57 protein-coding genes and 1 tRNA gene (1 of these 58 cut by a window edge) are annotated in these 57,671 nt (G+C 30.1%); 26 read left to right on the top strand and 32 right to left on the bottom strand.

The genetic code is table 11. The annotated features are described in order from the left end of the window. The 3 genes from J3359_RS13090 to J3359_RS13080 all read left to right on the top strand — a co-directional run. Window positions 1–286: the 3' end of an efflux RND transporter periplasmic adaptor subunit gene (locus tag J3359_RS13090; RefSeq protein ID WP_208077301.1), read on the top strand. The gene continues 890 nt to the left of window position 1, outside the view; the window shows 286 of its 1,176 coding nt (coding positions 891–1,176); its start codon lies off the left edge, out of view; the stop codon is at window positions 284–286. A gap of 4 nt (window positions 287–290) precedes the next feature. Then, window positions 291–3,830: an efflux RND transporter permease subunit gene (locus tag J3359_RS13085; RefSeq protein ID WP_208077300.1), complete on the top strand. Its 3,540-nt coding sequence runs from the start codon at window positions 291–293 to the stop codon at window positions 3,828–3,830. Between the two features lie 71 nt (window positions 3,831–3,901). Beyond that, entirely contained in the window at window positions 3,902–4,381 is a 480-nt protein-coding gene (locus tag J3359_RS13080) for a regulatory protein RecX (RefSeq protein WP_208080482.1), read from the top strand. Window positions 4,382–4,484: 103 nt separating this feature from the next. On the opposite strand, the gene J3359_RS13075 is transcribed toward J3359_RS13080, so the two are convergent. Together J3359_RS13075 and J3359_RS13070 are read right to left on the bottom strand one after the other, a co-directional pair. After that, entirely contained in the window at window positions 4,485–4,973 is a 489-nt protein-coding gene (locus J3359_RS13075) for a nuclear transport factor 2 family protein (RefSeq protein WP_243765914.1), read from the bottom strand. 29 nt (window positions 4,974–5,002) lie between these two features. Further along, window positions 5,003–5,638, bottom strand: a complete 636-nt coding sequence (locus tag J3359_RS13070; protein WP_208077298.1) for a hypothetical protein — start codon at window positions 5,636–5,638, stop codon at window positions 5,003–5,005. A gap of 176 nt (window positions 5,639–5,814) precedes the next feature. Between J3359_RS13070 and J3359_RS13065 the strand changes: the two genes are divergently transcribed. The 4 genes from J3359_RS13065 to J3359_RS13050 all read left to right on the top strand — a co-directional run bounded on the left by J3359_RS13065 (window position 5,815) and on the right by J3359_RS13050 (window position 9,286). Then, on the top strand, window positions 5,815–6,756 hold the full coding sequence (locus tag J3359_RS13065) for an NAD-dependent epimerase/dehydratase family protein (protein ID WP_208077297.1): 942 nt from the start codon (window positions 5,815–5,817) through the stop codon (window positions 6,754–6,756). A 62-nt stretch (window positions 6,757–6,818) separates the two neighbouring features. Then, window positions 6,819–7,430, top strand: a complete 612-nt coding sequence (locus tag J3359_RS13060) for a thioredoxin family protein (RefSeq protein WP_208077296.1) — start codon at window positions 6,819–6,821, stop codon at window positions 7,428–7,430. A gap of 213 nt (window positions 7,431–7,643) precedes the next feature. Next, window positions 7,644–8,129, top strand: coding sequence for an ABC transporter ATPase (locus J3359_RS13055; protein ID WP_208077295.1), 486 nt, complete (start codon window positions 7,644–7,646; stop codon window positions 8,127–8,129). Window positions 8,130–8,131: 2 nt separating this feature from the next. After that, window positions 8,132–9,286 (top strand): lycopene cyclase family protein, encoded by a 1,155-nt coding sequence (locus J3359_RS13050; protein ID WP_208077294.1) that lies wholly within the window; start codon window positions 8,132–8,134, stop codon window positions 9,284–9,286. A gap of 113 nt (window positions 9,287–9,399) precedes the next feature. Here the strand turns inward: J3359_RS13050 and J3359_RS13045 are convergent, their stop codons facing one another. Next, entirely contained in the window at window positions 9,400–9,765 is a 366-nt protein-coding gene (locus tag J3359_RS13045; RefSeq protein WP_208077293.1) for a DUF8840 domain-containing protein, read from the bottom strand. A gap of 8 nt (window positions 9,766–9,773) precedes the next feature. After that, window positions 9,774–11,126, bottom strand: coding sequence for a DEAD/DEAH box helicase (locus tag J3359_RS13040; RefSeq protein ID WP_208077292.1), 1,353 nt, complete (start codon window positions 11,124–11,126; stop codon window positions 9,774–9,776). Window positions 11,127–11,414: 288 nt separating this feature from the next. Between J3359_RS13040 and J3359_RS13035 the strand changes: the two genes are divergently transcribed. The 5 genes from J3359_RS13035 (at window position 11,415) to J3359_RS13015 (ending at window position 17,431) form a co-directional block, all read left to right on the top strand. Then, entirely contained in the window at window positions 11,415–12,179 is a 765-nt protein-coding gene (locus J3359_RS13035; RefSeq protein WP_208077291.1) for a TatD family hydrolase, read from the top strand. 69 nt (window positions 12,180–12,248) lie between these two features. Next, window positions 12,249–12,740 (top strand): methylated-DNA--[protein]-cysteine S-methyltransferase, encoded by a 492-nt coding sequence (locus J3359_RS13030; protein ID WP_208077290.1) that lies wholly within the window; start codon window positions 12,249–12,251, stop codon window positions 12,738–12,740. A gap of 140 nt (window positions 12,741–12,880) precedes the next feature. Continuing rightward, the gene (locus tag J3359_RS13025; protein ID WP_208077289.1) at window positions 12,881–16,258 is read left to right on the top strand and encodes a DUF8818 domain-containing protein; all 3,378 of its coding nucleotides are present in this window, start codon (window positions 12,881–12,883) and stop codon (window positions 16,256–16,258) included. A gap of 52 nt (window positions 16,259–16,310) precedes the next feature. Further along, entirely contained in the window at window positions 16,311–16,844 is a 534-nt protein-coding gene (locus tag J3359_RS13020; RefSeq protein WP_208077288.1) for a DUF3575 domain-containing protein, read from the top strand. An 89-nt stretch (window positions 16,845–16,933) separates the two neighbouring features. Then, entirely contained in the window at window positions 16,934–17,431 is a 498-nt protein-coding gene (locus J3359_RS13015) for a DUF3575 domain-containing protein (RefSeq protein WP_208077287.1), read from the top strand. 157 nt (window positions 17,432–17,588) lie between these two features. On the opposite strand, the gene accD is transcribed toward J3359_RS13015, so the two are convergent. The 3 genes from accD to tamL form a co-directional block, all read right to left on the bottom strand. Beyond that, entirely contained in the window at window positions 17,589–18,461 is an 873-nt protein-coding gene (accD, locus tag J3359_RS13010) for an acetyl-CoA carboxylase, carboxyltransferase subunit beta (RefSeq protein WP_208077286.1), read from the bottom strand. A gap of 198 nt (window positions 18,462–18,659) precedes the next feature. Further along, window positions 18,660–19,727 (bottom strand): class II fructose-bisphosphate aldolase, encoded by a 1,068-nt coding sequence (gene fbaA / locus J3359_RS13005; RefSeq protein ID WP_208077285.1) that lies wholly within the window; start codon window positions 19,725–19,727, stop codon window positions 18,660–18,662. 119 nt (window positions 19,728–19,846) lie between these two features. Beyond that, entirely contained in the window at window positions 19,847–22,384 is a 2,538-nt protein-coding gene (tamL, locus tag J3359_RS13000) for a translocation and assembly module lipoprotein TamL (RefSeq protein ID WP_243765913.1), read from the bottom strand. Between the two features lie 194 nt (window positions 22,385–22,578). Here tamL and J3359_RS12995 point away from each other — a divergent pair, with 194 nt between their 5' ends. Beyond that, entirely contained in the window at window positions 22,579–23,313 is a 735-nt protein-coding gene (locus J3359_RS12995; protein ID WP_208077284.1) for a TrmH family RNA methyltransferase, read from the top strand. A gap of 248 nt (window positions 23,314–23,561) precedes the next feature. Here the strand turns inward: J3359_RS12995 and porT are convergent, their stop codons facing one another. From porT to J3359_RS12970, 5 genes are all read right to left on the bottom strand, one after another. After that, complete coding sequence (porT, locus tag J3359_RS12990) at window positions 23,562–24,260, bottom strand: type IX secretion/gliding motility protein PorT/SprT (protein ID WP_208077283.1); 699 nt, start codon at window positions 24,258–24,260, stop codon at window positions 23,562–23,564. Window positions 24,261–24,262: 2 nt separating this feature from the next. Next, window positions 24,263–24,994: a bifunctional demethylmenaquinone methyltransferase/2-methoxy-6-polyprenyl-1,4-benzoquinol methylase UbiE gene (gene ubiE / locus J3359_RS12985; protein WP_208077282.1), complete on the bottom strand. Its 732-nt coding sequence runs from the start codon at window positions 24,992–24,994 to the stop codon at window positions 24,263–24,265. A gap of 126 nt (window positions 24,995–25,120) precedes the next feature. Next, window positions 25,121–26,026 carry a NifU family protein gene (locus J3359_RS12980; protein ID WP_208077281.1) on the bottom strand — a complete coding sequence of 302 codons (906 nt, stop codon included), beginning with the start codon at window positions 26,024–26,026 and terminating at the stop codon, window positions 25,121–25,123. A 142-nt stretch (window positions 26,027–26,168) separates the two neighbouring features. After that, window positions 26,169–27,581: an OmpP1/FadL family transporter gene (locus tag J3359_RS12975; protein WP_208077280.1), complete on the bottom strand. Its 1,413-nt coding sequence runs from the start codon at window positions 27,579–27,581 to the stop codon at window positions 26,169–26,171. A gap of 25 nt (window positions 27,582–27,606) precedes the next feature. After that, window positions 27,607–28,845, bottom strand: a complete 1,239-nt coding sequence (locus J3359_RS12970; RefSeq protein ID WP_208077279.1) for a hypothetical protein — start codon at window positions 28,843–28,845, stop codon at window positions 27,607–27,609. Between the two features lie 177 nt (window positions 28,846–29,022). Here J3359_RS12970 and proS point away from each other — a divergent pair, with 177 nt between their 5' ends. The 3 genes from proS (at window position 29,023) to rpsT (ending at window position 31,035) form a co-directional block, all read left to right on the top strand. Continuing rightward, complete coding sequence (gene proS, locus J3359_RS12965) at window positions 29,023–30,501, top strand: proline--tRNA ligase (protein ID WP_208077278.1); 1,479 nt, start codon at window positions 29,023–29,025, stop codon at window positions 30,499–30,501. 173 nt (window positions 30,502–30,674) lie between these two features. Further along, window positions 30,675–30,746 (top strand) — tRNA-Glu (locus J3359_RS12960). Between the two features lie 37 nt (window positions 30,747–30,783). Then, the gene (rpsT, locus tag J3359_RS12955; RefSeq protein WP_208077277.1) at window positions 30,784–31,035 is read left to right on the top strand and encodes a 30S ribosomal protein S20; all 252 of its coding nucleotides are present in this window, start codon (window positions 30,784–30,786) and stop codon (window positions 31,033–31,035) included. 320 nt (window positions 31,036–31,355) lie between these two features. On the opposite strand, the gene rodA is transcribed toward rpsT, so the two are convergent. The 9 genes from rodA to J3359_RS12915 all read right to left on the bottom strand — a co-directional run bounded on the left by rodA (window position 31,356) and on the right by J3359_RS12915 (window position 40,566). Continuing rightward, on the bottom strand, window positions 31,356–32,636 hold the full coding sequence (gene rodA / locus J3359_RS12950) for a rod shape-determining protein RodA (RefSeq protein ID WP_208077276.1): 1,281 nt from the start codon (window positions 32,634–32,636) through the stop codon (window positions 31,356–31,358). After that, window positions 32,617–34,509 carry a penicillin-binding protein 2 gene (gene mrdA / locus J3359_RS12945; protein ID WP_208077275.1) on the bottom strand — a complete coding sequence of 631 codons (1,893 nt, stop codon included), beginning with the start codon at window positions 34,507–34,509 and terminating at the stop codon, window positions 32,617–32,619. The genes rodA and mrdA overlap by 20 nt, the downstream gene beginning before the upstream one ends. After that, window positions 34,509–34,931: a hypothetical protein gene (locus J3359_RS12940; RefSeq protein ID WP_243765912.1), complete on the bottom strand. Its 423-nt coding sequence runs from the start codon at window positions 34,929–34,931 to the stop codon at window positions 34,509–34,511. Before J3359_RS12940 ends, mrdA begins: the two co-directional genes overlap by 1 nt. A 73-nt stretch (window positions 34,932–35,004) precedes the next feature. Then, a complete protein-coding gene (gene mreC / locus J3359_RS12935; RefSeq protein ID WP_208077273.1) occupies window positions 35,005–35,832 on the bottom strand; it encodes a rod shape-determining protein MreC in 828 nt (275 codons plus the stop codon). A 21-nt stretch (window positions 35,833–35,853) separates the two neighbouring features. Next, window positions 35,854–36,882, bottom strand: coding sequence for a rod shape-determining protein (locus J3359_RS12930; protein WP_208077272.1), 1,029 nt, complete (start codon window positions 36,880–36,882; stop codon window positions 35,854–35,856). A 79-nt stretch (window positions 36,883–36,961) separates the two neighbouring features. Continuing rightward, window positions 36,962–38,491, bottom strand: coding sequence for a bifunctional phosphoribosylaminoimidazolecarboxamide formyltransferase/IMP cyclohydrolase (purH, locus tag J3359_RS12925; RefSeq protein ID WP_208077271.1), 1,530 nt, complete (start codon window positions 38,489–38,491; stop codon window positions 36,962–36,964). Between the two features lie 412 nt (window positions 38,492–38,903). Further along, window positions 38,904–39,029, bottom strand: coding sequence for a hypothetical protein (locus J3359_RS18455; RefSeq protein WP_302850185.1), 126 nt, complete (start codon window positions 39,027–39,029; stop codon window positions 38,904–38,906). Window positions 39,030–39,081: 52 nt separating this feature from the next. Beyond that, window positions 39,082–40,068: a lytic polysaccharide monooxygenase gene (locus J3359_RS12920; protein WP_208077270.1), complete on the bottom strand. Its 987-nt coding sequence runs from the start codon at window positions 40,066–40,068 to the stop codon at window positions 39,082–39,084. 45 nt (window positions 40,069–40,113) lie between these two features. Beyond that, on the bottom strand, window positions 40,114–40,566 hold the full coding sequence (locus J3359_RS12915; RefSeq protein WP_208077269.1) for a GAF domain-containing protein: 453 nt from the start codon (window positions 40,564–40,566) through the stop codon (window positions 40,114–40,116). Between the two features lie 51 nt (window positions 40,567–40,617). On the opposite strand from J3359_RS12915, the gene xrtF reads away from it, so the two are divergent. Next, a complete protein-coding gene (xrtF, locus tag J3359_RS12910) occupies window positions 40,618–41,154 on the top strand; it encodes an exosortase family protein XrtF (protein WP_208077268.1) in 537 nt (178 codons plus the stop codon). Next, the gene (locus tag J3359_RS12905) at window positions 41,151–41,582 is read left to right on the top strand and encodes an exosortase F system-associated membrane protein (protein ID WP_208077267.1); all 432 of its coding nucleotides are present in this window, start codon (window positions 41,151–41,153) and stop codon (window positions 41,580–41,582) included. Before xrtF ends, J3359_RS12905 begins: the two co-directional genes overlap by 4 nt. Window positions 41,583–41,794: 212 nt before the next feature. Here the strand turns inward: J3359_RS12905 and J3359_RS12900 are convergent, their stop codons facing one another. The 6 genes from J3359_RS12900 to J3359_RS12875 all read right to left on the bottom strand — a co-directional run bounded on the left by J3359_RS12900 (window position 41,795) and on the right by J3359_RS12875 (window position 46,027). After that, the gene (locus J3359_RS12900) at window positions 41,795–43,069 is read right to left on the bottom strand and encodes a Y-family DNA polymerase (RefSeq protein ID WP_208077266.1); all 1,275 of its coding nucleotides are present in this window, start codon (window positions 43,067–43,069) and stop codon (window positions 41,795–41,797) included. Between the two features lie 18 nt (window positions 43,070–43,087). After that, window positions 43,088–43,348, bottom strand: a complete 261-nt coding sequence (locus J3359_RS12895; RefSeq protein WP_208077265.1) for a Txe/YoeB family addiction module toxin — start codon at window positions 43,346–43,348, stop codon at window positions 43,088–43,090. Further along, window positions 43,348–43,596 carry a type II toxin-antitoxin system Phd/YefM family antitoxin gene (locus tag J3359_RS12890; protein WP_208077264.1) on the bottom strand — a complete coding sequence of 83 codons (249 nt, stop codon included), beginning with the start codon at window positions 43,594–43,596 and terminating at the stop codon, window positions 43,348–43,350. Before J3359_RS12890 ends, J3359_RS12895 begins: the two co-directional genes overlap by 1 nt. A gap of 64 nt (window positions 43,597–43,660) precedes the next feature. After that, the gene (locus J3359_RS12885; protein WP_208077263.1) at window positions 43,661–44,026 is read right to left on the bottom strand and encodes a S24 family peptidase; all 366 of its coding nucleotides are present in this window, start codon (window positions 44,024–44,026) and stop codon (window positions 43,661–43,663) included. A 74-nt stretch (window positions 44,027–44,100) separates the two neighbouring features. Next, a complete protein-coding gene (locus J3359_RS12880) occupies window positions 44,101–45,531 on the bottom strand; it encodes an SLC13 family permease (protein ID WP_208077262.1) in 1,431 nt (476 codons plus the stop codon). A 28-nt stretch (window positions 45,532–45,559) separates the two neighbouring features. After that, window positions 45,560–46,027, bottom strand: a complete 468-nt coding sequence (locus tag J3359_RS12875) for a DUF1569 domain-containing protein (RefSeq protein ID WP_208077261.1) — start codon at window positions 46,025–46,027, stop codon at window positions 45,560–45,562. A 64-nt stretch (window positions 46,028–46,091) separates the two neighbouring features. Here J3359_RS12875 and J3359_RS12870 point away from each other — a divergent pair, with 64 nt between their 5' ends. Then, window positions 46,092–46,367, top strand: coding sequence for a hypothetical protein (locus J3359_RS12870; RefSeq protein WP_208077260.1), 276 nt, complete (start codon window positions 46,092–46,094; stop codon window positions 46,365–46,367). Window positions 46,368–46,487: 120 nt separating this feature from the next. On the opposite strand, the gene J3359_RS12865 is transcribed toward J3359_RS12870, so the two are convergent. From J3359_RS12865 to ahcY, 3 genes are all read right to left on the bottom strand, one after another. Beyond that, on the bottom strand, window positions 46,488–46,886 hold the full coding sequence (locus J3359_RS12865) for a type II toxin-antitoxin system VapC family toxin (RefSeq protein WP_208077259.1): 399 nt from the start codon (window positions 46,884–46,886) through the stop codon (window positions 46,488–46,490). After that, window positions 46,886–47,128 (bottom strand): hypothetical protein, encoded by a 243-nt coding sequence (locus J3359_RS12860; RefSeq protein ID WP_208077258.1) that lies wholly within the window; start codon window positions 47,126–47,128, stop codon window positions 46,886–46,888. The genes J3359_RS12865 and J3359_RS12860 overlap by 1 nt, the downstream gene beginning before the upstream one ends. Before the next feature lie 418 nt (window positions 47,129–47,546). Next, a complete protein-coding gene (gene ahcY, locus J3359_RS12855) occupies window positions 47,547–48,854 on the bottom strand; it encodes an adenosylhomocysteinase (RefSeq protein WP_208077257.1) in 1,308 nt (435 codons plus the stop codon). 63 nt (window positions 48,855–48,917) lie between these two features. Here ahcY and J3359_RS12850 point away from each other — a divergent pair, with 63 nt between their 5' ends. Further along, window positions 48,918–49,544, top strand: coding sequence for a 4'-phosphopantetheinyl transferase family protein (locus J3359_RS12850; protein ID WP_208077256.1), 627 nt, complete (start codon window positions 48,918–48,920; stop codon window positions 49,542–49,544). A 197-nt stretch (window positions 49,545–49,741) separates the two neighbouring features. On the opposite strand, the gene J3359_RS12845 is transcribed toward J3359_RS12850, so the two are convergent. After that, window positions 49,742–50,092, bottom strand: coding sequence for a DUF983 domain-containing protein (locus tag J3359_RS12845; RefSeq protein ID WP_208077255.1), 351 nt, complete (start codon window positions 50,090–50,092; stop codon window positions 49,742–49,744). A gap of 93 nt (window positions 50,093–50,185) precedes the next feature. Here J3359_RS12845 and J3359_RS12840 point away from each other — a divergent pair, with 93 nt between their 5' ends. From J3359_RS12840 to J3359_RS12815, 6 genes are all read left to right on the top strand, one after another. Next, complete coding sequence (locus tag J3359_RS12840; protein WP_208077254.1) at window positions 50,186–51,073, top strand: AraC family transcriptional regulator; 888 nt, start codon at window positions 50,186–50,188, stop codon at window positions 51,071–51,073. A 51-nt stretch (window positions 51,074–51,124) separates the two neighbouring features. Then, window positions 51,125–51,850, top strand: coding sequence for a phosphoglycerol geranylgeranyltransferase (locus J3359_RS12835; protein WP_208080480.1), 726 nt, complete (start codon window positions 51,125–51,127; stop codon window positions 51,848–51,850). A 167-nt stretch (window positions 51,851–52,017) separates the two neighbouring features. Beyond that, window positions 52,018–52,650 (top strand): nicotinamide riboside transporter PnuC, encoded by a 633-nt coding sequence (pnuC, locus tag J3359_RS12830; protein WP_208077253.1) that lies wholly within the window; start codon window positions 52,018–52,020, stop codon window positions 52,648–52,650. Further along, entirely contained in the window at window positions 52,611–53,270 is a 660-nt protein-coding gene (locus J3359_RS12825; RefSeq protein ID WP_208077252.1) for an AAA family ATPase, read from the top strand. The genes pnuC and J3359_RS12825 overlap by 40 nt, the downstream gene beginning before the upstream one ends. Before the next feature lie 154 nt (window positions 53,271–53,424). After that, complete coding sequence (gene arfB, locus J3359_RS12820) at window positions 53,425–53,829, top strand: alternative ribosome rescue aminoacyl-tRNA hydrolase ArfB (RefSeq protein WP_208077251.1); 405 nt, start codon at window positions 53,425–53,427, stop codon at window positions 53,827–53,829. 478 nt (window positions 53,830–54,307) lie between these two features. Beyond that, on the top strand, window positions 54,308–56,617 hold the full coding sequence (locus tag J3359_RS12815; RefSeq protein WP_208077250.1) for a TonB-dependent receptor: 2,310 nt from the start codon (window positions 54,308–54,310) through the stop codon (window positions 56,615–56,617). A 132-nt stretch (window positions 56,618–56,749) separates the two neighbouring features. Here the strand turns inward: J3359_RS12815 and J3359_RS12810 are convergent, their stop codons facing one another. Continuing rightward, window positions 56,750–57,601, bottom strand: a complete 852-nt coding sequence (locus tag J3359_RS12810) for an AraC family transcriptional regulator (RefSeq protein WP_208077249.1) — start codon at window positions 57,599–57,601, stop codon at window positions 56,750–56,752. Window positions 57,602–57,671 lie beyond the last annotated feature (70 nt).

Raw genomic sequence — 57,671 nt, 5'->3', positions numbered from 1 at the left:
CTTAACTGCAAGGCTAAAACTGAATGATTACACAAACCCAAATGCGATTTTAATACCACAATCTATTATATCTGAAAACGCAAAAGGAGAACAATTTATCTACATCATTAAAGATAAAAAAAACAATAATGAAGCAGTTGCAAAAAGATTAATTATAGAAACTGGAAAAACACAGGGAGATATGATAGAAGTATTAAAAAATTTACCTGCTGGTTCAGAAATTATTATGGAAGGTGCAAGAAGTGTAAATAATGGTCAGGCTGTAAAAGTGATTAATAAAAAGTAATAAAATGGCGAAAAAAAACAAACAAGTAGATAAAGAGTTTAAACTTTCGTCTTGGGCAATAAATAATAAAACCACTATTTATGTCCTAATGTTTTTAATTCTTTATTTAGGAATTTCGGCATATTTTTCGATGCCAAGAGAAAATTTCCCAGAAATAAACGAAACGAAAATTTACATAAGCTCTGTATACCCTGGAAATACAGCAGAAGATATCGAAAAACTCGTAACAAATCCTTTAGAAGAGAAACTAAAATCGATAAGTAATGTAGTTAAAATTACCTCTACTTCTCAAGAAGATTATTCCATAATTACAGTAGAATTCGATGAGAAAATTGATGTAAATAAAGCAAAGCAAAAAGTAAAAGACGAAATAGATCAAGAAACTGCAGGAGAAGATTGGCCAACTTTTAACGGCGCCAAAGTAACACCCAATGTGTTTGAACTGAGCATGTCTGAAGAAATTCCGATTTTAAATATTAATATTTCTGGAAACTATCCCGTTGCAAAACTAAAAGAATATGGAGAGTATTTACAAGATGAAATTGAAGATTTAACAGAAATCAAAAAAGTAGATATTCGTGGAGCGCAAGAAAAAGAAGTAGAAGTTGCTGTAGATATTTATAAAATGATGGCCGCAAAAGTCAGTTTTGATGACATTACAAACGCCATAAATCGTGGAAATGTAACCATGTCTGCTGGTAATTTTATTACAAGTCAGCAAAGAAGAACCATTAGAATTATTGGTGAAATAGAAAAACCATCCGATTTAGGAGATTTTGTAATCAAGTCTGAAAACGGGAATCCCATTTACTTAAAAGATGTTGCTGAAGTTTTCTTTAGAGATAAAGACAAAACAACCTACGCAAGAGAAAATGGCGAAGCTGTTGTAATGTTAGATGTTAAGAAAAGATCTGGCGAAAATATGGTGGCTGCAGCAGATAAAATTGGCAAAATTGTAACAGAAGCAAAACAAAATTATTTTCCACAAGATTTAGAAGTAACAATTGCAAACGATCAATCCCCAAAAACAATTGGGCAAGTAGACGATTTGGTAAACAACATTATTTTTGGAGTTATTTTAGTGGTTATTGTTTTAATGTTTTTCCTTGGATTTAAAAACGCCATCTTCGTAGGTTTTGCCATACCAATGTCTATGTTTATGTCTTTAATGATTTTAGGAGGCTTGGGTTATACCCTAAATACAATGGTACTTTTCGGGTTAATTATGGGACTTGGAATGCTGGTAGATAATGGAATTGTGGTGGTAGAAAACGTCTACAGATTAATGGACGAAGAAGGAATGACCAGGATTGAAGCTGCCAAAAAAGGAATTGGAGAAATTGCATTTCCTATTATTATCTCTACAGCAACCACAGTCGCAGCATTTATTCCTTTAGGTCTTTGGCCAGGAATTATGGGACAGTTTATGGTTATATTACCAATTACTTTGTCGATTGTTTTAGGTTCCTCTTTATTTGTAGCAATATTTTTTAACTCAGTGTTGGTTTCTCAATTTATGAGTACAGAAGACAAAGACATGCCATTAAAAAGCATTATTCGATTAACCAGTATTATGGCAGTAATTGGATTGTTAATTTTCTTCTTTGGAGGAGAATACAATGCCTTAGGAACTTTAATTCTATTTACAGCGATTATGTTGTGGGTATATAGATTGTTTTTAAGAAAAGCAGCGAATAATTTTCAAAAAAACACCTTGGCTTCTTTAGAAAACTGGTATGAAAAACAACTAAAAAGAGCACTCTCTGGCTGGACACCTTATGTTTTAGTTACAGGAACTTTTGTTTTACTCATTTTAGCTTTTATGAGTTTTGGAATGTCTGTTAAATCTCAAAGAACCAAAATTGAGTTTTTCCCAGACAACAAACCAAACCAAATTATTGTTTATATCGAGTATCCTGAAGGAACAGATATCGAGAAAACAAACCAAATTACCAAAGAAATTGAGCAAAAAGTCTACAGTGTTTTAAATCAAAATCAATACACAGATGGCGATTATAATTTCTTGGTAGAAAGTACAATTTCTCAAGTAGGTGAAGGAGCAGGAAACCCACAAACAGATGGAGGTTCTTCCGCAGAAATGCCCCACAAAGGAAAAATTACAGCTTCCATGCGTGAGTATAAATACAGACGTGGAGAAGATAGCGAAATTTTACGCCAAAAAGTACAAGCAGCTTTGGTTGGTATTTATCCTGGAGTTTTAATTTCAGTAGAAAAAGATGCCAATGGACCACCAACTGGACCACCCATTAATATTGAATTAAATGGTGAAGATTACGAGGAATTAATTTTTACAGCAGAAAGAATGCGAGATTATTTAAATACGCAAAGTATTTCTGGTGTAGATGAATTAAAGATAGATGTAAATAAATCGAAACCAGGAATGCAAGTTCTAGTAGATAGAAAAAAAGCCGGAGAATTAGGTGTTTCTACAGGGCAAGTTGGGCAACAATTAAGAGCTGCTATTTTTGGAAATAAAGCAGGAATTTATAAAGAAGATGGAGAAGATTACGATATTTATGTTCGTTTTAATGAAGACGACAGGTATAATAAAAGCGCTGTTTTTAATCAAAAAATAACGTTTAGAGATCCAGCTACTGGAAAAATTAAAGAAATTCCTGTTTCTGCTGTTGCAAAACAAACCAATAGTTCTGGGTTTAGTGCCATTAAACATAAAAATGTAAAAAGAGTAGTAACTGTGTATTCTGCACTCTCTCCTGGAGAAACAGATGCTGGAGCTGTAGTTGCAAGAATACAAAACTCAATGAAGAGTTTTAAAGACATGCCTAAAGGAATTAAAATCGATTATACAGGACAAATTGAAGAACAAAACAAGCAAATGACCTTTTTGGTTGGTGCTTTTTTTACGGGTTTAATGTTAATTTTCTTTATCTTAATTTTCCAATTTAATTCGGTTTCTAAACCAGGAATTATTATGTTGGCCATTTTTTTAAGTTTTATTGGAGTCTTTGGAGGTCTGGTTATTTCTGGAGCGCCATTTGTTATTATGATGACCATGGTTGGTATTATTTCTCTCGCAGGAATTGTAGTAAACAATGGTGTAGTTTTGTTAGATTACGCACAATTATTAATAGACAGAAGAAAAATACAAGACAATGTTGCAAATGAAGATTATTTACCCTTAAATAGTCTATTCGAATCTATTGTAAAAGCAGGTAAAGCTCGTTTAAGACCTGTTTTATTAACTGCAATTACCACTATTCTAGGACTAATACCTTTAGCTATTGGTTTAAACATAAACTTCTTTACCCTGTTTAGCGAATTTGATGCCAACATTTATATGGGTGGAGACAATGTTGTTTTCTGGGGTCCTTTAGCAAAAACTGTTATTTACGGATTGTTAATTGCAACGTTCTTAACATTAATTGTAGTACCTATTTTATTCTTCTTAATTACAAAGTTAAAGATGAGAATCAAAGGAAAATTACCTCATCAATTAGAAAAACAAAACCAAGAATTGGTATTTAATATGGACAAAAGGTTGGATGAGAAAAATCAAATTTAAATTCTAATAATTTTATAGAAAAAAAGGCTGAAATTATAAAAATTTTAGCCTTTTTTGTATTTTCGACAATGATGTTTAAACAAAAGAAAAAATCTTTTACGGTTGAAGAAATCAAACGTAAACTAGAAAACTACTGCGTATATCAAGATAGATGCCACAAAGAAGTGGAACAAAAAATGCGTGATTATAATTTAATTCCTGAGGCCAAAGAAATAATTCTTTTAAGTTTAATGAAAGATAATTTTTTAAATGAAGAACGCTTTTGTAAAAATTTTGCTCGTGGAAAATTCCGCATAAAAAACTGGGGAAAACAACGAATTGTTAGAGAATTGAAATTTAGAGACATTTCTACTTACAATATTAAAACGGCCTTAAAAGAAATTAACGAAACCGAATATATTAAAACTATTTACCAAATCACAGAGAATAAAAATGCCTTAATTTCTGAGCCAAACATTTTTAAAAGAAAGAAAAAACTAATCGACTTTCTAATACGAAAAGGTTTTGAAAATGAGCTGATTTACAAAGTCGTAAATGAAACTGTTTCTTAACTTACAAATATTTTTTCTTGCTACATTACAAACGTCTCAAGAAAAAGTAAAAATAATGTGCAAGATTCTTTTCAGAATAACAACTAGAAAGTAGCTGCAAAAACTATTTATCAAATTTTTTCAAAAAAACAGAATCGTTCTTTTTCTTAGCTTCTATAACCTTTTGAATATCGTTATTTGGAATTACAACCGACAAAACATAATGCTTTATTTTCCAAGAATTACTTGTTTTTTCTAAAACTCCAGAACCCCTACAGGTGCCCATCCACGTGTTTAATAATTCGTCAAACCAAACAAAATCACCATCTTTATTCACATAAATATTACGCTCTAAAGTGGTAAAACTCCACGCTTTTCCACGATCGAAATATGGTTTGCTAAAGTTGGCAAATTCCTCTTTTGTCCAATTTTCCTCGCCAGCAGTTCCAATATAAATAGAAACACTATCCAAGACTCCAAAATAATTATCGAAATTGGCTTCTGCTGCAGCTTTGTGCCAGTTTGTTAACAGTGTGTTTATTTTTCTTTTAATTGCTGTTTTATCTAAAGGTTTTTCAATTTTTAAAGAATTACAACCTGTTGTTATAAACATAAAAAAAAGTGAGTATAGAATCGCGTTTCTCATAATTGCTGTTGTCTTTCCTTATAAATTTCTTCTAAATTATCTTTATCAAGTAATTTTTCTTTAGAACGTAAATTAATAGTTTTTCTTGAAACGCTATCTATTTTTGTAGTATCTAAACCAATGTAATCGATTTTAACATCTATCTCGTCTTCGAATTTCTTTTTGGTTAAAATGGTGTTTATTTTGGTATTTACTGCCGAAAACGCATCAATTGTTTTATCTACCTGTTTGTTTATTTCAGTAGCTTTAATGGCAGAAATTAGCGTTAAATCTGCCAAACGTAAACATTCGTTGTATAAAATATTTACACGAGTTTTAAAAGAAGGCGTATCGAATAAAGTAGGTGTTACACTGTCCTTTAAACTTTTTACCAAATCTCTTAATTCTAAAGCATTGCTTAAGGCTTCGTTTGGAGATATTTCTCTAAATTTAACAAAAAAGGAATCTATTTCCTTTAATTCTTGCCAGTTTTCGACTTCTTTTAAAAAAACTGGTTTAACATTAACAGTTGCTTGGTGCTTTTTTAAAACACGCATTAAAGGTTTTGCTTTTTCTACATCTGTATTACCTTGGGTTTTATTTCCACAAGAAATCACAAAAACACTTAACAGTAAAAAGATTAGATATTTCACAATTTAATTTAAGCCGTAAAAATACATAATTTAAAAATACACAAATACATTTTAAGAAAATACTAACAAATCAAAAAAATGAACTTTTAATTTTATCAAATAATTAGTTCAGTGAATGTTTTTTACGAATACTTAAATAAGTACCTTTGTTATTGATTTAAATTCGAAATAAAGATATGAGTGAAAGCATCTTAATTTTAGGGGCAAGTGGACAAATTGGTAACGAACTAACCCAAAAACTACGATCTATTTATGGAAACAACAACGTAATTGCTTCCGATATAAAAGAAGGAAATAAAGATATGATGGTTTCTGGCCCTTTTGAAATTATTGATGCCACAGACAAAGAAACCATTTTAAAAATGGTAAAAAAGTATAAAGTTTCTCAGGTTTATTTGTTAGCGGCAATGCTATCTGCAACTGCAGAAAAATTTCCACAAAAAGCTTGGGATTTAAATATGACTTCTCTTTTGGCTGTTTTAGATCTAGCAAAAGAAAAACACATAAAACAAGTGTATTGGCCAAGTTCTATCGCTGTTTTTGGGCCAACAACCCCAAAAGAAAATACACCTCAAAAAACAGTTATGGAACCTACTACAGTTTACGGAATTAGTAAAATTTCTGGCGAGTTTTGGTGTAATTATTATCACAAAAAATTTGGTGTAGATGTTCGTAGTTTGCGTTATCCTGGAATTATTTCTTGGAAAACAAAACCTGGTGGAGGCACCACAGATTATGCTGTAGATATTTATTTTAAAGCAGTAGAAAATGGAAATTACGAATGTTTTTTATCTGAAAAAACGCGTTTACCAATGATGTATATGAGCGATGCTGTAAATGCAACCATACAATTAATGCAAGCAAAAAAAGAAGATGTTAAAATTAGATCTTCTTACAATTTAGCTGCAATCGATTTTACTCCAGAAGAAATTGCATCTGAAATTAAAAAACACATTCCCAATTTTACAATTTCATATAAACCAGATTTTAGACAACAAATTGCAAACAGTTGGCCTTCTTCCATTGACGATTCCAAAGCAAGAAAAGACTGGAACTGGAAACACGAATTCGATTTATCTTCGATGACAATAGACATTCTTAAAAACCTAAAACAGTAAAACCGCTTTTGTAAGTTTATGCACAAACTTCGTCTAAACTAAAGAATTTAGTATTATTTATTATGAGAGAAATTATAGGAAAAAGCTTAGTAAAGACATTGTCTTACCATAAATATAGAACATTAATTAGCGATTTACTTTCCGAAGGAAAATCTACAGGGCCAGAACAATCTGCAGCTTTAACAAATTACAGTTTGTTAAACGACAGAAGAATGAAACGTTTAGACAAAACCATTAAAATTTATGATGAAACAGTACAGGAGTTTAAAAAAATACAAGAACCACAAACTTGGTTGGTAATTACAGAAGGTTGGTGTGGAGATGCCGCACAAAATTTACCAGTAATTAATAAAATTGCAGAAATAAATCCAAAAATTGACTTAAAAATAGTTTTAAGGGACGAGAATTTAGAATTGATGGACTTGTTTTTAACCAATAATGGTAGAGCAATTCCTAAATTAATTGCTTTAGACACAAATAATAATGTAATTTTTACCTGGGGACCAAGACCAACTGTAGCCACAAAAATGGTGGCAGATTATAAAGCCGAAAACGGAAGTTTAGATACCCAATTTAAAGAAGATTTACAGGTTTGGTACAACAAAGACAAAGGCAAAAGCGTACAAGACGATTTTATTGCACTGGCTAAAAACGCTGTTTCTAAAGAAGTTTAGCAAAGCAATTTGCTAGTTAGTTATTTTGTTATTGTAATATTTTGCGACAAAGACTAAGTAAGCAAACAACTTATTAAGTCAAAAACTCTTCAGAATTTTAGGCAATAATTATTAAAGCGCAAAACCCTTAAAAATAAATAGATTAAAACCGTAAACTTAAATGAAGCTTACGGTTTTTCTTTTGGTTATATTTGTACTTACAAAAGTAAAACGATGTTAGTAGAATTCGATTCGATTCCAGAAGATGCAAAAGTGTGGATTTATCCATCGAGCAGAAAATTTTATGCCAATGAAATTGAAGAAGTTGAACGAAAAGTGAAAAACTTCGTAGAAACTTGGAAAGCAGAAAACGAAGATTTTAAAGCTTCTTATAAAATTTTATACAATCGTTTTATCATTTTAACTGCAGACGATATTACCACAACACTTACTAGCAAAGACATAGACACTTCTGTCGTATTTATTATAGAATTGCAACAAACCTATAATGTAGCACTTTTAGACAAAATGAATGTTTGTTTTAAACAAGGTAAGTTTGTACAATACAAAGAGTTAAAAGACTTTAAAAAACTATTAAAAAACAAAGCTGTTACTGCCAAAACAATTGTTTTCGACAATTTAATTACTACAAAACAAGAATTCGAAAACCATTGGGAAGTGGCGATTGAAAACAGTTGGTATAGCCGATTTTTAAAATAACAATGGTAAAATACGATTACATAATTGCTGGTGCTGGTTGTGCAGGTTTAAGTCTCTTGTATCGTCTTTTGCAAGATCCTGTTCTACAGAATCGTTCTATTTTAATGGTGGATAAAGATGATAAAAAAAACAACGATAGAACTTGGTGTTATTGGGAAAAAGAACCTGGTTTATTCGAATCGATTGTCCACGCAAAATGGAACACTTTAGAGTTTTTATCTACCGATTTTGAAGAAAAATTAGACTTGGGTGCTTACACTTATAAAATGATTCAAGGAATTGATTTTTACAACTTTGTACTTGATTCTGCAAAGAAGTTTAGCAATGTAACTTTCTTACAAAAAAACATTATTTCTATTAATTCTGATGAAAATTCAGCAATTTTAAAAACAGAAAATACTTCTTATTTTGCAAACTATATTTTTAATTCTACAAGTATTTTCAACCCTAAAATAACTGAGGAAAATTCACTTTTACAACATTTTAAAGGTTGGGTTATTAAAACCGAAAAACCTTCTTTTAATCCTGAAGTTGGTCGTTTGATGGATTTTAGACTTTCACAAGAAAATGGCGCCACTTTTATGTATGTTTTACCCACCTCAAAAACGGAAGCTTTGGTGGAATATACCTTATTTAGCCCTACTCTATTGGAAAAAGAAAAATATTCTTTGGAGTTACAAAAATACATTAGCCAAGAATTAAATATTAATGATTATGAGATTACGCACGAAGAATTTGGAGTTATACCCATGTCTTTGGCAAAATTCGAGCATAATCCAGAGAAAAACATCATAAATCTAGGAACTGCTGGTGGTTTTACAAAAGCAAGTAGTGGCTACACGTTTCAATTTATCCAAAAAAATGTTGTTGAAATTGTAGCAAATTTAAAGGTTGATAAAAATCCAAATCGCCCATTATCGTTTACTCAAAAAAAGTTTAATTGGTACGACAGAACCCTAATTGATGTTTTACTATCAAAAAAACTAACAGGAAAAGATATTTTTACAAAAATGTTTAAAAAAATATCCGCAGAAAAAATATTGGCTTTTTTAGGAAATGAAAGCACCATTTTAGAAGATATTTCTATTATGAAAACCCTGCCTTTAAAACCATTTTTGGTTTCTGGGATTAAGCAATTGAAAACTAAAGAAAACTAAAGAAAACTAAATATCTTATTATTAACATTTTAATAAAGCAACTAAACTTAAAAGGTCTTTTTCTGTTTAAATCTTTCAAAAAAGAGGAAAGGATAATTTTAATATAAAAAACGCTACTCTAAAATTTTAATAAAATCTTCGAAAGCAACATAATAAGGCTGGTCTTTAAAAACGGGCGTTTCTACACTTGCTGAATTTGCGATTCCAACTCCTGCAAACCAAACTTTTGCGTTTTGCTTTTTTGCGTGTTCTTTAAATGTTTCCATCCATAAAACATCGTAATTATTCGGGTTTTGGATATTGTTAGTCGCTTTTACCAAAACAAAAATGGTAGGTTCTCCTTTTTTAAACAATACAAATTGCGGATGTCTTTTTAAAGTACTATTAATTGCTTGAAACTCATACCCCATTTTTTCGAGCTTCTCTCCTACAATATTCATTGCCAAATTATGCAATTCTTGCGCTGTTAAAACTTGCATTACTGTTCTTATTTTTTCTTGTTTCTTTTGTTGTAATTTTTATCGCCACGCGTTTTTGGCTTCTTATATTTCTTTGCAATTTCTCTTCTGTAAGAACCACCTTGGTTGGTTTTACTATTCTTTTCACTTTTTTCATGAAAAGCAGGTCCAGGAACATATTCTAAACCAGTTCTGTTTTTAGAAATGCCTTGATCTTCTCTTGGTCGTTCGTCTTCGGTTAACAATTTCGAAATCTCTACTGCTTCTGGAAGTTCCAAAACAGGAATTTTGTAATTCATTAATTTTTCTATTTTCTGCTTGCTTTCTTGCTCTTTTTCTGTAGAGAATAATAATGTTTTTCCTGCTTTTTCTGCACGACCAGTTCTACCAATTCTATGCATGTAATTTTCAGGAAAATCTGGCGTATCAAAATTAATTACGTGCGAAACATTCTCAAAATCTAATCCACGAGCCATTACATCTGTAGCTAACAAAATTCGGTTTTTCCCTTCATCAAACTGTCTTATAGAACGAATTCTATAATTTTGTGTTTTATTGGAATGGATTACACACATTTCATCATTAAAAACTTCTTCTAAATGCTTAAATAGCAAATCTGCAGTTCTTTTGAAACCAACAAAAATCAACACTTTGCTATAGATTTCCTTGTCTCTTAAAAGATGATGTAATAAGTTTACCTTTGTAAAAAAATTAGGAATATTATAAGAAACTTGTTCGATATTATCTAACGGAGTTCCACTAACTGCCACCGAAATTTTCTCAGGATTTTTAAAGAAATCGTAAATTAAATGATCTACATCTTCTGTCATAGTTGCAGAAAACAGTATGTTTTGCCTTCTTTCTGGAATAATGTCAAAAATATTCATCAATTGAAAACGAAAACCTAAATCTAACATTACATCTACTTCATCTATCACCAATTTCTGAATCGATTTTAGCTTTAAAGCATTGCTCAACCCTAAATCGTACAAACGTCCTGGAGTTGCCACAATAATATCTTGCCCCTGTAAAATGGCTTGTTTTTGGGTGTTGATGTTTGTACCACCATAAACTCCTAAAACACGAACATTAATATATGTTGCTAATTTCTCAATCTCATCTACCACTTGTAAAACCAGCTCGCGAGTAGGTACCAATACCAAAATTCTTGGATGTTGTTGCTTAGAAAACTTTAAATCTCGAAGAATTGGCAACATGTACGCAAAGGTTTTTCCTGTACCTGTTTGCGCAATTCCCACAACATCTTTTCCTGATCTTACTACAGAAAATGCTTGTTCTTGAATTGGAGTTGGTGTCTCAAAACCCAAATCTTCAATTGCGTAATGGAGTTGTTTAGATAAGTCTAAATCTTCGAAGGTCATTGTACTAAATTTTGCGCAAAGGTACGTTAAAGTTTCAAGTTTAGCCTTCTTAGTTTAGAGTTCAGAAAAGGCAAAAAATCTTCCTTTTATAAATTGCCACGAATGCACAACTTTTTTCTTAATTGAAAAGTGAAAAGGAATAAATATTAAAGATCTGAATTTTATATATAATTTACATCAAAAATAATTTTAAAATTGAAGAAGATAGCTGTATTTAAAAGTTCAGAAATTATCAATCGTAATCCTACAATAATTTAGTAGTTTTGTACGTACTAAAAACTTGCTTCTATGATTACAGATACACACACACATTTATATTCAGATCAGTTCGACGAGGACAGAGAAACCATGATGCAACGTGCTAAAGAAGCAGGAATTTCTCGTTTTTTTATTCCAGCAATCGATTCTTCTTACACGCAAAGAATGTTAGATTTGGAAGCAAAATATCCTTACGATGTGTATTTAATGATGGGATTGCACCCAACTTCTGTAAAAGACAATTATTTAGATGAATTGGCACACGTTCGTGAATGGATCGATAAAAAAGAGTTTTATGCCATTGGCGAAATTGGTATCGATTTGTATTGGGACAAGTCTTTTCTTGCTCAACAGCAAGAAGCTTTTAGAACACAAATTCAATGGGCGAAAGAAAAAAAACTACCAATTGTAATACATTGCAGAGATGCTTTTGATGAAATTTTTGAAGTCTTAGAAACAGAAAAAAGTGACGATTTACATGGAATTTTCCACTGTTTTACAGGAACAAAAGAGCAAGCAGAAAAAGCAATTTCTTACAATATGAAATTAGGAATTGGTGGAGTTGCCACTTTTAAAAACGGAAAAATTGATAAGTTTCTGAATGAAATAGATTTACAACACATAGTTTTAGAGACAGATGCACCTTATTTAGCACCAACTCCTTACAGAGGAAAAAGAAATGAAAGTTCTTATATTACCAATGTTATTGATAAATTAGTTGATATTTATGAGCTTTCTTTTAAAGAAATTGCTGAAATTACGACACAGAATTCGAAAGAAGTTTTTGGAGTATAGTTTTAAAAGTCAGATTTGTGAAAATCCGTGAAATCTGTGTAAAAAAACTTTAGAAAAAATCAATATAATTTGAAATTAGAAACAACATATTACAAAACACCTATTGGAACTGCAAAAATTGTAGGAGATTCCAATGGAATACAATCTGTTTCTGTTTTAGATGATACTGAAGTTTCTAAAAATAATTTTAAAGAAAAAATTCCCGATTGTTTGCAAGATTGCGTGCTTCAATTAGAAGAATATTTTAACGGAGAAAGAGCCAGTTTTAACTTAACTGTCAACCCAAAAGGAACTACTTTTCAGAAAAAAGTATGGAAAGCCTTATTGGAAATTCCTTATGGAAAAACAAGAAGTTACTTAGAGCAAAGCAAAGCTTTGGGCGATGTAAAAGCAATAAGAGCTGTGGCTTCTGCAAATGGCAAAAATCCATTATGGATTGTAATTCCCTGCCACAGAGTAATTGGCTCAGATGGTTCTTTAACTGGTTATGCTGGCGGAATTTGGCGTAAAAAATGGTTGTTAGCACACGAAAATCCAACAAAACAACAATCGCTTTTTTAAATTTTAACTACCCAAAATTACAGAAAAAGTAATTTTAACCTCCCCAAAAGGAAGGTTTGGATAGAAATATCAAAGAAGAGTTTTACATAAATTATTTAGACTAAAAATTCTATTTTTACGTTAGGTAGTTATAGTCGTGCATGTATCAAAAAATAACTTTATTCATTTTACTTTTTGTTGGATTTTCCATCCATGCACAAACGATTTCCAAAGATTTTAGATCCAAGAAGTTTTTAATCCAAAAAGACACAGTTCAGTTTGATTCTGTTTCTGTAAATTCTCAACAATTTAAGGTTTTAAATTCTATTTTAAAACCAATTTCATCCACAGAATATCGAGTAGATTTTAACAAAGCAACATTAATTATAAATGCTAAAAAACACCCAGAAATTACTATAGAATATTTTCGTTTTCCAGATTTTGTTACCAAAACTTACACTTCTTATAACGATAGTTTAATTCTTCCAAATGGTGTAAATACAGGCAAATTATACAGTTTAACAACTAATAAAAAGGCTTCAGAAATAAAATTATTCGACGGTTTGCAAACCAAAGGTTTTATTACAAGAGGCGTTACTGGTGGTAACAACCAAAATGCGGTTACTAATGCTGCATTGGATTTAGAAATCTCTGGTAAACTCTCCAAAGAAATTACTCTAAGAGCCAATATTTTTGATACCAACATACCTCTTCAACAAAATGGATATTCGCAAAACATTACAGATTTCGATCGAATTTTTATAGAAATGTACCATAAAAATTGGCGTGTAAAAGCTGGTGATATTTCGTTACAAAATAACGAAAGTTACTTTGCGCCTTTTGTAAAACAAGCAGCTGGTTTAGAGGTGGAAGCCAATATTACAGAAAACCTAAAAGTAGGTGCTTCTGGCGCAGTTGTTCGTGGAAAATACAATAATTTTAAGATTGTTGGAGTTGAAGGAAATCAAGGTCCGTATAAAATTTTCGGAGCAAATAACGAACCTGCCATTGTAATTATTGCTGGAAGTGAACAAGTTTACATCAATGGAATTTTAATTGAAAGAGGCGAAAACAAAGACTATACAATCGACTACAATTTAGCAGAGATTACTTTTAACACTTCGTTTCCAACTACAAACGATATGCGAATTGCTGTAGAATTTCAATATTCTGACAGAAATTATACACGCTTTGTAACCTATGAAAATGTTTCTTACAATTCCGAAAAATTAAAAATTAATGGTTTTTTTTATAGTGAAAACGATGCTAAAAATCAGCCTTTGCAACAGGCGTTAACAGACGAGCAAAAACAAATTTTGGCGAACGCAGGAAACAACACAGATTTAATGTTTGCAGAAAGTGCCTTTGTAGATGCTTTTGATGAGAATAAAATTCTTTATAAAAAAGTGGTTAATGGAGCTGTTGAAAATTTCGAATATTCTACAAATACTAACGACGAATTGTATTTTGTAACGTTTACAAATGTAGGTGCAAATAATGGAGATTACACGATTTTAAGAAGCACTGCAATTGGTACTATTTTTAAATATGTAGGCGTAAATCAAGGAAATTACAATCCAATAATTCGTTTAATTCCGCCAACGAAATCGCAAGTTTTTGTACTAAAAACTAATTACGATTCCACAAAAAAAACAAAACTAACTTCAGAAATTGCTGTGAGTAACAACGACGCCAATTTATTTTCGAACTTAGATAATCATCAGAATACAGGAATTGCAGCCAAAGTTGGTTGGAAACAAGTTTTAATTGATAAACAATGGAAATTAACGAGTAAAATTAACCACGAATTTGTACAACAAAATTTTAAAACTTTGCAACGTTGGGAAACCATCGAATTTAATAGAGATTGGAATCTACTAACCAATAATGGCACAAAAAATTATTTTCAAACGGCTTTATTGCTACAAAATAAGAAGAAAGATTTTTTCTCTTACCAATATAACAACTTAAATTATACAAATATTTACAATGGAAATAAGCACGAATTGCAATCTAAAATGTCTTTTAATAATACCTCGTTTTATGTAGATGGAAGTTTTTTAAAAAATACCTCTACTTTAGAAGATAACTCTTTTTTACGAGCAAAAGCAAGAGTAGAACATCGTTTTTCTAAAAGTTGGGTGGGTGGTTTTACAAATTTAGAAACCAATAGCAGAAAGAGTATTGCTAGCAATAATTTTATAAATACGAGCCATCGTTTTAAAGAATTCGAAACCTATTTTGGGGTTGGAGATACTGCAAAAGTGTTCGCTAAAATCGGGTTTAATTATAGAAATAACGACAGTATAAAATCGAATGCTTTTACCGAAATCAATAATCGAAAAACCATTTACATTAACAGTAAATTAATTCAAAATAAATTTACAAATTTAAGTATTTTTGCGAATTACAGACTTACTGAAAATCGGTTTTCGGAGAATGAAAAATCGCTAAACTCTAAAGTAGTTTTTAATAAAAGATTGTTTAACAACTTCTTATTTTTAGGAACTACGTACGAAACTTCTTCTGGAAACGTGGCAAGACAAGAATATGTCTATGTAAAAACAGAACCAGGTTTGGGTTACTATACTTGGATTGATTATAATAATGATGGAATCCAAGATTTCGACGAATTTGAAATCGCAGAGTTCCAAGACCAAGCAAATTATTTACGTGTTCCAAAACCTAATATTCGTTTTATTGCTACTCAAAGAGCTAAGTTTAGACAATCTATCAACTTAAATTTTAAGCAATGGAATCAAAAAAAAGGCATTAAAAAAATAATTTCTCATTTTAATAACGAGAGTTTTTTTAATGTTGAAAACGAACAATCTCGAATTGGAAACTCCTTCAATTTTAACCCTTTTAATTTTGATGAAAATAAATTAATCGGTCTAAATTTAAGTTACAGAAACAGTTTGTATTTTAATAAAAATCTACAGAAATACAGCCTTACTTATACGTATGGAAACTTAAGAAGTAAACAACAATATTTTATTGGAAGTCAAGAAAATAAAACAATTTTACATCAGTTAGATTTTGCACATAAATTTGCTACTTTTTGGCTTGCAGAATTAATGGGGAAAGTTTCAGAAAACGATTTACAAACCGAAAACTTTAACAATAGAAATTATTTTATCGAAGCAAAAGAGATACAGCCTAAAATAAGTTTTTTATACAATCCTAACAATAGGTTAACCGCTTTTTATCATTATAAAAATAAGCAAAATACGTTGGCAGATTTCGAGGAATTAAAGCAACAAAAATTCGGATTGGAATATTTTTTTATCAGCAGTAAAAAAAACCAAATAACTGCCAATGCAAATGTGTTTTTAAACAATTTTAAAGGCAATGCAAATACACCTATGGCTTACCAAATGTTAGAAGGTTTGCAGGCTGGAAGAAACTACACTTGGAACTTGTTATTCTCTCAAAAATTAAATTCTTTTTTAAACTTAAATTTAAATTATTTAGGAAGAAAAAGCGAAAACTCGAAAACCATACATACTGGGAGCGTGCAATTAAGAGCTGTTTTTTAAACAATTTCCTTAATTTTTGATATATTTGTTTCATCAACCAAAAACTATAGTTATGAGAAAATACATACTAATATTTTTACTTTTAGTTACTACTTTTACTTCAATTGCTCAAGAAAAGGAGAAAGAGGGAGTATACCCTCAAGACATTGCTAAAAAAACAGAAGTTAAAATAAATGTTTTAACACTTTTAGCTGGAAAATGGATTGATGTCTCCTATGAAAATTTAATTAACGAAGAATCTTCATTTGGTATTGCTGCTACTATCAATACAGATACAAATAAAACTAATTTAAAATACTCTTTAACACCTTATTATAGACGTTATTTTTCAGAAAAATTTGCGCGTGGTTTTTTTGTAGAAGGCTTTGGTATGCTTTTTTCCGCAAAGGATAGAGCTTTTTCGAATGATACTAGAAATTCCGAATTTGAAACAGGTTTTGGGGTAGGAGTTTCTGTTGGAGGAAAATTCGTATCTAAAAGAGGTTTTACAACAGAACTATTATTAGGTGTTGGAAGAAATTTGGGAAAGAGTGAAAACAATAGTGTAATAGGTAGATTAGGTATTTCTGTTGGTTACCGGTTTTAATAAAAAAATTAGAAGCCACAGACAGAATCATAGAGAAATTATTTTAGATTAAGTTCATGTTTTTACGGATGTATTCAAAATAAAAATAAATGAAAAAAACACTTTTAATATTTGGTCTTTTCGTAAGTTCTTTGGGGTTTGCCCAACAAGAAGTAAAACTAGACGTTGCAAATGCATTGGTTATAAGAAGTTTAGAGCTTTCTTACGAAAATTACATTAGTGCAGAAAACTCTTTTGGGGTTTCTGCTCTTTTTAACTTAGCAAAGCAAGATGTAGATTTTAGGTACAATGAAAACACGATGATTACGCCATTTTTTCGTCATTATTTTACTTCGGAAGCGCAATGGAATTTCTTTGGAGAAGGTTTTTTAGGGATAAATTCTGGAAAAGCGGAAGTTGAAGTTAATGGAAATACCCAATTACAGAAATATACAGATGGTGCTTTAGGAGTCGCAATAGGAACCAAATACATTTCTGATGGTGGTTTGGTAATAGATGTTTATGCTGGTGTTGGTAGAAATCTTTTTGGAACAGATTCTCCAATATTGGTACCTAGAGTAGGTGTAAATGTAGGTTGGCGATTTTAAAATTTTAGCAGATTTTATATATAAGAGGCTGTCTTAAAAATAAATTTAGCTGTTAATTTTGATTGAGGTCGAAAAATATAAAATATTGAAATTCAATAAATAATATTTCTCCATTACAGTCGAAATGACAAATTTTAATACTTTTAAGACAGTTTCTTTATAATATTACTTCTGGTTTTCTAATTGGAAGATTTTGTATTAAATCTATATATAAATTTATTTGTTTCTTTAAGTCTTTACGTTCGTAAATGGCATCTAAGAAACCATGTTCTAAAACAAATTCCGATTTTTGGAAACCTTCTGGTAAATCTTTTCCTGTGGTATCTTTTACAACTCTTGGTCCTGCAAATGCTATTAATGCATTTGGTTCTGCAATATTAATATCTCCTAACATTGCATAAGAAGCTGTTGTACCTCCTGTTGTTGGATCTGTACATAAAGAGATGTATGGAATTTTAACTTCTGCCAACTGGGCTAATTTTGCAGATGTTTTAACTAATTGCATTAACGAAAGCGAGGCTTCCATCATTCTTGCTCCTCCAGATTTAGAAACCATTAAAAAAGGAATTTTATTTTTAATAGAATAATCTATGGCTCTGGCTATTTTTTCTCCAACTACAGATCCCATAGAACCTCCAATAAAAGCAAAATCCATCGCTGCAATTACCAAATCTTTTCCTAAAGATTTACCAACAGCTGTTCTTACAGCGTCGTTTAATTTTGTTTTTTCTTGTGCCGCTTTTAATCTGTCTGGATACTTTTTTGTGTCTTCAAATTTTAAAGGATCTTTAGAAGTTAAAGATTTGTTTAATTCCTTAAATTTATTATCATCAAAAAAAAGTTCGAAATATTCTTTACTTCCAATTCTTACATGGTAACCATCTTCTGGACTTACATATAAGTTTCTTTTTAATTCTTCTGTATCTATTATTTTACCACTAGGAGTTTTGTACCAAAGACCTTTAGGAGTGTCTTTTTTATCTTCTGTTGCAGTTTGTATACCTTTATCTGTTCTTTTAAACCAAGCCATAATTAGTTTGTCTTTGTTATAATTCTATTCTGTAAAAGAATAAATGTGAAGTACAAATGTAAAAATATTTTTGCGAAATATACTTTCTTCTGTTTGATATTCTTTTGTAGTTATATTTACAGGATTCTATAAATAAAAAAAGCATCTTGATTTGTAAAAAAAAATCAAAATGCTTTTTAATACTATTTTAAAATACTTTTATAAAGTATCTACATTGTTTAAGTCTTGGAATGCTTGCTTTAAGCGTATAGTAAATGTTTCTTCTCCTAAACGCAACCATTTTCTTGGATCGTAATATTTCTTATTTGGTTGATCTGCTCCATCTGGATTACCAATTTGTGTTGCCAAATAAGCTGCCTTTTCTTGCATATAATCTCTAATACCTTCTGTAAAAGCAAATTGCAAATCTGTATCGATGTTCATTTTTATAACACCATAACCAATAGATTCTCTAATTTCTTCTAAGGTAGAACCAGAACCTCCATGAAATACAAAATCGATATGATTTTCTTCGACACCATATTTTTTTGTGATAAATTCTTGAGAATTCTTTAAAATTTTTGGTGTTAATTTTACGTTTCCTGGCTTATAAACTCCATGCACGTTTCCAAATGCAGCTGCAATTGTAAATTGAGGAGAAACTTTCATTAACTCTTCGTAAGCATAAGCAACTTCTTCTGGTTGTGTGTATAATTTAGAAGCATCTACGTCCGAATTATCGACACCATCTTCTTCTCCACCAGTAATTCCTAGTTCTATTTCTAAAGTCATACCCATTTTGCTCATTCTAGCTAAGTATGTTTTACAAATTTCTATATTTTCTTCAATTGGCTCTTCAGATAAATCGATCATGTGTGAGCTGTACAAAGGCTTTCCAGTTTCTTGGAAATGCTTTTCTGAAGCATCTAATAAACCATCTATCCAAGGTAATAATTTTTTCGCACAATGGTCTGTATGTAAGATTACTGGAACTCCATAAGCTACAGCTAATTCATGTACGTGTTTTGCACCTGCAATTCCACCAGCAATTGCTGCTTTTTCGTTCTGGTTAGATAAGCCTTTACCTGCATTAAATTGTGCTCCACCATTCGAAAATTGAATAATTACTGGCGCATTTAAATCTCTTGCAGTTTCTAAAACTCCATTTATAGTACTAGAACCAACAACATTTACAGCTGGTAATGCAAAACCTTTTGCTTTGGCTAGTTTAAAAATTTCTTGAACTTCTTTTCCTGTTGCAACTCCTGGTTTTATGTTATGACTCATGTTTATTTTTTTTAAATCGTTGATTATTAGTTTTTTCAAAAGTACTAAAAATAGCTGTTTTTCTATTTGATGAAACCATAAAATAACGAAAACGTTATAGGTTTTCGTTTACAATTTTATTAAAATGGATAGTTTATTCCAATATTATAAACAGCACTTCGAAAGTTATAATTTTCGAACCATTTATTCTCTTTTAAGTAAGGTTCGTAGGTTTTAAAACCTAAATCTAGTCTTAGTACTAAGAAGTTTAAATCGTATCGTATTCCAAAACCAGAACCCAAAGCAATATCTTTTAAAGAAGAAAAACCTGTAAAATTTGCGTCTTCAAAATCGTATAAAGATTTGGAAATATCCCAAACATTTCCTGCGTCTAAAAATAATGCTCCTTTTATGTCTCCAACAACATTAAATCGATACTCTAAACTGGTTAAAAGCTTTAAACTTCCTGTATTAAATTCGAACACGTTAGGAAAAGAACCTGGACCTAAATCGTAACTTCTCCATGCTCGTATATCGTTTGAACCCCCAGCAAAATAACTTTTTGAAAAAGGTATGTCTGATTTTCCATAAGGAATAATTAAACCAAAAAAAGACCTAAAACCTATCACAGAATCGTCTGATACTTCCCAAAATTTCTTATATTCTATATCTGTTTTAAAATATTGTGCAATTGGAGTCCCTGCAATCGTTTTTGCCCCAGAATCGTCTTTTTTATTTGATAGAAGCCCAACAACGTTTCCTGAATTTGTTATCTTAAATTTAAAAAATGAAAAATTATTATCCTTAAAATTTGTTTGAGAATTATAAGTATAGGAATAAGAAATTGTAGGAATGATAAAATTAGAGGTAATAATACTATATCTATTAGCAATATTAAATAAAGTTAAGTATTCTTTTGGATTATTGGTTGCAAAATTACTATCTGTTAAAGCCTTAAATACAAATTTTTCTGCAGTTGCTGCTGATAAATTTTCATTTGGAAAGAAATTATTTTTAATAACTTCTATTTTATCAAATTCGGAACCATAAATAGTAAAATACTGACTAATATTTAAATTTGCTATATATTGTAAATTAAAACCCTCTATTTGAATGGTTTTTTTGGGTGTGTAATTCCATTTATAATCGATTCCAGTAGTTATTGTTTGCCTATCTAATCCTATATTTTTTTGTAGACTGGCTCCTATAGAAATTCTTGTCTTGGGCGACATTGCTTTAGGGACGAGTTTATTTAAACCAAATGGAGCAACAAACCTTGGAATTTCTAAAGATATATCTGCACCAATTTCGTAACCTGGCCCATTTCTTGCTCTAAAATAAGAGCCTAAGAAAGAAAGTTTTAAAATTTCTGCTCCTCGAAATGCATTTCTGTCGATAATAGAAAATTTGGCAGAAGTTCCTATTTCTCGAATATTAGAGTGTGTTAATTCTGTATCGAAACCTAAAGTATATTTTTCTTTTGGCGACAAAAATACATCTAACCTTAATTCGTCGCCGGTGTTTCCTACAGAAGTAAAATCTAAATTTGTGGTTTTAAAATTCTTTAAAGATTTTAAGTGGCTTCTTGTTAAATTTCTAAGCGTATCTTTATAGATATCTCCTGGTTTAAAGAAAATAGATTGTGCTAAATATTTAGGGTTATACTTTATTTTATTGTATCCATAGAATTTAATTCCTTTATATGTTATGGAATCTGAATATTCTTCGTCTTTTTGAGTGTAAGAATAATCTGTTCTTACCACAACTTCTTTTATTTTTTGAACCTTGTAATCTTTATTCTTATATGTACCATCTTTCTCTTCAAGTCTTCCTCTTGATATTAAAAAATCGACATTGGTTTTATAATTTTTTTTTATGGAGTCCATAGAATCTAAATAAAAACCCAAAGCAGATTCCGTAAAATAATAAATTCCGTTATTTTTATATAATTTAACAACGTTCGCGGCTTCCTTTCTAAAGGTCTTATCGTTATACTGGTCTCCTGTCTTCAACAAAGATGTAATACCAGAAGCTTTATAAATAGAGTCTAAAACAGGAGATTCTATTTTAAACTTAATAGTATCTAACAATGTTGGTTTTCCCTTTGTAATATAATATTCTACTGTGGCTTTTTTTTGACTAGAATCTCTCTTTATAATTGCTTTTACTTTCGATTTAAAAAATCCTTTTGTTTTATAATATGCCCATAAATTATCGCTAGTTCTTTCTACCTTATTTTTATTTACAATTACAGGACTATCGAAACTTAAAAACCAATTATTTAAATTTATTAAAGAGTTTGCATAAGCAATACTTTGTTTTTCTGAAAAAACATTTTTAATAAACTTATACTTTTTCGGGTTTTCTTTTCCCCATTCAGAGGGTGTTTTGGGTTTATCGTGGTTTCCTAAATTATGAAAATATAAGCCTAATGGTAAATTTAATAATCTCGGATTCGGTTTTTGAAGAATGTATTTTTGTAAATCGCTACTTTTGTATTTAACACTATCAACAAAAATATAATTTTTTGTAAGCATATGCTCATTCTTGGCAACATGTTTTGTAGAATTACATGCAACCAAAATTAAAACAAGTAAAAAGTAAACAGACAGTTTTTTCATTACTTTAGCAATAGAATCGAACACCAAAAATAATATTTTTCTATGGTTTATTCTCATTTAGATTTAATTAATGAGTATATATCGAAAACAGATAGCTTTTCGGTTTTTATACTGATTCTTTTTTCCTTTATTTGTGTTTAATTTTAAAACTGTAACAAAGGTTATACTTTAAATTTTAGCCTTAAAAACAAAAAAAATTGCGTGCCGAATCAAGTTTAACATACATCTAAAATTCCAAAAAACAATCAATTTTGAGTCTTTCAAAAAATCAGCTTAAACTAATAACACGTTTATCACAAAAAAAGTATCGACAAAAGCATAAATTATTTATTGCTGAAGGCGTAAAAGTAGTGAATGAACTTTTAAATTCTTCTTTTAAAGTCGTTACTATTTTTTGTACTAACGATTTTACTTGTACTATTGCTGAAGACAAAATTATTCCTATTTCTGAAATTGATTTAAAAAAAATAAGTAATTTAAAAACACCCAATAAAGTTCTAGGTATTTTTAAAATTCCCGAAGAAAAACAACTTGTAAATAAAGGTTTAATAATTGCTTTAGATGCAATAAACGATCCTGGTAATTTAGGTACTATTATTCGTTTGTGTGATTGGTTTGGGGTAACACAATTAATTTGTTCTAAAGACACTGTAGATTGTTATAATGCCAAGGTTGTACAGGCTTCTATGGGTTCTTTAACAAGAATTTCTATCCATTACTTAGCGTTGAATACTTATTTGTCTGAAACAAATTTACCCACATTTATAGCAGATATGGATGGCGAAAATGTTTATAAAACCAGTTTGCCAAAAGAAGGTGTTTTAATTATGGGAAATGAGGCAAATGGAGTTTCAGATGACATAAAAAAAATCGTTTCTAATAAAATTTCCATTCCACGTTTTGGTGAAAGCCAAGAAACAGAAAGTTTAAATGTTGCAACTGCAACTGCTATTTTATTGAGCGAGTTTTCTCGATTTAAGGTTTAAGGTTTAAGGTTTAAGGTTTAAGGTTTAAGGTTTAAGGTTTAAGAAAATAATAACTCTTTACGAGTAAAAATACCACATAGGCACATAGAAAACATAGCCAATCTTTGCGATTTTATATTGAAACTTCGAGTCTTTGAAACTTTGAATCTTTGCGACTTCGCATCTTTGCGAGAAAAAACACAAAAAAAACTCTGCGAATCTCTGTGAATCTCTGTGAAAAACTCTGCGAATCTCAGCGAAACAACCTCTTACTCGAAAGCAAAATTTAAGAAAATACCACGAGTTCCCATAAAGTTTACAGGAGCTGTCCATCTGCTATTTGGATCATCATCATATTTAATTTCGTTGTTAATTGCAAAAACACCACGAATGGATGGAGAAAACTTAAAGAAATACAGGTAAATATCCACTCCAATTCCTACCTCATACATAAAGTTATGTGTTTTCATACGAAATTGACCTGCTGAGTTATCATCTTGATTTCTTTCGTTACTAGAAAAATTATAATCGTAAGAAACACCCGCTAATAAATACGGACGAATATTATGATACCTGTCTGTACTAAATTTAAAAACCAAAGGAACATGTAAATAGGTAGAACCAACTTCTCGAACGCTGTCTTGTTTTGTAGGTAAATGATTAAAATATATGTTTTTCGAATTACTAACCAAACCTGGTTCTAAACGTAAATTTAAGTTTTTATGTAAACGCAAATCTGCAATTAACCCCACATTAAAACCTATAGTTGGTTCTACAGTTATGTTTGCATTCGCAATTGTACTTTCTCTTAAGTTTAGTTTAAAGTCATTTTTATTTACACCCAAATAAAAACCATAATGCAAAGGTCTTTTATCGAATGAAGGTAAATATTCTACGCGATCTTTCTGTGCAAAAAAAGAAATACTAGCGAATAGAAAAAAACAAAAAAATAGATTTTTTTTACTCATAATTATTTACGTGCTGTGTAAATTGTTGCAACACCAAAGGTTACAGGATTATCTTCTGTATGTGTAAACCCATTTTTTTGTAAAATATTGTTGAAAGCTTCTCCAAAAGGAAAAGAATTCGCAGATTCCGATAGATAAGAGTAGGCAACTTTGTCTTTCGAAAATAGTTTTCCAACAACTGGTAAAAATAAGTTTGTATATAATTTATATCCTTGTTTAAAAGGAAATTTTGTTGGGTTTGAAGTTTCTAAAATTACCAAAACTCCATTTGGTTTTAAAACTCTGGCAATTTCTCTAATTCCTTTGGCTAAGTTCGCAAAATTACGAACACCAAAAGAAACTGTAATGGCATCGAAAGTTGCATCTTCGAAAGGCATATCTTCAGAATCGCCCACCATCATTTCTATTTTATCGGAAAGATTTGCTTTGTTTATTTTTTGTTTACCAACTTCTAGCATTCCTGCAGAAATGTCTAAACCAACAATTCTATCTGGGTTTAAATTGGCCATCATTAAAGCCAAGTCTCCTGTTCCTGTTGCAATGTCTAAAATTTGTTTTGGCTTGTTTTTACCAACAATTTCTACCACTTTTTTACGCCATTTTACATCTATTCCTAAAGAAATTACACGATTTAAACCATCGTAGTTTTTAGAAATATTATCGAACATTTGGGTAACTTGCTCTTTCTTACCTAACTTAGAATTTTTATATGGATTAATTTTTTCTGCTGACATAAAAAGCCCATCTTAATCTTCTCAAAGGAAAAAACTTGCAGCGTGAGCAACTGCTTTTTATTGTTCTCTTTTATTTAACTTCTTATTCTTCAAACTTCCAACTCCCATCTTCCAGTTTCCAACTCTCTACCCATTTATCGCTACTACTTCGTTAATTTTGTTTGGTAGCATTTCTTTCAGCAAGTTTTCGATTCCGTTTTTTAAAGTTGCTGTAGAAGATGGGCAACCACTACAAGCGCCTTGTAAAACTACGCTTACTACTTTATTTGCTTCATCATAAGAACGAAAAGCGATGTTTCCTCCATCTCCTGCAACTGCCGGTTTTATATATTCATCTAAAATATCTACAATTTGTGCAGAAACACCTTCTAGTTTTACTTCTTGTACTATTTCTTTTGTTCCTTCTGCAACGATTTTTTCTCTTGGTAATTCTTTAATAATTGTTTTTCCTTCTGCTAAATATTCTCGAATAAACGTTCTTACTTCACCATAAACTTCATTCCATTCTACCATATCGTATTTGGTAATTGAAATATAATTATCGGAAATAAAAACTTCTTTTACGAAAGGAAAATTAAAAATAGCCAAAGCTAATGGAGACGATTTACTTGCTTCGTCTATATTTTTAAACTCAACATCTGTTTGCGTTAGTGCTTTGTTGGTTCCAAACTTCATTACAGATGGGTTTGGAGTTACCTCTGCATATACTTCTATAGATTCTTTTTTAGATTTTTTTTCTTCGTTTACAACAGCATTTCCTTCGTTTAAAAAAACTTCTATTTGTTCTTTTACTTCTTCTTGGACGTCTATCCATTCTAAAATATCGAAACGTTGTATTGCAATAAAGTTAGCGGTAATAAATACCTTCTTTACGAATGGTAAATAGAATAATTGTTGTGCTAATGGAGAGTTTTTAGCTTCATCTATATTATTGAATTCGTAACTACCTCCATTTATTAAAATACTGCTACTGTTGTATTTTATAATGGTATTGTTAGTTGTTTCTTGAATGGTAATTTTAATGTTTGGCATTGTCTAAAAATTGAATTGCAAAATTAAGTGAAAAAAGACAAATAGCATTATTTTTAAAGGTATAAAACTTTTCGACTCTACTTCTAATAACATTTGTATTTGCTATTAAAAGTAGAGTCGAAATATATTTGTCTTCTAAAAGTTACAGACTTATGGAAACTGTTGCTGTAAAAATTCTATTATCTATATTTAAATCTGCAGTATTTATTTGCTTTGGAAATTGCGGATATACATCATAAAAAGAAGTTCTGTTATTATTACTGTAAGCGAAATCTACTTTAAAGTTTCCAAAATTATAACCAGCTCCAAAAGAATACCCTTTAATATCGTCGGAATTTAATGCTGTTTTATTGGGGTTTTCTTCAAACTTGTAACCTCCTCTAATACTTAATTTATCGAAACGCCATTCTGTACCCATGTTAAAAGAATTGGTGTTTTTTAGTTCATTTTCGAAAAATGTATTTTCTCCTGCGAAACCTCCATCTGATAGTTTCATATTCGAATAATTTCTACTAATATAATCGAAACTAAATAAACCTCTTTTGCCAAATACCACTGCTGCACTTGCTGTTAATTTACTCGGAGTTTTTAATCTATAAGTTAAATTTTGAGATGGAAAATTATCTCCAGTAGTATTATCATAAATATTTTTTGGGTCATTGCTAACAATAATTTCTGTATCTCCAGTAAATGGAATTCCGCCAAGTCTATTTCCTTCATTTTTTACAATATTAGTATCTTCTATAATTTCTGTAAACCAAGTTGGTGTTTGGTAAGATAAACCAAATCTAAAATTTTGGGTTGCCTTATAAATAAAACCTGCGTTTAAAGAAATTCCTGTACCTGTTGTAAAGTTTTCTTGATAAAAGTTGGCGTCTAAAGTATTTCCTTTTCCATCGCTATTAAATTCTAATAAATTAGATTGCTGACTAAAATTTAAGCTATAAAAATTAACTCCTGCACCAACGTATAACTTATTTTGATACACAGACGAAAATGCCAAATTAATTTCATCTAACTTCCCTTTATACTTATTTATAAATCTTTGATTTTTTTCCGAAACATTATAATCGATAGTCTTATTTTTATCTAAAGGAAATTCTCTAAATGTTGGTACTCCACTATTCCCTTCAATAATAAAATTATCACTAAAATCTTTTGTAAGTCTGTAATTAAAACCAATTGCAAATTTGCTCCAATCAGATTTATAAGCACTGTCGAAAACCAAAACTGCACCTGCTTGAGAAAAGTTAAAAGACTGATTTTGGTTATTTACAGCATTTCCATAAAAAGTAGATTGTATTTCTGTATTTCTATTGTTTAATGTTCCTGCAAATGAGCTATTATTAAAAACAGCCAAACCTGCTGGATTGATATTTATTGATGAAATATCGCCACCTAATGCTCCAAAAGCACCTCCCATAGAAGTAAAACGCGCAGTTCCATTTGAATCGTCTTGCGAGAAAAGCAACGCTAAATCTTGGTATTTTAAAGACTGACTATAAGACGTTAAAGTTACTGCGAACAATATCGCAAATGTTATAATTTTTTTCATTTTAATTATTTTTTAGGCTTTTTTTTTAATTTCCTCTTCTTCTAGATGAAGAGGAACTTCTTGTAGAAGAGCTTCTTGAACTTCTCGAAGATCTTGAAGTTGCTCTACTACTAGCTCTTGATGATCTAGAACTCGAAGTTCTTGCTGATGGAGCATATCTTCTCCTTGAAGAACTCGCCACAGAACTTCTTCTTGCTGGAGTTGAGTATCTTCTAACGGTAGAACTGTTACTTCTTCTTGTTGGAACGATTCTCGCCCTTCTTACTGTAGAACTATTGTTTCTTCTTACAGAACTATTTACTCTACTTGCAGTGGAATTATTTCCACCTCTTCTTCTAGAACTTGTTCTTGAAGAACTTCTTCTTGTACTAGAAGAGCTTCTTCTCGTTGAAGGACTATTTCTTCTTCTAGAAGTATTTATTGAACTTCTTCTAGTTCTTGAAGTAGATCTTCTGTTTGGAGATATCGTACTAGAACTTCTCCTTCTTGAAGTTGTTGCTGGTCTTGTGGTAAACGATCTTCTTCTAGATCTTACAGAAGAATTTGTTGCGTTTCCTCTTCTTCTACTATATCTATTATTATATGTGGTTCTTCTACCATACGTTGTATTTCTATTATAACGATTGTTTCTATAATTATAGAAATTATTATATCTATAAGGAGCTACATATCCATAGCCAAAATATGGGTTATAAAAACCTCCATTCCAACCCCAAGCTAAGTTGTTTTGGTATGGATGCCAATAAGAATTGTACCCCCAGGTATTCCAACCATTCCATCTATTTCTAAATCTCCAGTTATTCCAACCCCAATTGTTCCAGCCCCAATTATTGTATCCATAATAACCCCAACTATTAAACCCTACACCATAAAAATCATTCCAATAAGGATCATTTATTAAATTTACATTCACAACAACATCGTTTCCTGAGTTATTTCCCCAAGAAGGTTTTGTGTTATAATTAAAATTATCTTCGACATACAATGCATCAGGAGAATTGTAACTATCTACATCCGTAAAAACTTCAGAATCTTCTAAACTCTCTAATCTTTCTAATTCTTTCGTAAAATAATTATTGTTATAATTGTTGTATTCTCTATCGTTAACAACAACTACCTTCTTTTCTCTAACTGGTTTTTCGTCTGCATAAATACCATCATCAGAATATACACTCTGGTATGTACCACAAGAAACCAATAGTATACTAGATAGAAAAAATAAAATAACTTGATGTAAACTGGATTTATTGTAAAATAGTTTCATATTGATATATTTTTATGTAAATATTAATTTTCAGAAAAATTTGTTGCACAAAAAACTATAACTTTACATTGGTTCTAACCTTTTTGTAGTAATTTTGTATCGTTTTTGTAAATACTTTTAACTATTTAACAAAAATTTCACTTTAAAGATAACAATATTTGTGCCAAACTTCTAAACATGAGTAAACATTTAACAAAACGAGAAGACGATTATTCTAAATGGTATAATGAACTAGTTGTAAAAGCAGATCTTGCAGAAAACTCTGCAGTTAGAGGTTGTATGGTTATAAAACCTTATGGATTTGCTATTTGGGAAAAAATGCAGGCAGAATTAGACAGAATGTTTAAGGAAACAGGTCACCAAAATGCATATTTCCCTTTGTTTGTGCCCAAAAGTTTGTTTGAAGCTGAAGAAAAAAATGCAGAGGGTTTTGCAAAAGAATGTGCTGTTGTAACGCATTATCGTTTACAAAACGACCCTGATAATTCTGGCAAATTGCGTGTAGATCCAGAAGCAAAATTAGAAGAAGAACTAGTTGTAAGACCAACTTCAGAGGCTATTATTTGGAATACTTATAAAGGATGGATTCAATCTTATAGAGATTTGCCATTATTAATAAACCAGTGGGCAAACGTAGTTCGTTGGGAAATGAGGACACGTTTATTTTTGCGTACAGCAGAATTTTTATGGCAAGAAGGGCATACAGCACATACAACAAGAACAGAAGCAGTTGATGAAGCTAAACAAATGCAAGAAGTATATGCAACTTTTGCCGAAAACTTTATGGCAATGCCTGTTGTAAAAGGATACAAGTCTAATAGCGAGCGTTTTGCTGGAGCAGAAGACACCTACACTATTGAAGCTTTAATGCAAGATGGAAAAGCGTTGCAGGCTGGAACAAGTCATTTTTTAGGGCAAAATTTCGCCAAAGCTTTTGATGTAAAATTTACTTCTAAAGAAGGAAAACAAGAGCATGTTTGGGCAACTTCTTGGGGAGTATCTACACGTTTAATTGGTGGTTTGATTATGACACATTCAGATGATAATGGTTTGGTTTTACCTCCAAAATTGGCTCCAATACAAGTAGTTATTGTTCCTATATATAAAGGGGAAGAGCAATTAACTACGATTTCAGAAAAAGTAGCAGTATTTGTAAAAGAGTTCCGTAAAAAAGGGATTTCTGTTAAGTTTGATGACAGGGATACTTACAGACCAGGAGCAAAATTTGCAGAATACGAATTAAAAGGAGTTCCTGTAAGAATTGCTTTTGGAGGAAGAGATTTAGAAAACAATACAGTTGAAGTTGCCAGAAGAGATACTTTTGAGAAACAAACCATTTCACAAGACATTGTTGTAAATTTTGTAGAAAATTTATTGGAAGAAATTCAAGAAAATTTATTCAAAAAAGCCATCGATTATAGAGCTGAACATACTACCGAGGTAAATGATTTTAAAGAATTTAAAAAAGTAATTAAAAATAAGGGCGGTTTTGTTTCTGCTCATTGGGATGGAACAGAAGAAACAGAAGATAAAATTAAAGAATATACAAAAGCGACCATTCGTTGTATTCCGAACGATGCAAAAGAAGAAGCTGGAGTTTGTGTTTTTAGTGGAAAACCATCCACGAAAAGAGTTCTTTTTGCAAAAGCATATTAATTATAACTAAACAACAATCTCTTTATTATATTCGGGAAATGAGGTTTTTATCACCATTAAAAAAACGAGTTCAAAAAAAATCTATAATTTTTTAAAAAATTTTAAAAAATTATTGCAGAATTTAAAAAACGTTGTATATTTGCATCCGCAATTGAGACACACTTAATTGTTTTGGTCCGTTCGTCTAGGGGTTAGGACGCATGGTTTTCATCCATGTAACACGGGTTCGATTCCCGTACGGACTACAAATGTTTTAATAAAAAAAACAAATAGAAAGAAATTATGGCAAATCATAAGTCAGCATTAAAAAGAATTAGAAGTAACGAAACTAAAAGGTTACGTAACAAATATCAGCATAAAACTACACGTAATGCTGTAAGGGATTTACGTGCAACTGAAGACAAGAAAGAGGCAGAATCTAATTTAGGTAAGGTTATTTCTATGTTAGACAAGTTAGCTAAAAACAATATTATTCACCAGAATAAAGCAGCTAATTTAAAATCTAAATTAACAAAGCACGTAGCTGCATTGTAAGATTTTTAATTACAAAATATTTAAAAGCTCTGAATAAAAATTCAGAGCTTTTTTTTGTTGAGATAAAATGGAATCCAAGTCAAAAAAGATGTGGGTTTTAGTATTTCAATAGTAAAATATTTTCAAACATATTTGACTTTAGCCGAAATCGTTACAATTGTATGAGTATTTTGGATAAAGCTAGCTTTTATCCTATTCATCACATCCAGCTAAAGCTAGATGCAATCAACATTTTTTTTATAAGCTGAAGTTTTTCAATCTAAAAAATTTGAAAAAACCTTAACTCCTTTGTTGTTCTTCCAACTCCCAACTTAACACACTTACCACTCATAATCTTTATGAGCATCTAATCTAATAAAAATAAACAACAAAATTGTAAAACCCCAAAGAGACGAACCTCCATAACTAAAAAATGGTAATGGAATACCTACAGTTGGTAATAATCCAATAACCATTCCTATATTAACAATTACATGGAAAAAGAGGATAGAAGCCAATCCATAACCGTAAATTCTGCCAAATTTGTTATTGTGTGTTTCTGCTAAATATATAATTCGATACAACATTAGCATAAACAAAAAAACTACTGCTGTGGTTCCTAAAAAACCCCATTCTTCTCCAACAACACTAAAAATATAATCTGTGTGCTGTTCTGGCACAAAATCTCCTTGTGTTAAATCGCCTTTTAAAAAACCTTTGCCTTTTATTCCTCCAGAGCTTATTGTTAATTCCGATTGATAAGAGTTGTATCCAATGCCTCTATTATCTGTTTTCTTACCCAATAAAATATCAAACCTATCTTTTTGATGTGAGGGCAAAACATTTTTATATCCATAATCTGTTCCAGAAATAAACAATCCTAATATAAGATATACTACTAATAGTTTATACCAATTGAAACGAAAAAAGCGCTTTCCTTCTCTGTAAAATAAATAAAATGCAATAATTGTAATTAATGTAAATGATGCTATTAACATCCATTTAGCACCAAAAAAAATAGTTAATAAAAATAATACGATAAATGCAGAGCCAAGTAGTATGTAATTTAAGGTTAAACCTTCTCTATTCAGCACAAAAAAGAACGATAAATAAATAAGCGCGGAACCAGCATCTGGCTGTAAAAAAATTAAAAAGGCAGGAAAAAATACAATTATAAAGGCTTTAATTTGGTTTTTAATTAACTTGAAGTTGTATTGACGATCACTTAGCAGTTTTGCTACTGCCAATGCTGTAAATGCTTTTACAAATTCGGATGGTTGCAAACCAATTACTCCAAAATTATACCAAGAAGTTGCTCCGTTAATTTTCTTTCCAAATATAAATAAACCTACTAGTAATAACAGTGATATGATGTAGAGTATACTTGCAAATTTTTCATAAAATTTAGAATTAAAAAAAAGAACTATAATTACTAATGGAATGGTTAAACAAATAAAAATTAATTGTTTACCATATTTTGTAGCGAAACTTAATAATTCTACATCTTCTTCTGTACTGGAAGCTGCGTAGATATTTAACCAGCCAAAACCGACTAAAATTATGTAGAGGAAAATTAAAATCCAATCGATACCTGCAAAAATATTATTTCGTTCCTGACGCAATTTCTTCTATTGGTTTTTCTAATTGTTTATCATAAATATCTTGTAAACTTAAAGTCAGCATTTTTTGTTCTCTATATTTATTGGCTTTTGATATTTTTCCATTTATATATTTTTCAATTAACAAACTTGTAATTGGCGCTGCGATTGTAGAACCATATCCTCCATTTTCAACAAAAATAGCTAAAGCAATTTTAGGATTGTCTTTGGGTGCAAATGCTACTAAAATAGAATGATCTGCCAACTGTTCTTTAATTCCATTTTTTATAATAAAATTTTCGGCTGTTCCTGTTTTACCACAAATTTCTATTCCTTTTACTTGACTATACTTTCCTGTTCCTGTTTTAAAAACCTCGTGCATAGCTTCCACAACAGGAGCAAAATATTTTTTATCTATGGTTGTTATTTTTTTCTTTGTAAAATCTGGGTTATCTATAGGGGTATTATCTACTTTTTTTAATACATGTGGTGTATAGAAAAAACCTCTGTTCGCGATTGCTGCTGTAAAGTTTGCTAATTGAATTGGTGTTGTTAAAACTTCTCCTTGCCCAATTGCATTAGAAATTATTGACGATCCATTCCATCTAAAGTTCTTGCGATCATCATAATATTTTCCGTCTGGAATTAATCCTGGGCTTCCTGCTGGCAAATCGTAACCTAAATAATTACCTAAACCAAAACTCTTTACATGTTTACTCCAATTATTTAAACCTTCAGTTGGTTTATGGTCTTTTTCTACAATTCTTTTAAATGTATTCGAGAAATAACTATTACAAGATTTTGCAATGGCAGAGTGTAAATGCACGGGTCTTCCAAAAATACCACAGTGGCATTTCATAAACTCTCCTTTTCTTTTACCATATCTATAACCTCCATTACAATAAAATGAGGTTTGCTCATCAATTACTTTTTCTTGCAGACCAATTAATGCATTCATCATTTTAAAAGGGGAACCAGGAGCATACGCTCCCATTAAACCTCTATCGTATGTTGGTCTATCTGGATTTTCTGGATTCATTAAAATAGAAGAATTTTTCGAACGTTTTCTTCCCACCAACATATTAGGATCGTAAGAAGGTGCAGTTACCAAAGCTAAAATTTCTCCAGTGGAAGGCTCAATTGCAACAATACCACCTCTTTTACCTTTCATTAACTCTTGTGCATACGCTTGCAATTCTATATCTAAGGTTAATGTTAAATCTTTTCCATTTACTGGAAGTGTATCATACGCTCCATTTTTGTAAGAACCTGTAATCTTATTAAAACGGTTTCTGTGGTAATATTTCTTTCCTTTTTTTCCTCTTAGTAAATTTTCGTATTGTTTTTCTATACCGTCTTTTCCAATTAATTCTCCTTGTTGGTAATAATCGCTTTTTCTTGCCAAATTCTCGTTTACTTCTCCAATATAACCCAAAACATTGGCTGCAACTTTTACAGGATAATTTCTAATAATTCTCTTTTGAATAAAAAACCCTTTATACTTATGTAATTTTTCTTGTAAAAACGCAAAGTCTTCTTTTGCCAATTGTTTTAAAAATACCGATGGTAAATAAGGTGCATAGTTTTCTGCTCTTTCGAAACGCTTTAGAAAATCTTCTTTGGTAATTTTTATAAGTTTACAAAACTCTAAAGTATCTAAAGGTTTTACTTGATCTGGTTGAACCATAACATCATAAGAAAGCTGGTTTGCAACCAACAACTTTCCATTTCTGTCATATACATATCCACGTTCTGGATAATCGTATTGCGTTTTTACAGCTGCACTTCTAATGGGATCGTAATTATCTCCTCTTATAATTTGAAGCTGAAATAAACGTCCTATAAAAACGAAACCTACTAACGTAATTAAAAAATATAGTAAAAAACTTTTTTGCATTATTGTTTTTTAGAGAGAATATAGTTTCCTAAGAAATATAATATTAATGTAAAAATACCTGAAAAAAGTGAATTTAATAGTATATGAGATATGTTATTGAAACTAAAATTAGCAAAAGAAAACAAAATAAAGTGATGTATAAGTGTTAAAGTTACTACAAAGTTAAAAACTTTACCAAAAGATTCGGAATGTAAATTAAAGAAAGGATAATCTGCTTCATATTTTCTAAAATAAACCTTTACGAAAAACAACCTTATATACGCTATTGTTAATATTGAAAAAGCGTGAATTCCACCAGAATCTGAAAAGAAATCGACTCCTAAACCCAACATAAAACTTGCAAATAAAAACGGAAATCTATTTACTTTTAAAGGATATAAAAAAACGAAAGCGATATACAAATACGGGTTTACATAGCCCATAAACAAAATATTATTCAGCACAAAAACTTGCAAAAAGAGCAAGAATATAAATAGCAGTGCAAAGTGTAATGTTTTATTCAATGTCTTGGTTTTCTATAAATTTAATTTCTTCTTTATCTAAATTTTTAATTACGTAAACTGGCCCAATATTGCTCATGTCGTTAAATAATTTAACATCAATATTATTGTCTACTGAGTTATTTTCATCAACATTTATAACAGTTCCAATTAAAATTCCTGCTGGAAAAATAGTAGACCTTCCTCCTGTTTCTATGGTGTCTCCAACTTTTACTGGTGCTTGTCTTGGTACATCTGTTAGCTGCACAATATTATAATCTTTACCATCCCATTTTAAACTTCCAAAAAAATATTGGTTTTTTAGCTTCGCATTAATATTGCTATTTTTATTTAAAATAGATTGTACTCTTGTGTAGTTAGCTGAAGAAAAATCGGTAATTCCAATAATACCTTTACCATTTACAACTGCCATTTCTTTATCTAAACCGCTATTTTTACCTTTATTAATTGTAAGATAATTAAACGCTTTCGAATAATTATTATTAATTATTTTGGCATTTGTAAATGTGTATTTTTGATTGTATTCTACAGAATCTACCACTGTAGAATCTTTATTAAAAACAATCGAATTATTTTTTTCTAATTGATTTCTTAAAAGTGTATTTTCTTCTAAAAGTTGTTGATTTACAGATTTTAGCTGGAAATATTCCGAAATACTAGAAATCTTATTATACATACTTCCAGTAATTGCATTTGCAGAACTAACGTATTTACTTTTATGAAAATTAAGATTATTAAAAGTTAAAACAACTGCGATTAACTGCAACATTAAAAAGAATAAAAGATACTTAAACTTCTGAAAAAAGTAAATAAGTTGCTGCATAGTTACAAAGTGCTCAAAAAATTATTTCATTAATACGTTTTTGTATTTGTCTAATTCTTTTAAAGCAATTCCTGTTCCACGTACAACCGCTCTTAATGGATCTTCGGCTACGTAAACTGGCAAATCTGTTTTTCTTGACAATCTTTTATCTAGACCTCTTAACATAGAGCCACCACCAGCTAAATAAATACCTGTATTGTAAATATCTGCTGCTAGTTCTGGCGGAGTTTTAGACAATGTTTCCATTACAGCATCTTCTATTCTTAAAATAGATTTGTCTAATGCTTTTGCTATTTCTCTAAAGGAAACTTGTACTTGTTTTGGTTTACCACTTAATAAATCTCTACCTTGAACGAGCATGTCTTCTGGAGGGGTTTCTAAATCTTCTGTAGCTGCACCAATGCTTATTTTTATTTTTTCTGCAGTGGTTTCTCCAACGTGTAAGTTATGCTGTGTTCGCATATAATACATAATATCGTTGGTAAATAAATCTCCTGCCACTTTTACAGATTGGTCGCAAACAATACCTGCCAAAGCAATTACTGCGATTTCGGTTGTTCCACCACCAATATCTATAATCATGTTTCCTTTTGGTTCCATAATATCTATTCCCACCCCAATTGCAGCTGCCATTGGTTCGTAAATTAAATATATTTCTTTGGCATTCATATGTTTTGCAGAATCGCGAACCGCTCGTTTTTCTACTTCTGTAATTCCTGAAGGAATACAAATAACCATTCTTAATGCTGGAGGAAATAATTTCTTTTTAATAGAAGGAATTTGTTTTACAAACTCTTTAATCATCTCTTCAGATGCCTGAAAATCTGCAATAACACCATCTTTTAAAGGGCGGATTGTTTTAATATTTTCATGGGTTTTTCCTTGCATTAAATTGGCTTCTTTACCAATTGCAATGATTTTTCCAGTAATTCTATTTCTTGCAACAATTGAAGGGCTATCGATAACCACTTTTCCATTGTGGATTATCAACGTATTTGCGGTTCCTAAATCAATCGCAATATCTTCCGTCATAAAATCAAAAAAACCCATAAAATATCTTTGTTGTATTATTTTAACTACTGTATTTACAAATCTACTAAAATTCTGATTGTAAACAACCTATAAAATCTTAATGTTTAAAATGCCTTGTTCCTGTCATAACCATAGATAAACCGTTTTCGTTACAGTAATCTATACTTAATTGATCTTTTATAGATCCTCCTGGCTGAATTACACTTTTTACACCTGCTTTGTCTGCAATTTCTACACAATCTGGAAATGGAAAAAACGCATCACTAGCCATTACACAACCTTCTAAATCGAATTTAAAAGAAGTTGCTTTTTCAATCGCTTGGTTTAAAGCATCTACTCTACTTGTTTGCCCAGTTCCACCTGCTAATAACTGCTTGTTTTTTACTAAAATAATTGTATTCGATTTTGTGTTTTTACACAATTTCGATGCAAACAATAAATCTTCTAACTCGCTTTGGGTTGGTTTATTGTTAGTAACGTATTTTAAATCTTCTAATTTATCTGTAATATTATCTTTATCTTGAACTAAATTACCATTTAAACAAGTTCTAATGGTTGTTTTTGGCAATGCTACTTCTTTCTTGAGTAAGATAATTCTATTCTTTTTTCCTTTTAAGATTTCTAAAGCTTCATTAGAATAATTGGGTGCAATTACTACTTCACAAAATAAGGTGTTAATTTTCTCTGCAGTTGCAGCATCAATTTGTGTATTTGCAATTAAAATTCCACCAAAAGCAGAAACTGGATCTCCAGCCAAAGCATCTGAATATGCCTCGCTAATGGTTTCTCTTTGCGCAAAACCACAGGCATTATTATGCTTTAATATGGCAAATGTTGGTGCTTCTCCTTTAAATTCTTCCATTAAATTTACAGCGGCATCTACATCTAATAAGTTGTTATAACTCAATTCTTTACCATGCAATTTATCGAAAATTTCTTCTAAATTTCCAAAGAAATATCCTTTTTGGTGTGGATTTTCTCCATAACGTAAAACTTGTGCGTTTGTTTCGCTAATTTTTAAAGCAGGTTCTTCGTTATTGTTGAAGTAATTAAAAATGGCAGTATCGTAATGTGAAGAAACATTAAAAGATTTTGCTGCGTATTTTTTTCTTTGTTCGATAGAAGTTTCTCCCTTATTTTCTGATAAAATTGACAGGAAATCTTCATATTGACCCATGGAAGAAACAATAAAAGTATCTTTAAAATTCTTTGCAGCTGCCCTAATTAGAGAAATTCCTCCAATATCTATTTTTTCTACAATATCTTGTTCAGAGGCTCCAGAAGCAACTGTTTTTTCAAACGGATATAAATCTACAATAACCAAATCTATTTGCGGAATGTTGTATTCTTTCAATTCAGTAACATCGCCTTCGTGATCTTGTCGATTTAAAATTCCTCCAAAAACTTTTGGATGTAAAGTCTTAACTCTACCTCCTAAAATAGAAGGATAAGAAGTAACATCTTCTACAGGAACGACATCTATACCAAGATTTTTGATAAATTTTTCTGTACCACCAGTTGAATAAATAGTTACATTTAATTTATCTAATTCTCTTACAATTGGGGCTAAACCATCTTTGTGAAATACCGAAATTAATGCGGATTTAATTGTTTTTGAAGTGCTCATTTAGTGTTGTGTTGTTAAGCACACAAATGTAGTAAAAGCAACCTCGTAAGACAATAAAAAGATAGTAACAAAAACCAGAAGTAATTAACAACTAATGTATTTGAACTTTGGTTTTAAAACTTACGACTAAAGTATCTAATTTCTTGGTGTTTTTTTGTCTTGCTTTTTTCTAGAAGAAGAAAATGTTTTTCTAAGAAAACTCTATTGATTTTTTTTCATTCTAAGAATCTTATACCATTTCTGTTTTGAAATTACTGTAAAAAAATAATGTTTTTTTATATACAAAAAAGAAAATTAGAGCATAACCTTATGCTCTAATGTTTTTTTTTATTTTTTAGTAAAGAGCAAAAAAGCGTGTTTTATTACAATAGTTTTTATGCAGAAATGGTATTAAGTATAGGTATAAGAAAAATTACTCTGCTTTTTCTAAAAAGTCATGAAACCATTCAACGAAATTATCCATCCATGATTGTTTTTTATCAACAAAATTTAAATGATTGTTACGACCTGTAGATCTAGTAAATTGTTTTTTTCTCATTATTTTAGGGATTTAATGATGTTTTAATAAGATTCCGAATATACTAAAAAAATTACTTTTTCAAAATCATTTTTTTAGTTTCTATATAACTATCTAATTTAAATACATAAAAATAAACACCTTCATCTAAAGTTTCATTCTTAAAGATAATATTGTAATCGCCAGCTGTTTGGTAACCATCAACTAAAGTAGCTACTTCTTTACCAAGAATGTCATAAACCTTAAGAGAAACATTTCCTTCTTTTCGAATGGTGTATCCTATTTTACTACTTACTGCAAAAGGGTTTGGATAATTTTGATTTAGTTTAGCTAATTGCTCGTTATACTCATTTACAGATAACGTATTACCAAAATCAATATCGCTTGTAGAGTAGAAGGCTTCTGCACTTAATCCTATTCTATTCTGCCAAATACTGTAAATTACATGTTTTCCTGTTCTTTTAGGTAAGGTTACATTTATTACAGTGTATTTTTCTTTCCCATCTTTAGGACCTGTTTCTGCCAATAATTCTAAATCACCCCATGCTAAAGGCTTGTTTGGAGACCAACCTTCTTTTGTTATATATACTCTATAATATTCAGATTTATGACCAACCTTATTATACCAAGTAACAGTAAATGGACCAGGAGATACACTTGTAGCAACCCAATCTGATCTTACCTGATCTAAACCACCATATTTATCGGGGTCTCCACCACTTGCTAAATTTCCATCTAAAATATATCGTTGATGATCTCCATTAGCATTTCCTTGACGAACTGCACTCCAATCATAAAAAGGTTGAGTTCCATGAGAAGCAACTGCAGCCATACATGCTTTAGAGGTGGGGTTTTCTGGGTTTTCAAGAAAACGACATTGCCAAATTCTACTTGCAGGACTTGTTACTGTTCCGTGAGAAAAAATTGATTGTGGAAAAATAGATACAAAAAATAAAATAATAGAACTATAGAATAATTTATTATTTGATGATTTTCTTATCAAAGAAAGACTTGTTTTATTTGACAAAAAAGAAACTAAATAGTTATTTGTTTTTTTCATTTATAGGGGGTTTTATACTACAAATATTATAAAAATATTTTTTTTTTAAAATAAAATACTTATTTTTTTACAGATATACTCTAACAATTCTTCGTCTTTTGCTGTAAACGTATTTGCTGTATGAGAATCGATATCTATTTGCCCAATATTTTCTCCATCTACAAAAATAGGTATTACAATTTCCGACTTTACCTGCCAACCACAAGAAATATAATTGTTTTGCTCAGAGACATCTTGCACTACAAAGTTTTCGTTACTAACAGCTACTTGCCCACAAATACCTTTTCCAAAAGGAATAATCGTATGCTCTGTTTCTTCTCCTGTATATTGTGCTAATTTTAGTTCTTCTTTATCTCCATTTTTAAAATAAAAACCAACCCAATCGTAATAAGAAATCTGTTTTTCTAAAGTGTCGCAAATTTCTTGCAGTTTTAATTCTAACGATTTTTCTGAAGAAATTATTGCATCGATTTCTTGTTGTATTTTATAAATATCCATTTTGTATCTTCGTCTTTAGTAATAATCCACAAAATTAAATTAAAATCTGTTGTGAAAAAACATAAAAACGTTGTCTTTTTTCTGATTAAATTTTTTGCTACATATTTTATATTATTTGCAATTTATGCAACATACTTACAAAATTCTCAGCAAAAAGAAGTTCCTTTTCGAACAGCAACTATTACCACAACTGTAGCAGAACAAACTGTAGATGTTTTAGAATTCTTTGGGTTTTATGCAGATTATAAGCAACATAAAGAGGAGCTTTCTGTTAAATTATTAATAGACAATATTTATACTGCTAGAGTAATTGAAGGTTGTAATTCTATAAGTATTATTATTTTATTTATTGCTTTTATTGTTGCTTTTGCAGGCTCTATTAAAGCAACGATTATTTTCTCTATTTTAGGAAGTCTTTTTATTTATGTTATAAATATTTTTAGAATTGCGTTTCTAACAGTTATGATTTTTAAATACCCAAATAAACAAGAGTTTTTACACAACTTAGTTTTTCCTGCAATTATTTACGGGACTGTATTTTTATTGTGGGTGCTTTGGGTAAATAAGTTTTCAAACTATAAAAAATGAACAAATACATTAAAATAATTCTAACTTTAATATTGGTGTTTTTACTTTTTGTAATTCGCGCTTTTTCTGCTAAATTATTTTACGATCCATTAATCGAGTATTTTAAAAACGATTATTTATACACCAAAATGCCAGAAATAGATATTTGGCATTTAATGGTAGATATGTTGTTTCGATATATTTTAAATTCAATTATAACTTTAGGAATTATTTGGGTTTTGTTTGAAAGGAAAGACTATTTAAAGTTTACAGGTTTTTTCTTAATGACAGCATTTATGGTTTTAATTGTTATATTCGTTCTTTTATTAAGAAATCAATTCGAAAATGGTTATTTACTTCCTTTTTACATACGACGTTTTATAATTCATCCACTATTCTTATTATTATTGTTGCCAGCTTTTTATTTTCAAAAATTAAGCAATCGATAATTTTGTAAACTATCTAAATGTTTTATTGTAACTTTATTACAACAAATAAAACGAGTGTTTTTTAAAATAACAGCCACTACACTAATTTAACTCTTGTTAGTGTTACTTTCTATGTTTTTATTTAAAGTATAAATTCGTGTTTTCTTGTTTCTAAATACATAATTCTTATGCTTTTTCTATAATAAATATACATTTTTTAATCTTGAAATAAATTAGTTTCTCTTCCCAATCGTTAACAACTCACTCCATTGTGTAGTAAATCTTGGGCTCCTATGTTCTTTAATTAACGCCCAATCTTTTTCGCGATTACCAACAGTTGCTAATTTTACCTTATTCTTACCAAACTTACTATTTAAAGCGTCAATTACTTTTCCTAATTCTTTGCTTTCACTTTTATGTTCTTCGTAAAAAAGACTTGTTTGCACTTGGTTTTCTGGAACTAAATTAAATAAATTTACACCTACTTTTTTATAGCGATAACCAGATTTGTAGATTTTTTTGAGTCCTTTTAAAGCCTCTTTCGTTAATTTAATTGTATTATTTGTGGGTGTATCTAGAGTAATAACTATTTTATTTGAATATTGATTGTCGGAATTACTAAAATAATTCGTCTGTAAAAAAACCTCAATACAACCTGCTGCAGAACCTTGCTGACGTAACAAATCTGCAACTTCTGCTACATAAAAACTGGTTGCTTCAGAGATGATACTATAATCTGCCAACTTTTTTCCGAAAGATTTAGCAGTTCCAATTCCTTTTTTTACACTGGTTTCTGTAACCAATTCCAAACAAGGTAAATTATTTAATTCTCGCCAAAGACGTTCTCCAACAACTGTTAATTCTTTTCTTACCCAAGCCAAATTGGTATTTGCAAAATCTAAAGCTGTTTTTGCTCCAGTATTTTCAATGCGAATGGTGTGTTTTCGTCCAACTCCCCAAATGTCTTTTATTTTAGCAGAACTTAATAAAAGCTGTCTTTTTTCTTCTGAATCTACAACGTAAACTCCGTTATTCTCAGGAATTTTCTTGGCAAATTTATTCGCCATTTTAGAAAGCGACTTCGTTTTTGCAACTCCTACTCCAACAGGAATTCCTGTATTTTTATAAATTTTTTCTTTAATTTTATGGACAATTTTATCTAATTCATCCGTATGATAATACGATAAATCCACAAAACTTTCGTCGATACTATATTCTTCTACAATTGGCGAGAATTCTCGCAAAGTATCCATAACTCGTTGAGACATATCTGCATACAATGTGTAATTAGATGAAAAACAAGTTACATTATTGGCTTTTAAAATATTTTTTATTTTGAAAACTGGCTGAAACATAGGAATGTGAGCCAACGCTTTTGCTTCTTTATTTGCTGCAATTACACAACCATCGTTATTACTTAAAACAACGACTGGTTTTCCCTGTAAATCGGGTCTAAAAACTTGTTCGCAAGAAGCATAAAAACTGTTGCAATCTACTAAGGCAATCATGGTTTAAAAAAATAAAATTTACTGCCCATAATGATATCTACAAGCCAAAATGAACAACTCTTCATTTTCACATTTATAAACTAATCGATGTTCGCTTGTAATTCTTCTAGACCAATATCCTTGTAAATTATTTTTTAAAGCTTCAGGCTTTCCTATTCCTTCAAAAGGAGTTCGCATACAAACTTTAAGTAATTCGTTAATTCGTTTTGCAATTTTTTTATCGACTTTTTGCCAATAGAGATAATCATTCCAAGATTTAGTCGACCAAATTAATTGCATTATTCTATCAATTCTTTTCTTAAGCCTTTACCACTTTCTAATTCTTCGATTGAATCTAATAGAACAGCTCCGTTTTTTCCAGATAACAAATAGTTAGTTTCTTTCAATGAATTGTATTCATCTAAAGATATTAAAACTAAATCTTTCCCATTTTTTCTTTTGATAACAACGTCACTCACATCATTAATCACTTTTTCAAACCAATGCTTTAAATTGGAACGAAAATCTGTATAATTTACTATTTCCATATTGCAAATATATATAAAAGTACTTAAAAAAGTACTTTTTATTTTTAATTAAATTTTTAAAAAACTACAAAGCAGATTTTATAATATAAGTAATTACGCCCCAAAGTTGAATTTCCTCTTTAGAATTGCAGGCTATTCTATTAATTTGAAAACATCCTTCTTGCACAACAACTGCTAATTGATTGTTTTTTGGCGTAAGCGATTTGTCGATAATTAGAACATCTTTTTCGAAAATTTCGAATTCACTAAAACTATTATCTGAAACTCGAACATAAAAAGTGGACGAAGGATTCTCGATTAAAGCATCGTTTAAATCGATTCTTGGCTCTGTATAATGTGTTGCAGGACTTGAGAAACCCGTTTGATTTGGACGCGCAACTCTGTAGCTTTTTTTCGTTTTTTTAACTAATTTTACTTCTTCCTTTTTCACACTTTAAAATTACGAGAAAAAGAAATATGTAATTGTTAATTTTTGAAAACTAATTAACAAATCTAGGATGACAATTAAAAAAAGAGCGGAATTACAAACTGATAATACAAAATTAACAATCCAACAGCTATTAAGTTTAGTACAATTCCTGCTCTAACCATCTGGTTTACTTTTACATAACCACTCGCAAAAACAATGGCATTGGGTGGTGTTGCCATTGGCAACATAAATGCACAACTACTTGCCATAGTTACAGGAATTAATAAGTTTAAAATAGGAATCTTTAAACCGATTGCAATGCCTGCTACAACTGGTGCTAAAACTGCTACTAAAGCTACGTTACTCATTAATTCTGTCATAAACAACATCAATAAAATTAATAGAGAAACTGTGAGTAAAACTGGGAAATTACCAGCCGAAATTGTTTCAGTTATTAAATCTACCAAACCACTGGAAGCCATACCTTTTGCGAGTGCTAAACCTCCACCAAAAAGAAATAAAATTCCCCAAGCTAATTTCTCAGTATCTTTCCATTCTAAAATAAAGTTCCCTTTTTTGAAATTTAGTGGAATTGCAAATAAGGAAACAGCACCTATTAAACTAATAATGGTATCAGACAATTTTAATGCTGGAAAAATACTATTGATAATGGTTCTAGTAACCCAAAGTAATACTATAATCGCAAAAACAGTTAAAACTCTTTTTTCTTCTTTGGATATCTTACCTATTTTTTTTATTTCATCGTCTATAATATTTCCTGATGCTGTAAACAAAATATCTTTGCAAGGAAACATCCATTTTACTAAAACAACATAGACTGCAGTAATTATTAATAGAGAAAAAGGCAAACCAAAGCTTATCCAAGTTAAAAAAGATATTTGAATGTTATATTGATTTTCTAAAAGTCCTATTAAAACCGAATTTGGTGGTGTACCAATAACTGTGGCAATGCCACCAGCATTTGCGCCAAAAGCAATTCCTAACATAATGCTTAATGCAAAGTTTTTGTCGCCTTTTGTAAAACCATCTTCGTCTTTTATTAAAAGCCTAATTACCGATATTGCTATGGGTAACATTACAACTGTAGATGCTGTATTGCTAATCCACATGCTCATAAAAGCAGTTGCCAAAATAAAACCCAACACTACTTTATTGGGCGTTGTTCCTGTAAGTTTTACAATATTTAACGCAATTCTTTTGTGTAAGTTTACTTTCTCTAAAGCCAAAGCCAACACAAAACCACCAAAGAATAAAAAGATAATTGGACTCCCATAATTGGCACCAACATCTGCAATATTCATAATTTTTAATAATGGAAATAAAATAAGTGGCAACAAGGCTGTAATTGCAATATTTACAGTTTCTGTAATCCACCAAATTACCATCCAAACAGCCACTGCAATTACTGCATCTGCTTTTTCTGATACTAAAGTAATTGGTAGAAACTGGATAAGAAAAAATAATAATGGGCCTAAAAGCAAGCCTATTTTTTTAGTTGATTGCATTTTAGTTGATTAAGCTCTTGCAAAATAACTATTTTAAAATACTTTTTACAATTTTTAAATGATGATTTGTATGGGCTTTTAAAAAAGGAATAACTCTTACCTTATTTACATTTCCAAACAAAGGATGTTTGAAATAAGCATTTACATCTAATTTTTCGATTTCTCTGATATTTGCTTTTGCTAAAACTAACTGAGAAATAATATCTTCTTTTAAAACAATTTCTGGAGGCAAAACATGTTTTGGTGCTTTTGCTTTTCCTTTTGGAAAAAAGTTAAACTTTAACAATACTTTTCCTAAGAAACTAAAATTGTCTTTATACAAATTTGGGTTTGAATTTTGTAAAACACCAACAACAGAATTTATGACTTTTAAACTATGGTCTAAATGCCAAGCAACATTCGCTTTTGAAGCTTTTGTATTTATACGCTCGAAATATGGAATATAATTTTCTATTTGAGTTAATTGGTTTTCTAAAGTTGAAGTGTTTGTTTTCATTTAGATTTTTTGTTTTTTTAAAGGTAATTAAAAACAACGAAAACTTTTAGCATATTTATTAGATTTGAATATCCAATCAGAAAAATATCATTTAATTCAGCAAATTATAGAGTTGCAAAACACTACTGTAATCAAAAAAATTCGTGAAGTTTTATCTGGTAAAACTTCAAATAATGATTGGCATCATGAACTTTCTTCTGCTGAAAAAAAGTCTATTTCTAAAGGTTTACAAGATTTAGAAAATGGAAATATTCTTTCTCACAAAGAAGTAATAAACGCTGTTAAAAGTAAAATTGCTTCTTTAAAAACTTATTCAAAAAACATCTCGATACAAATTTGATAAAAAATCAAATTCACTCGATGTGACTGTATGCTTATTAAAATGCTAAAAGCTGCGTTAAGGATAGGAACGACATCTTTTATTCTTCTATTTTAAAATACTCTATTTAGAAATAGAATACTATCTAATTACCCAATTTTCTAAACTTATATCAGAAATACGCTCAAATTCCTTTACGTTTTCTGTAATCATAATTAGGTCATTTCCAATTGCTGTTGCACCAATTAAAAGATCGAAATCACTTATCATTGTTCCTTTTTTTCTTAAACGTACTTTTTCTTTTGCGTAAATTTTAATTGAGTTGAAAATTGGAAGTATTTTTACTTGCTCTGAAAAAGCATCAATAATTTTGTAGTTTTTCTTTGGATTTGGGCTATTTTCTGCTCCGAAAGTTAATTCAGCTAACGTAATTTCTGAAATTGCACAATCGTCTAAATTTATTTCTTTAAATTTTTCTATTAGATTGAATTTTCCGCGAAAAAGGTGAATACAAATATTAGTATCTAATAAATATTTCATTATAAACTTGCTGTATTTTGCTTTTCGATTCTTGAAGATTTAATCTCACCAATTATTTCATCTGAAGTTCTTTCATCTTCCCAAGCCCCAAAAATTGATTTGACATCAAACTCTTTTTTTGATTTGATTTCTATAGATTTTGTAAGCTTGATAATTAAATTCTTTTTGGCATTATTATCTAAGTTTTTTAAATAACCAAAATACTTTTCTAAAATTTTATTTGATATTGTTAAACTTGCCATTTTTAATTTTTTATGCAATATACTTAATTTTTGTATTATTTGTAAGTTAGCTATATTCTAAAAACTGGAAATTCTTATGTAGAGTTTAAAAAACATCTCGATACAAATTTGATGAAAAATCAAATTCACTCGATGTGACTGTATGCTTATTAAAATGCTAAAAGCTGCGTTAAGGATAGAAACGACATCTTTTTTTATTTTTCGTAAAAAAGATATAGCCTTTCGACTTCGCTCAAGATAAATTCCAGCCTGTTAAAACGCCCAAATAAAAAAACTCCTTCAAAGAAACTGAAATAAATTCAGCTCCAGTGAAAGAGTTTTCGTGTTTTATGAGATTTCTCCAGAAGGTCGAAATAGTATTTAGTTTTTAAATTCAAGCTACTACTAATCGCTAACAACCAAAAAACTAATAAACTATTTAGTACCTATAATGCTCTGGTTTATAAGGCCCTTCTACAGTTACACCAATATAATTGGCTTGTTCTTTACTTAATTCTGTTAACTCTACTCCTATTTTTGCTAAGTGTAATTTGGCTACTTTTTCATCTAAATGTTTTGGTAACATATATACTTTATTCTCGTAAGCAGCTGCATTGTTCCACAATTCTATTTGTGCCAAAGTTTGGTTTGTAAATGAGTTAGACATAACAAAACTTGGGTGACCAGTTGCACATCCTAAATTTACCAAACGTCCTTCTGCCAACAAAATAATGTCTTTTCCATTGATGTTATATTTGTCTACCTGTGGTTTAATTTCAACTTTTTTGCTGTTTGCGTTTAAATAAGGAACATCAATTTCGTTATCGAAATGACCAATATTACAAACAATAACCTTGTCTTTCATTGCTTCGAAATGTTCTCCACGAACAATTCCTTTATTTCCAGTTGTTGTAATAATAATATCGGAAGTTGCAACAACCGTTTCTAATTTCTTTACTTCGAAACCATCCATTGCTGCTTGCAATGCACAAATTGGGTCGATTTCTGTAACTGTAACTATTGAACCTGCTCCTTTAAAAGAAGCTGCTGTTCCTTTACCAACATCTCCATAACCACAAACAGTTACACGTTTTCCTGCTAACATAATATCTGTTGCTCTACGAATTGCATCTACTGCACTTTCTTTACAACCATATTTATTATCGAATTTCGATTTTGTAACAGAATCGTTAATATTTATTGCTGGCATTGGCAATGTTCCGTTTTTTACACGCTCATATAATCTGTGAACTCCTGTTGTAGTTTCTTCAGATAATCCATTAATTTCTGCAGCCAATTCTGGATAACGATCTAAAACCATATTGGTTAAATCTCCACCATCATCTAAAATCATATTTAACGGTTTTTTGTCTTCACCAAAAAACAACGTTTGCTCAATACACCAATCGAATTCTTCTTCATTCATTCCTTTCCACGCATAAACAGGCGTTCCTGTTGCAGCAATTGCAGCAGCAGCTTGGTCTTGAGTAGAAAAAATATTGCAAGAACTCCAAGTAACTTCTGCACCTAAAGCTTGTAAAGTTTCTATTAAAACCGCAGTTTGAATGGTCATATGCAAACAACCAGCAATTCTTGCTCCTTTTAAAGGTTGGCTATCTCCATACTCTTCTCTTAAACTCATTAATCCTGGCATTTCTGCTTCTGCCAATTCAATTTCTTTTCTTCCCCAATCTGCCAAAGAAATATCTTTAACTTTAAATGGAACGTATGCTGTATTTGTGCTCATTTTATGTATATTTATGTTCTAAAATTTTCAAGGCACAAAGTTACGACATAGAAATTAAAAATTATGGCTCTTTACAAAATAGTATCGGTTAACAAAACAACTAAAGTACTGATTTGGAAGATTGAAGAATCTATTCCTACTTTAAAGGACGGAATATCTCTTTCTGAAAGTAGTGCTACACGTTTGAATTCAATGAAATCGGAACTGCATCAAAAAGGTTTTTTAAGTATTAGACATTTATTAAAAGAGGTTGGTTATACAGATTTTGATTTGATTTATGATGCATTTGGTAAACCGCATTTAAAAGATGGAAAATTTATTTCCATCACACATTCCTTTACATTTACTGCAATAATTATTTCTGATGATTTACATGTTGGAATTGATATTGAAAAACAACGTGATAAAATTTTAAAAATTGCGCATAAATTCACGCCAATTGAAGAATACAATACCATTGCAAATGTTAATGCTAAAATTAGCAAACTAACCATTGTTTGGGGCGCAAAAGAGAGTTTGTATAAAATTTACGGAAAGAAAAAACTCTTATTCTTACACCATATTTATATTGAAGATTTTAAGTTTGATGATAAAAAAACCACTGGAGAAATTAAATACAATGGAGAACAATTTTCTTACAATATCGGGTTTTTAGAGTTTGAAGGGTTTACTTGTGTATATGCATGCTAAAGAGTTTAAAGTTTGTTGGTTTAAAATTTAAAGTTGAGCTTTTTTGATGGGGTTGTTTTGATGCTACTAATTTTTCGAATTATTACAAATTAAATTGTGTGAAAATGATTTCACAAATTAGAAAGTCTTTAGATTTTTTTTTTAATATGAAGTTGCTTTTGTTTTATGGGATTGTTACTTTTTAAACAACTTACAAATTAATCACCATAAAACATATGAATCCAAATAGATCTAGAAATTCTAAAATTAATAGTACTTAATAAAACTGGAGTTACAATTGTTATAATTATAACTTTCAGGTAAGAAAAATCTAATAAAAATTTAAATAAAACTACGCAAGCTACAACTTCTGCTACGATAAGTGCATAACTAACAAACATAGCTCCGAAAAAGAAACCAGGTTCTTTTTCAAATTTAAAATTGCATTCTGCACAGTTAGCATCCATTTTAGGCAATTGGAATAATAGGCGGTTTTTTTTACTGCTAAATATCTTCCCTTTTTTACAATTAGGACATTTACATTTTAACATATTAAGAATTTTATTCATTTTATAAGTTTAAAATTATGCAAAATTAAGCTTATATAGCTATATTTATCATATAAAATAATCTCCTTTATTTGTACTTTTAAGACATTTTTTATGAAAATACCCATTTTAAAAATTAATCAATTTCAAGAATCCGAATCGTTAAATAATTTTTATATAAACTCTTTCTCAAATCATATTAATTTAAACAAGAAATTGCTTGAAAAACCACACAGTCATAATTTTTATTTATGCGTACTATTTACAGAAGGTTCTGGTGTTCATGAAATTGATTTTAATTCTTATCAAGTAAATTCGGGCAAAGTTTTCTTTCTAAAACCAGGACAAACACATTCTTGGAAATTCAGTAAAGAACCAGAAGGTTTTATCTTTTTTCATTCCCAAGAACTTTATGAACTAAAATTTTTAGATCATACACTTAGCTCATTTCCTTTTTTTTATTCCAATCAAAATCCGCCTTTATTAGAATTACCTCAAAAAGAAATACCTGCTTTAAATCTTAAATTTAAAGAAATTTACAACGAATACAAACAACAAAAACTACTAAAAGAATTAAAAATAATAAACCTTATAAATAGTATTTATATAGATTTAACGAGAACATACACTGCTAATGTAAATTTTAAAAAACTTACTTCGCCAAGTTATTTGGTAATATTAGAAAAGCTAGAAAATTTAATAAACGAAAATTTTTACACTAAAAAATTACCTAAATTTTATGCGAATCAATTAAATATATCAACAAAACACTTGAATAGAGTTGTAAAAAAAACGATCAATAAAACTACTAATCAGTTAATATCTGAAAGAATTATATTAGAAGCTAAAAGATTAATTATACATTCCGAAAATAATTTAGCAAATATATCTAATACGCTTAATTTTTCGGATTATGCCTATTTTTCGAAATTCTTTAAATTAAAAACGGGCTACACACCTTTAAATTTTAGAAAGAAATATTATGAAATTGATACATTGTAAACAAAGTAATTTTCTTTATTACAAATATGCCAGTAATAACTTATTTTCGCAATCGTGAATATCTACCAAAACATTTTACAAGCAAAACAAAAAGGCAAAAAGTTATTGGCTGTTCTTATAGATCCTGAAAAAATCGAACTCCAAAATATTTCTTCTTTTTTTGAAAAAGTACACCAATCTATGGCAACGCATATTTTTGTGGGTGGTAGTACAGATGTAAATAATGAAACTGAAGCTGTTGTTTCAACAATTAAAAAAGTAACGCAATTGCCTGTAATTTTATTTCCTGGCGATGTTTCTCAAATCTCAAATAAAGCAGATGGAATTCTGTTTTTAAGCTTACTTTCTGGTAGAAATCCTGAATATTTAATTGAACAACAAATAAAAGCAGTTCCTGTTTTACAAAAAACAGAACTAGAAATTATACCAACTGGTTACATTTTAATTGATGGAAAAAAAGAAACTGCCACGCAAAAAGTAAGCAACACAAAACCAATTTCACAAGAAAATAAAACACTTATTTTAAATACAGCTTTGGCAGGAGAATTTTCTGGCAAAAAACTTATTTATTTAGAAGCTGGCTCAGGAGCAACTGTGCCAGTTGAGACAAGTATTATTACTCTTGTAGAGAATAATCTTTCTATTCCTTTGATTGTTGGTGGTGGAATTCGTTCTAAAAAACAGTTAGATGCAGCTTTTAATTCGGGCGCAGATTTGGTAGTTATTGGAACTGCTTTTGAGAAAGATGAAAGTTTTTTTAGTGATTTAAGAAAGTAGATTCTATCTATAATTCTTACCTTTCGACTTCGATTAAGATAAACTCGGGCAAGAATCTCTAATAGCTTAACTAAAAGATTCTAGATACAATTTTTTTCTCATTTCAATCGAAAAAATCACTCGAACTGACAGAATGTATTAAATTTACACCTTCAAAATAAAACCCAATGTCAGAAATTTTTGATTTCTTTTTCTCTCAATATAAACAATACGCAACCATCGATATTGTGCTCGAAATTATTGCTGTAATTTTTGGATTTTTATCAGTTTGGTTTTCTAAACAAAACAAAATTTGGGTATTTCCAACTGGAATGATTAGCACTATAATTTTTGTGTATTTGTTATTAAAATGGGGGCTTTTAGGTGACATGATGATAAACGGTTACTATTTTATAATGAGCGTTTATGGTTGGTATATTTGGACGCGTAAAGTCGACGAAACGCACGTAACTCCTATTTCTTGGACAACTTCTAAAGAGAAAAAAACATCCTTTTTAATATTTTTAGCAACATTAGCTTTCGTTTATATCGTATATAATTATTTCGATAAATGGACTTCTTGGGTGGCTTATATAGATACCATTACCACAGGAATTTTCTTTGTAGGAATGTGGTTAATGGCAAAACGAAAAGTAGAAAATTGGCTTTTTTGGATTGTTGGAAATCTAATTTCTGTACCTTTATATTTGTATAAAGGATTTACATTTACAAGTTTTCAATATTTTGGATTTACTTTTATCGCCATTTTTGGTTATTTAGCATGGAAAAAGAGCTTACACAAAACCCAATTAACATCGTAAAAGTTGTTTTATTTGGTCCAGAATCTACTGGAAAAACAACGCTTTCTCGACATTTAGCAAGACATTACAATACTGTTTGGGCACCTGAATTTGCACGTGAATATTTGCAAAACAAATGGAACAACGAACGTAAAACCTGCGAAAAAGACGATTTATTACCTATTGCAATCGGACAAATGAAATTAGAAAATTCGCTGGCTAAAAAAGCAGATAAAATTCTTATTTGCGATACAGATTTATTAGAAACAAAAGTATATTCTCAAGAATTTTATGGTGGTTTTGTAGACGATAAATTAGACGAAGCCGCAAATAAAAACGAATATGATTTGTATTTACTAACGTATATAGATACGCCTTGGGAAGAAGACGATTTACGTGACAGACCAGAACAACGTTTGGAAATGTTTAAAGCTTTTAAAAATGCCCTAAAACTTCATAATAAAAACTATATTCTATTAAAAGGTGATAAAGAAACACGTTTAAAAAATGCCACAAAAACCATTGATAAAATCCTGAAAGAAAAGAAAGATTTACATTCGTTTTCTGATACTTTACAAGATTTAGATATGCATTTTTTACATCAAAATTCGGAGGATTTTAGTACAAATTTTGATTATTAAGTAAGAAAGAATTAAGACCGCTTTCGCTTTTAGAATTGAATATTAAGAGTTGATTGTAACTGCGAAATAAAATTAACTATATTCCTGCTCCTCGAACGCAGTCGAGAGGTTTTAATAGTTCTCGACTGCGCTCGAACAGACAATTATTTTATTTATGGATAAAGAAAACATCATAAAAGAATTAAATTTTAAAGCCATTCGAAGTTCTGGTGCTGGTGGGCAACATGTAAATAAAACGTCTTCTAAAATTGAATTGATTTTCGATTTAGAAAATTCTGAATCGCTTTCTGAGAACGAAAAAGAGCTTTTAAAAACGAAACTTTCGTCGAAATTAACGAAAGAAAGTTCGCTAATTTTGTTTTGTGAAGAAACACGTTCGCAACATAAAAACAAAGAAATTGCCATTAAACGTTTTTTAGAATTGATAAAAACGAACTTAATTCGTCCTAAAAAAAGAAAAAAAACAAAACCAAGTAAAGCTTCTATTAAAAAAGGAATCGAAAAAAATAAGAGAACTTCTCTTAAAAAAGCCCTTCGAAAAAAACCAAAAATCGATTAAAACGAAAAGCTTGCAAGTACACTTAGCCCCGATTGAAGCATTTGTTTGAGCTCTTTTTTCTTTTTCAGAAAAAAAGCGAGTGCGAAAAGCGGGAAATAGCTCCAAAAAAAAATCACATTTTAGTTTCACATTAAATTATTCCAACTTAATTTTGCGACGTTCTCATAAAGGGGTGCTAATTTTAGTTGGCAGTTTTTTAGTTGGCAGTAGGCAGTTAAACTGCAAACTGCATACTGATGACTGAATACTGGAAAAGGCTGAGATCATACCCAATGAACCTGGGCAAATAATGTTGCCAAGGGAATTCGAACTACTAAATTATTTAGTTGTCAGTTCGAGCGCAGTCGAGGACTTAAAACCTCTCGACTGCGCTCGAAGAGACATTTTAAAACTAAATAATTTATAAGTTTTTTAACTAATTATTCAATATTAATCGCAAGAATAATTACCTCTTTTTATTCGTTTTAAATTTTTTAAAATGAAAAAAATATCCTTTTTTTTATTCTTGTTTGCAAGTATACTTGCAAACGCCCAATCGTTTACATTTTCAGGAAAAATTGTTAACGAAAACAAACAACCGTTATTTGGCGCAACCATTTTAGTGAAAGAGACTAAAAAAGGAACTGCAACAGATTTCGACGGAAATTTTAGTCTTAAACTCCCAAAAGGTGTTTATACTTTACAGGCTTCTTTTATTGGTTACAAAACCATTTCCGAGAAAATTACCCTCTCGAAAAACGAGGAATATGTAATTCAGTTGAATCCAGATGCAACACAATTAGGAGAAATTTTGGTTTCTGCAGTTCGTGTAAATGCAACTGTTCCTGTAACTTTTTCGAACTTGTCTAAAAAAGAAATTGCAAAACGTAATTTGGGGCAAGACATTCCTATTTTAATAAATTATTTGCCAAACGTGGTTTCATCGAGTGATGCTGGTGCAGGTGTTGGTTACACGCAAATGAATGTTCGTGGTTCTAATGGCGAGCGAATTAATGTAACTGTTAACGGAATTCCTTATAACGATGCAGAAAGTCATGGTAGTTTTTGGGTAAATTTAGGCGATTTTGCTTCTTCTACTCAGAATTTGCAATTGCAACGTGGAGTTGGAACCTCTACAAACGGTTCTGGTGCTTTTGGTGCGAGTTTAAATATTTTAACGGATGCAGTTTCAGAAGAAGCTTTTGGAGAAATTTCGAACTCTTTTGGTTCTTTTGGCACCAGAAAACACACCGTAAAATTTAGTACTGGAAAACTAAATAATAATGTGGAAATCGCTGGGCGATTGTCTAATATTTATTCCGATGGTTATGTAGATAGAGCGTTTTCTGATTTAAAATCGTACTTTTTACAAGGAAGTTATTCTGATGAAAATACGTTGATAAAAGCCATTACTTTTGGTGGGAAAGAACAAACGTATCAATCTTGGTTTGGTTTAACAAAAAAACAATTAGAAGAAAACAGAAGACAAAACCCTTATACCTATGAAAATGAAACAGATAATTATACCCAAAACCATTATCAATTGCATTGGAATGAAAAAATTAACGACAATTGGTCTACAAATTTAGGGTTAAATTATACCAAAGGTGCTGGGTATTTCGAGCAGTTTAAAAAAGACGAAGATGTAACTGATTTTGGCGGAATTGTAGAAGCTACAAATGGAAATGGCGAAACCGATTTAATTGTAAGACGTTGGTTAGACAACAATTTTCAGGTAATAAATTTCAGCACAAATTATAAAGCAGAAGGATTAAATTTTGTTTCTGGAGTATCGTATTCTAAATATAATGGAGATCATTTTGGAGAAGTTATTTGGGCAAAACAATTTGGTACAAATGCCAATATTAGAGATCGTTATTATTTTTCGGATGCCCAGAAAACAGATTTTTCTGCTTTTGCAAAAGCGACTTTTGATATAAGTAAAAAATTAGGCGCTTATGTAGATCTACAAGGTCGTTTTATAAATTACCAAACGAAAGGAATTACTTCGGATATTGTGCCTATTGATGTGGATGCCGATTTTAATTTCTTTAATCCGAAGTTTGGTTTTACTTACGAAATTAACAACGACAACAATTTATACGCCTCTTTTGCAGTGGCAAATAGAGAGCCAAATAGAAACGATTTCGAAAACGGAGTTAGTACTCCAGAAACTTTACACGATTACGAATTGGGTTGGCGTTTAAAAAAGGAAACTATAAAATTAAATACCAATATTTATTATATGAATTATAAAAATCAGTTGGTTTTAACTGGAGCTTTGGATGATGTTGGTGCTCCAGTAAGAGCAACTTCTGGAAATAGTTACAGATTAGGTGTAGAGATTGATGCAGATATTACGCTTTCAAATCAATTTTCTATAAAACCGAATGTAGCATTTAGTAAAAACAAGAATCAAGATTTTTTTATTGAAGAAAATGGAATTCCTAAAAGTTTAGGTAATACTAATTTATCTTATTCACCAAGTATTGTTTTCGGTAACATATTTACGTACAAGCCCTTAAACAATATAGAGGTTTCTTTATTTTCTAAATATGTTGGCGAACAATTTTTAAATAATGTAGATGATAAAAACTCTAAATTAGATAGTTATTTTATTAGTGATTTTAATTTGGTTTATCAAATAAAACCAAATAAAGTTTTTAAATCTATTATTTTTACTGGATTGGTAAACAACATTTTTAATAAAGAATATGTTTCTAATGCAAATGATTATGGTGGTGGATATATTTATTATTACCCACAAGCCACAAGAAATTTCTTAGTTGGTGTTACTTTAAAATTCTAAGAATTACATAAAAGAGGTTATCTGAAAAATAACAAATTATTTTAAGTAAAGTCGAAAAATCTATATATTAAAAAAATAAGATTTCTCCATTACAGTCGAAATAACATTTCAATCTTTTTCAGACAACCTCTTTTACTTTTTATAATATTCGCTCGGTCTTTTTCCGTATTTATTTTTGAATATTTTACTAAAATGGCTCACATCTACGAAGCCAGTTTTCGCAGCAATTTGGGTAATATTTAAGTTACTTTCCTTTAAAAGTCTTTCTGCCAATTTTAATTTCGATTTTATAATGTAATCTTTTATCGAAATTCCTGTCTGTTTTTTTACATAAATACTAATGTAGTTTGCAGACATATTAAAGGTATTTGCCAACGCTTTAATCTTTACTTTATCCGCATCAAAAAGATGCAATCTTATATACCCCAAAATGTTTTCAATTTTTTCTTTTTCTGATAAGATTGGGTTCGATAAATAATTTACATTAGAAATTAAATTTCGAGAAACAATTAATAACAAGGCTCCAAAAAGCTCTAAGATTATATTTCTACTTCGTAAATTAGGGTTTTCTAATTCTGTTTTAATCATTTTATACAAATACAACAACTGCTTTTTATCTGCTTTATAAGCTTTTATACTTTTATCAGGAATCGAAGAATTAAAAATAATTTCTTCCACTTGTGCTTTTAATTCTTTATTAGTATTAAAACTTTTATTTTCTATAAATAGCTGTTCTGTAAATTTTAAAACTCCAAATTTAGAGGGTTTTTCTACCAAAAATTCGTGCTCGTCTTTAGGTGTTAAAAAGAAAACATCTCCTTTTTTGTAAGAAACAGCACTATCATTAAACACATGTTTTCCCCTTCCTTTTAAGATAAAAGTAAGTTCAAAAAAATTGTGTTTGTGCTTTGGATATCCCCAAACTTCTTCGGCATCAAACTCAACAATATCAATAGATTTTAAAATGGTAAACCTTTTAATCATACTTTAATGGTTTTATACAAATATACAATGTATTTGTACAATATTAATACTACACTTCTGCTCTAATTTT

This window comes from Polaribacter cellanae (assembly GCF_017569185.1).
GTDB classification, from domain to species: domain Bacteria; phylum Bacteroidota; class Bacteroidia; order Flavobacteriales; family Flavobacteriaceae; genus Polaribacter; species Polaribacter cellanae.
This window is presented reverse-complemented; position numbering and strand designations above follow the sequence as displayed.

Bases quoted from the DNA above. Each gene is read 5' to 3' on its own strand.
- J3359_RS13085 (WP_208077300.1), top strand. From the start codon at position 291: ATGGCGAAAAAAAACAAACAAGTAGATAAAGAGTTTAAACTTTCGTCT.
- J3359_RS13080 (WP_208080482.1), top strand. From the start codon at position 3,902: ATGTTTAAACAAAAGAAAAAATCTTTTACGGTTGAAGAAATCAAACGT.
- J3359_RS13075 (WP_243765914.1), bottom strand. From the start codon at position 4,973: ATGTTTATAACAACAGGTTGTAATTCTTTAAAAATTGAAAAACCTTTA.
- J3359_RS13065 (WP_208077297.1), top strand. From the start codon at position 5,815: ATGAGTGAAAGCATCTTAATTTTAGGGGCAAGTGGACAAATTGGTAAC.
- J3359_RS13060 (WP_208077296.1), top strand. From the start codon at position 6,819: ATGAGAGAAATTATAGGAAAAAGCTTAGTAAAGACATTGTCTTACCAT.
- J3359_RS13055 (WP_208077295.1), top strand. From the start codon at position 7,644: ATGTTAGTAGAATTCGATTCGATTCCAGAAGATGCAAAAGTGTGGATT.
- J3359_RS13050 (WP_208077294.1), top strand. From the start codon at position 8,132: ATGGTAAAATACGATTACATAATTGCTGGTGCTGGTTGTGCAGGTTTA.
- J3359_RS13045 (WP_208077293.1), bottom strand. From the start codon at position 9,765: ATGCAAGTTTTAACAGCGCAAGAATTGCATAATTTGGCAATGAATATT.
- J3359_RS13040 (WP_208077292.1), bottom strand. From the start codon at position 11,126: ATGACCTTCGAAGATTTAGACTTATCTAAACAACTCCATTACGCAATT.
- J3359_RS13035 (WP_208077291.1), top strand. From the start codon at position 11,415: ATGATTACAGATACACACACACATTTATATTCAGATCAGTTCGACGAG.
- J3359_RS13025 (WP_208077289.1), top strand. From the start codon at position 12,881: ATGTATCAAAAAATAACTTTATTCATTTTACTTTTTGTTGGATTTTCC.
- J3359_RS13020 (WP_208077288.1), top strand. From the start codon at position 16,311: ATGAGAAAATACATACTAATATTTTTACTTTTAGTTACTACTTTTACT.
- J3359_RS13015 (WP_208077287.1), top strand. From the start codon at position 16,934: ATGAAAAAAACACTTTTAATATTTGGTCTTTTCGTAAGTTCTTTGGGG.
- accD (WP_208077286.1), bottom strand. From the start codon at position 18,461: ATGGCTTGGTTTAAAAGAACAGATAAAGGTATACAAACTGCAACAGAA.
- fbaA (WP_208077285.1), bottom strand. From the start codon at position 19,727: ATGAGTCATAACATAAAACCAGGAGTTGCAACAGGAAAAGAAGTTCAA.
- tamL (WP_243765913.1), bottom strand. From the start codon at position 22,384: ATGAGAATAAACCATAGAAAAATATTATTTTTGGTGTTCGATTCTATT.
- porT (WP_208077283.1), bottom strand. From the start codon at position 24,260: ATGAGTAAAAAAAATCTATTTTTTTGTTTTTTTCTATTCGCTAGTATT.
- ubiE (WP_208077282.1), bottom strand. From the start codon at position 24,994: ATGTCAGCAGAAAAAATTAATCCATATAAAAATTCTAAGTTAGGTAAG.
- J3359_RS12980 (WP_208077281.1), bottom strand. From the start codon at position 26,026: ATGCCAAACATTAAAATTACCATTCAAGAAACAACTAACAATACCATT.
- J3359_RS12975 (WP_208077280.1), bottom strand. From the start codon at position 27,581: ATGAAAAAAATTATAACATTTGCGATATTGTTCGCAGTAACTTTAACG.
- J3359_RS12970 (WP_208077279.1), bottom strand. From the start codon at position 28,845: ATGAAACTATTTTACAATAAATCCAGTTTACATCAAGTTATTTTATTT.
- proS (WP_208077278.1), top strand. From the start codon at position 29,023: ATGAGTAAACATTTAACAAAACGAGAAGACGATTATTCTAAATGGTAT.
- rpsT (WP_208077277.1), top strand. From the start codon at position 30,784: ATGGCAAATCATAAGTCAGCATTAAAAAGAATTAGAAGTAACGAAACT.
- mrdA (WP_208077275.1), bottom strand. From the start codon at position 34,509: ATGCAAAAAAGTTTTTTACTATATTTTTTAATTACGTTAGTAGGTTTC.
- J3359_RS12940 (WP_243765912.1), bottom strand. From the start codon at position 34,931: ATGGGCTATGTAAACCCGTATTTGTATATCGCTTTCGTTTTTTTATAT.
- mreC (WP_208077273.1), bottom strand. From the start codon at position 35,832: ATGCAGCAACTTATTTACTTTTTTCAGAAGTTTAAGTATCTTTTATTC.
- J3359_RS12930 (WP_208077272.1), bottom strand. From the start codon at position 36,882: ATGGGTTTTTTTGATTTTATGACGGAAGATATTGCGATTGATTTAGGA.
- purH (WP_208077271.1), bottom strand. From the start codon at position 38,491: ATGAGCACTTCAAAAACAATTAAATCCGCATTAATTTCGGTATTTCAC.
- J3359_RS18455 (WP_302850185.1), bottom strand. From the start codon at position 39,029: ATGAGAAAAAAACAATTTACTAGATCTACAGGTCGTAACAATCATTTA.
- J3359_RS12920 (WP_208077270.1), bottom strand. From the start codon at position 40,068: ATGAAAAAAACAAATAACTATTTAGTTTCTTTTTTGTCAAATAAAACA.
- J3359_RS12915 (WP_208077269.1), bottom strand. From the start codon at position 40,566: ATGGATATTTATAAAATACAACAAGAAATCGATGCAATAATTTCTTCA.
- J3359_RS12905 (WP_208077267.1), top strand. From the start codon at position 41,151: ATGAACAAATACATTAAAATAATTCTAACTTTAATATTGGTGTTTTTA.
- J3359_RS12900 (WP_208077266.1), bottom strand. From the start codon at position 43,069: ATGATTGCCTTAGTAGATTGCAACAGTTTTTATGCTTCTTGCGAACAA.
- J3359_RS12895 (WP_208077265.1), bottom strand. From the start codon at position 43,348: ATGCAATTAATTTGGTCGACTAAATCTTGGAATGATTATCTCTATTGG.
- J3359_RS12890 (WP_208077264.1), bottom strand. From the start codon at position 43,596: ATGGAAATAGTAAATTATACAGATTTTCGTTCCAATTTAAAGCATTGG.
- J3359_RS12880 (WP_208077262.1), bottom strand. From the start codon at position 45,531: ATGCAATCAACTAAAAAAATAGGCTTGCTTTTAGGCCCATTATTATTT.
- J3359_RS12875 (WP_208077261.1), bottom strand. From the start codon at position 46,027: ATGAAAACAAACACTTCAACTTTAGAAAACCAATTAACTCAAATAGAA.
- J3359_RS12865 (WP_208077259.1), bottom strand. From the start codon at position 46,886: ATGAAATATTTATTAGATACTAATATTTGTATTCACCTTTTTCGCGGA.
- J3359_RS12860 (WP_208077258.1), bottom strand. From the start codon at position 47,128: ATGGCAAGTTTAACAATATCAAATAAAATTTTAGAAAAGTATTTTGGT.
- ahcY (WP_208077257.1), bottom strand. From the start codon at position 48,854: ATGAGCACAAATACAGCATACGTTCCATTTAAAGTTAAAGATATTTCT.
- J3359_RS12850 (WP_208077256.1), top strand. From the start codon at position 48,918: ATGGCTCTTTACAAAATAGTATCGGTTAACAAAACAACTAAAGTACTG.
- J3359_RS12845 (WP_208077255.1), bottom strand. From the start codon at position 50,092: ATGAATAAAATTCTTAATATGTTAAAATGTAAATGTCCTAATTGTAAA.
- J3359_RS12840 (WP_208077254.1), top strand. From the start codon at position 50,186: ATGAAAATACCCATTTTAAAAATTAATCAATTTCAAGAATCCGAATCG.
- pnuC (WP_208077253.1), top strand. From the start codon at position 52,018: ATGTCAGAAATTTTTGATTTCTTTTTCTCTCAATATAAACAATACGCA.
- J3359_RS12825 (WP_208077252.1), top strand. From the start codon at position 52,611: ATGGAAAAAGAGCTTACACAAAACCCAATTAACATCGTAAAAGTTGTT.
- arfB (WP_208077251.1), top strand. From the start codon at position 53,425: ATGGATAAAGAAAACATCATAAAAGAATTAAATTTTAAAGCCATTCGA.
- J3359_RS12815 (WP_208077250.1), top strand. From the start codon at position 54,308: ATGAAAAAAATATCCTTTTTTTTATTCTTGTTTGCAAGTATACTTGCA.
- J3359_RS12810 (WP_208077249.1), bottom strand. From the start codon at position 57,601: ATGATTAAAAGGTTTACCATTTTAAAATCTATTGATATTGTTGAGTTT.